Here is a 56,486-nt window from a genome sequence, read left to right as displayed (position 1 = left end):
GCCGTCCGCCTGGGACAGCTACACGCCGCCGGCCAAGCCCTGGAAGTGGTGCCATTCTGAGTCCTACCAGGGCAATCCGTGGCGCGTGACGGTGACCACGGAACTCAAGCGCCTGGTCGATGGCCTGATCGCCGACGGCACGGTGGCAAGCTTCGAAGTCTCCGACTCCAATAACGATGCCAGCCAGCAGATCAACCAGATCCGCGCCTTCATCGACAAGGGCTGCTCGATCATCACCTCGATCCCGGGGTCCGCGACGGCGCTGGATGACGCCATAGATGCTGCAGCCAAGGCCGGTATTCCGTTCATCACGGCGGCCGGTTCGGTCACCAGCCCGAACGCCATCAACGTCGATTCCAACTATGCCCGCTGGGGCTACGACATGATGGCGGCGATCGGCAAGGAACTGCCCGACGGCGGCAACGTGCTGCTCGTCGAGGGCATTGCCGGCCATCCGATCGTCGTGCAGGAGCGCGAGGGCGGCGACAAGGCGCTGGCGGAAAACGCCAAGCTCAAGGTCTCCCGCAGCGTCAACGGCAATTGGACGGCCAACGTCACCAAGACGGTCGTGCTGCAGGCGATCGCCACCAATCCGGCGCAGATCGATGCCGTCTGGACGACCGGCAGCGAAAGCCGCGTCGTTGCCGAAGCCTTTGCGGAAGCCGGTCGCCCGGCGCCGCTGATCACCGGTTCGCTGACCGGGGACGCGCTCGGCTACTGGAAGGCCAACCCGGACAAGTACCGCTTCGAAGGCCATGCGCTCTTGCCGCACTGGACCGCCCAGACGCTGTTCCGCGTCGGCGCCCGCATGCTCGACGGCCAGAAGCCGAAGCTGAACACGCTGATGATCCCGATCCCGGCCGTGCACAATGCCGATCTCGGCAACTGGTACAAGGACTGCATGACGCCGGACGCCGTTTCGGTCTTCCCGGTTCCGCCGCAGGATCCGATGCCGGAAGAACTGATGGACGCCTATTTCGACGGCGCCAAGCCGACGATCGGCTGGGATTATTCCAAGACGCCGGACGCCTGCGCCAAGTAAGCTGACGATGGCCCCTTCTCCCCGAGGGGAGAAGGGGTAGCGGCGACACCTGGAAGACAACGTGAGGATCTTCCGCGAAAGCGGCCGCCTCCGGACTGGAATTGCGATGCTTGAAATCAAAGACCTGTCGAAGCGCTACGGCGAGACGGTGGCCCTTTCCGGGGCCACGATCGCGTTTCGCGCCGGCACCGTTCATACGATCCTTGGAGAAAACGGCTCCGGCAAGAGCACGCTGGTGAAGCTGCTCTCCGGCATCGTCCAGCCGGATGGTGGAACCGTCACGCTCGACGGGCGCGGCTTTTCCGGCCGTGGTCCGTCCGATTTCCAGGCGGCCGGTTTTGCCACCGTATTCCAGGAGGTGCTGATCGCGCCGGACCGCACGGTCACCGACAATATTCTCCTTGGCCTCGACGGCCTTGTCCATCGCAAGGTGCCGCGTGAAAAACGGCGGGAAACGGCGGCTGCGGCGCTGTCCCGGTTCGCCGTGACCGAGGTGCCGCTCGATGCGCCGGCGGGCCAGGTGCCGCTTGCCGCGCAGCAATTGATCGTGCTGGCCCGGGCCGTCGTCCGGCGCCCGCGCATCCTGATCCTCGACGAGGTGACCGCCGCGCTCGATTATGCCGACCGCGAATCCGTTTTCAGGCTGATGCGGCAACTGGCGGCGGAGGGATCGCTGCTGTTGTTCATCACCCACCGCATGGATGAGGTCATGAGCCTTTCCGACCGCATCTCGATCCTGCGCGGCGGCAAGGTGGTGCGCAGCGAGGACAAGGGTGTCTCGACGCCTGCCGAACTGCTCAAGGCCATGGCGCCGCAGACTGCCGAGGAGCTTTCCCATGCCTGACGATGCATTGACGCTCGATGTCCGCAATCTTTCGCTTCGCAAGGGCGCTTCCGCCTTTTCCCAGGCCATCCGGCCGGGAGAGATCGTCGGGCTTGCCGGGCTCGACGGTCATGGCCAGGAGCGGTTCCTCGAAGTGCTGTCCGGGCTCAAGGAGCCGGTTGCCGGCGATGTCGTGCTCGACCGGGCCGGCCGGCGGACGACGGTCACCTCATTTCGCACGGCGGTTGCCAATGGCATTGCCTATCTGCCGCGCGACCGGCGGGCCACCGGCATTTTCCCGACGCAATCCGTGCTCGACAATTTCGCCATTTCGACGGTGGAGCGCGATGCGCGTTTCGGCCTGATCAACACGCAAAGCCGCAGGCAGCGTTACGACGTCTACCGGCAGCGGCTGTCGATCGTCGCCCCGCGGCCGGATGCAGCGATCACCACGCTGTCCGGCGGCAACCAGCAGAAAGTGCTTTTGGCGCGCGCCCTGGCTTTGGAGCCGGGAGTGCTGCTGCTCAACGATCCGACGCGCGGCGTCGATGTCGCGACGCGGCATGTTCTTTACGATGTGTTTCGCGATCTGGCCCGGGACGGCATGGCGCTGGTCATCCTCTCCAGCGAGATCGAGGAGATCCTGCTGCTGTGCGGCCGGGTTCTGGTGTTCCGCGATGACGAGATCGCGGCGGAAATGACGGGTGAGGCGATGACGACCGAGAGTGTGATCGCGGCAATGTTCGGGCGGGCGGCATGAGTACGGACGGTTATTCTTCCAGGTCGGCGGCGCTCTGGCGCAGCATGGGTTTTGCCGCACTGCTGCTGGTGGTGTTGCTGGCGGTCAATCTGGTTCTCAATCCGGCGCGTTTCCATCCGGCGGCCTGGGGAGCGCTGATCGGGCTTGCGGCGCCGCTGATCGGGGCAGCACTCGCGTCTGCCCCCGTCATTCTCGGCGGTCGTGGCGGCATCGACATTTCCGTCGGGCCGACCATGGGCTTCGTCAATGCCATCGTCATCCAGGCGCTGTTCCTCAAGGCGGGGATGTCCTCGCCCTTCGTGCTCATTCCGGCGGCGCTGCTGACGGGGGCTGCGATCGGGGCGATCAACGGCTTTCTCACGACCATCGTTCGCATCCAGCCGATTGTCGCGACGCTCGGCACCTATCTGGTTTTGACCGGCGTGACGCTGACGATCCTGCCGGCACCGATCGGCCCGGCGCCGGCCTGGCTGAAATCCATGTCGGGACCGCTGTCGATCCTGCCGCTGGCGGCGATCTTCCTCGCCTGGTGGGGCATCCGGCGCCTGCCCTATTACGACCAGTTGATGGCGATCGGCAGCGATGACCGTGCCGCCTATACGGCCGGCGTGCCGGTGACCGAGGTGCGCTTCATCGCTTATGTCATCACCGGCACCTTTGCCGGCGTTGCCGGCCTGATGCTGACGGCGCTGATCGGGTCGGCCGATCCGAACATCGGCGCGACCTATACACTGATCGCCGTTGCCGCCGTTGCGCTCGGCGGTGTCAGCCTTGCCGGCGGGCGGGGAGGGCTGCTTGGTGCTGCGATCGGCGCGATCGATATCTTCCTGCTGCAGAGCGTGCTGACCTCCTTCAACGTCTCCACCTATGTATTGCAGATCGCCTATGGCGCCATCCTCGTCGCCGCCGTCATCCTGACGGCGGTGCAGGAACGGGCTGCCAAGAGGGAGCGGGCATGATGGCCAAACTCAAGACATTCCTCGCCAGCACCAACGGCCGTGTCTTCGGCGCCTTCGTCATTGCGGCACTGCTGCACCTGATCGGCACACTCGCCATTCCCGGCTATTCGTCGCCCTTCGCAATCCGCGCCATGCTGGTGATCGCCGCGCTGCTGGCGGTTGCCTCCATCGGCCAGACGCTGGTGGTCATCCTCGGCGGCATCGACCTCTCCATTCCCTTCGTCATCGGCTTTGCCAATGTCGTGGCGGCGCAGCTTTATGGCGACGGCTGGAATTTTGTGCTTGTCTGCCTGCTGGTTTCGGTGATGGCAGCGCTGATCGGCGCCTTCAATGGCTATGTGTCGAGGAAACTTGATATCCATCCGCTGATCGTCACGCTCGGGGCCGGCATGGTCGTGCAGGGCTGCGTGCTTTTGTGGACCAAGGGTTTCCCTTCCGGTTCGGCGCCGTCGGCGGTTTCCGCCTTCGTTTCCATCGGCGGCTCGGCCGGGCCGCTTCCCGTGCCATGGCTGGTGCCGAGCGTTGTCGTGCTCGCGGCCTTGATCATCCTGATGATGGCGCGCTCACCCTATGGCCGCCGGCTCTATGCGCTCGGCAGCAATCCCGGCGCGGCGCCGCTGGCGCTGATCGATCCCGTCAGGATGTGGGTGATCACCTTTGCGCTCAGCGCCTTCTTTGCCGCCGTTGCCGGCGTGCTGCTGCTCGGCTTTACCGGCTCTGCTTATGGCGATGTCGGTCAGCCTTACCTGTTCCAGACGATTGCCGCCGTTGTCGTCGGCGGCGCGGCGCTGGTCGGCGGGCGGGGCAGCTATCTCGGCACCATCGCCGGCGTGCTGGTGCTGACGGAGATCAATACGCTGCTGATCGGCCTCGGCTTCCAGCCGGCCATGGTGCAGGCGGCGCTCGGCCTGATCATCATCCTGCTCGTGTCGCTTTATGGCCGCGAGCGGCACGTCAGCGCGACGATCTGAGGCCGGCGGCTCCTCGTCGCCGGGAGCCGCGCCATCTCGCCAGAAAATCAGGCGAGCGACCAGATCCGTCTGGCGTTCCCCGAGAGCAGCTTCGTGCGCTCCTCTTCGTTGGCGCCGGCGATCAGCGCATGTGTCGTCGCCACCCATGTGGAGAGCCCGCCGCCCAGCGTGCAGACCGGCCAGTCGCTGCCCCAGACGACCCGGTCCCAGCCGAAGGCGCCAATGGTGTGCTCCACATAGGGACGCAATGTTTCAGCCACCCAGCTCTCGGAATCCGCATAAGCGACCACGCCGGAGATTTTTGCCGTGACGTTCGGACGCCGGGCAATCTCCGTGATGTTTTCCCGCCAGGGATGCCGGGCATCGGCGCGAATGTCCGGCACGCCGCAATGATCGAGGATGAACTGCACGTCCGGCGCCAGATCGGCGAGGGCGGCGGCCAGCGGCAGCTGCCGCGGCAGAACGCAGAGATCGAACGTCAGCCCAGTACCGGACAGCCGCTGCAGGTTTTCGCGAAAGAGTGACTGCTGGGACAGTTCGTCCGGCATGACATGCAGCACGCGGCGAAAACCCTTGATGAAGGGATTGGCTTGTTGGCGCTCGAGGAAGGCAGCAAACCCGTCCTCCTCCGGCCGGCAGGCGGAAATGGCGCCCCGGATCAGGCTGCCATCTTCCGCGGCGATCCGCCGGACATACGCCGTCTCCGCTTCCTGCTCCGCCGGATCGACATCGACCTCCATATGCAGGGTGGTCGAGATGCCGACACGTTTGGCCTCCGTCTCGTAGGTCCGGTAGAGAAAATCGCGATCGAGCGGCGGCACGGAGGACAGCCACGGATAGGCGAGGGCCGCCTTGTCGATGATGTGCAGATGCGTGTCGATGATCATGGCGGCTCCTCCCAGCGTTCCCGGTCATTATCCCACATGGAAATGATTTATTCAAATAAGAGTTTCTTCAGCAAAGGTGTCATTTTCCAGCGATGTGCCGCTTGAAAATGCAGGCCTTTTCCACTTGCACCCAAATATGAAGTTCACTTTTCAGCGGGTGTCGGCACGTCCGAACCGGCCAGCAGCGATAGCTGCGATGCGGTTTCCTGCAACAGGGAAATGGTGCGGCTGATATCCGGTGCGGCCGGCGCATTGACGAGGGTGATATAGGGCACGGTCAATGCCGCGATCCCCCGTCCGTCCGGGCCGAGAATAGGAGCGGAAAGGTTGTAGACGCCGGCCGTCTGGGCGCTGGCCATCATCTCATAGCCACGTTCGCGGATCTGGTCGAGGCGGGCGTAGAATTCCGGCGTCAGTTTTACCTCTTCACGGCTGCGCACATGTTCGGAGATCATCATTTCACGCTCTTCCAGGGAGCGGAATGCCAGGAGGACATGACCGGAACCGGTGTCGAAAAGGCTGATATGCGAGCCGACGCGAATGGAAATGCCCCAATAATCCGGCGCTTCCTGCTGGGCGATGACAACGGCGGAGCCGCGGTCGAAGACGGCGAGCTGGTTGGCCTGCTTCGATTTCTGCGCCAGGTCGCGCATCAGCGGCGTGGCGTAGGATGCGAGGCGCCGCACCGGGGCATGCAACTGCGCCAGGCCGAACAGCTTCAGCGTCAGTGAATAGCGGTCGCCGTCGATGCGGGTGACGTAGCCGCGCCGCACCAGCCGGTCGAGCATGCGGTAGAACTCGTTGGGGCTGCGGCTGAGGCGCTTGGAGATTTCGGCCTGCGTCAGGCCGCCATCGACGCCAGCAAGAAGTTCCAGGATGTCGAGGCCCTTGTCCAGCGCGGGTGCGCGGTAGCGGTCGTCATCGGTCTCCATGTCTGGCTCCTCCTCTTATGTGAATAATCATCTCCATATACGCATAATTTCCCGCCGGGAAGCGAAAGTTCAGGCTTGACGCAAACGGTATTTCTTGTTTTGTATATAAATGAAGTTCTCACAAATGAGAATATGGGAGCTGACCCGTGCAATCACGCACGGTGGGATGAGGAGGAGCCAGATGAAGAAGTTGCTATCCGGCGTTGCTGCCGGCGCTGTTCTGTTGGCCTGCGGTATGCAAGCGGCCGTTGCCGCGGATCTGCCCGGGAAATTCGACGGCGTCACGATCGACGCCAAGCTGATCGGTGGTCAGCAGTACGAGCCGCTTTACGCGCGCATCGCCGAGTGGGAAAAAGCCACGGGCGCCAAGGTCAACGTCCTCTCGAAGAAGAACCACTTCGAGCTGGACAAGGAAATCAAGTCGGACATCGCTTCGGGCACGATCAGCTGGTGCGTCGGCTCCAACCATTCGTCCTTCGCGCCGCAGTATCCGGATCTCTACGCGGACCTGAACGGCCTGCTGCCGGCTGAGGTCATCGGCGAGTTCGTCGAAGCCAACATCAAGTCGTCGACGATCGACGGCAAGCTCGTCATGCTGCCGCGCGCGCAGTTCGACGTTTCGGCTCTCTATTACCAGAAGAGCCTCTATGCCGACGAAGCCAAAAAGACGGCATTCAAGGCCAAGTACGGCTACGACCTGACGCCGCCGGATACGTGGAAGCAGGTTTCCGACCAGGCCGAGTTCTTCTCCGATCCGCCGAACTTCTACGGCACGCAGTTTGCCGGCAAGGAAGAGGCGATCAATGGCCGCTTCTACGAAATGCTGCTCGCTGAAGGCGGCGAATATCTCGATGCCGACGGCAAGCCGGCCTTCAATTCCGAAGCGGGCGTGCGCGCGCTCGATTGGTTCGTGAACCTCTACAAGGCCAAGGCCGTCCCGGCCGGCACGACCAACTACCTCTGGGATGAGCTCGGCGCAGGCTTTGCTTCCGGCACCATCGCCGTCAACCTCGACTGGCCTGGCTGGGCGACCTATTTCAACGACCCGAAGTCGTCCAAGGTTGCCGGCAATGTCGGCGTGAAGGTTGCCCCGGCCGGTTCTTCCGGCAAGCGCACCGGCTGGTCCGGCCACCACGGCTTCTCGGTCACCGAGAACTGCGCCAACAAGGAAGCTGCCGCGTCGCTCGTCTGGTTCCTGACCAACGACGACTCGCAGAAGATCGAAGCTGCCAACGGCACGCTGCCGACCCGCAAGGCTGTCTGGGATTGGGACCTGCAGCAGGCAGAATCCGATCCTTACAAGAAGGAAGCCCTGACGGCCTTCCAGGAAACGGCAAAGGGTGCCTTCGCCGTGCCGCAGACGCCGTCGTGGATCGAGATCTCCAACGTCGTCTATCCCGAGCTCCAGGCCGCCATCCTCGGCGACAAGACCTCGAAGGAAGCGCTGGACGCTGCCGCCGAAAAGGCGCTGCAGGTCCTGCAGGACGCCGGCGAACTCTAAATCGCTGCTTTCCATGGATGCCCGCGGCCTTGTCGGCCGCGGGTTTCTGCCGATGAACAGGAACGAGCATTCCCGTCGCGGCCATGCTTGAGATATGGCTGTGCACCCCTGGTCGCTCCGGCACGAGCCGCGGCGCAGGGTCTGATCGCCATCAGAACACGTCGGGATGGGTGTCAAACATGTTTCGAAAAATATCTCCACCGGTCCTGCTGCTGCTTCCGGCCATCATCGTGCTGGTGGCAGTCGTGCTTTTCCCGTTGCTTCTGTCGCTCTATTCCAGTTTCACGCCGTTCCGGCTGACGAAGCCCGCGTCGCTGTTCGTCTGGGCCGGCTTCCGCAATTATCAGCGGATACTGACGGATTGGGTCTTCTGGGCGGCCTTCCTGCGCACCGTCGTGCTTCTGACCATTGCGCTGAACCTCGAAATGCTGTTCGGCCTCGGCCTTGCCATGCTGGTCAACAAGGCCACCTATGGCAAGCGGGCGCTGCGCACGGCGATGATGTTCCCGATGATGTTCTCGCCGGTGCTGGTCGGTTTCCAGTTCAAGTTCATGTTCAACGATAATGTCGGCCTGATCAACAATGCGCTGCAATCGCTCGGCCTCACCGATCAGGCGATCCCGTGGCTGATCGACGGCAACCTGGCGCTGTTTGCCATTTCGGTCGCAGAAATCTGGTCGTCGACCTCGGTTTTCGCCATCCTCATCCTCGCCGGCCTGCTCGCCATGCCGCAGGAGCCGGTCGAGGCCGCCCGCGTCGACGGCTGCACGCCGTGGCAGACCTTCCGGTACGTCACCTGGCCGTTCCTGATGCCCTTCGCCTATATCGCCATGACCATCCGCTCGCTCGACATCGCGCGCGCCTACGACATCGTCAAGATCATGACGGACGGCGGCCCGGCGCGGCGTACCGAGCTGATTTGGACGCTGGTCGGCCGCACCGCCTATGCCGATGCGCAGATGGGTCTCGCCACCGCCATGGCCTATATCTCGATCATCCTGTCGATCGTTTTCACCATCTATTTCTTCCGGAAGCTTGCCGCAGCCCGGACCCAGATCGGAGCGGAGTGGTAAGATGGACCGCAATTCCAAACAGCGCCTGAAGCGCCGTATCCTCAATTTCTTTTATCTGGTCGGCCTGTTCCTGGCGATGCTGGTCATCTGCCTTCCCGGCTTCTGGATCGTGCTGAGCTCGTTGCGTCCGACCGTCGAGATCATGGCGAAGCCGCCGGTGTGGATTCCCAACGAAATCACCTTCGAAGCCTATAGCGCCATGTTCAGCGGCGTCGGCAAGGGCGGTATTCCGGTCTGGGATTACTTCCGCAACTCGCTGATCATCTCGGTCACCTCGACGGTGATCGCGCTCGCCATCGGCATGTCCGGCGGTTACGCCTTCGCCCGCTTCCGCTTCAAGGGCAAGTCCGGCGCCTTCCTCGGCCTGATGCTGACCCGGTCGGTGCCCGGCATCGCGCTGTCGCTGCCGCTGTTCATCGTCTATTCGCGCCTCGGCATCATCGATACGCATTTCGGCCTGATCCTCACCTATGTGGCGCTCAACGTGCCCTTCAGCATCTGGCTGATCGACGGTTTCTTTCGTCAGGTGCCGAAGGATCTCGCCGAAGCAGCCCAGATCGACGGCTGCACCCGCTGGCAGGCCTTCTGGCAGGTGGAATTCCCGCTGGCCGGCCCGGGCATCGCATCTGCCGGCATCTTCTCGTTCCTCACCTGCTGGAACGAATATGCGCTCGCCTCGCAGCTGACCCGCTCGATCAATTCGAAGACGCTGCCCGTCGGCCTGCTCGACTACACGGCCGAATTCACCATCGACTGGCGCGGCATGTGCGCCCTTGCGGTGGTGATGATCGCGCCGGCGCTCGCTCTCACTTTTATCATTCAGAAGCACCTCGTCTCCGGTCTGACGTTCGGTGCGGTCAAGGGTTGATCCGTCATGGCTCAGGTTTCTCTCAAAAAACTCGTCAAGCGTTACGGCGCGCTGGAAATCGTCCACGGCATCGACCTCGACATCAAGGACAAGGAATTCATCGCGCTGGTCGGCCCGTCCGGCTGCGGCAAATCGACGACGCTGCGCATGATCGCCGGCCTGGAAGACATTTCCGGCGGCGAGATTTCCATCGGCGATACCGTCGTCAACGACCTGCCGCCGCGCGACCGCAACATCTCGATGGTCTTCCAGTCCTACGCCCTCTATCCGCACATGACCGTGCGTGAAAACATGGGCTTTTCGCTGAAGATCGCCAAGCGCTCGCAGGCGGAGATCGACGAACGCGTCAACGAGGCAGCGAAGATCCTCAGCCTCGAAGCCCTGATGGAGCGTCGCCCGGCGCAGCTCTCCGGCGGCCAGCGCCAGCGTGTCGCCATGGGTCGGGCCATCGTCCGCCAGCCGGATGTCTTCCTGTTCGATGAGCCTCTGTCGAACCTCGACGCCAAACTGCGCACCCAGGTGCGCACCGAAATCAAGCGGCTGCATGCCAAGGTGCAGTCGACGATGATCTACGTCACCCACGACCAGGTGGAGGCGATGACGCTTGCCGACCGCATCGTCATCATGCGCGACGGCTACATCGAGCAGGTGGGCACGCCGGACGAGGTGTTCAAGAAGCCCGCCACGCGTTTCGTTGCCGGCTTCATCGGCTCACCGCCGATGAACATCGAGGAAGCCAAGGTCGAAGCGGGCAAGCTCGTCTTCAAGAATGGCGACAGCCTGCCGCTGCCGGTGCAGTTCAAGGACCGCGTCAAGGACGGCCAGCAGGTCGTCTTCGGCCTGCGTCCCGACGACATCTTCCCGACGGGCCACGGCCTGCATTCCGGCGAGGACGCGGACGTGCATCACAACGAAGTCTCCGTGGTCATCACCGAGCCGCTCGGTAACGAAACGCTGGTGTTTGTCGAATTCGCCGGCCGCGAATGGGTATCGCGCATGCTGAACCCGCGGCTGCTGAAAACCGGTGAACGGCTGCAGATGAGTTTCGACCTGTCGCAGGCACATCTGTTCTCGGCCGAAACCGGCAAATCGCTGGCGCTTTGATTAGGGAGGAACGATCATGGCCCGTATTGAGAAAATCGAATTGCGGATGGTGGACCTGCCGCCGAAGGTGAAGCGCACGGATGCCATCCAGAGCTTCGTCAGCCAGGAAACGCCGATCGTCACCATCACCGATTCCGATGGCGCCGTCGGCATCGGTTATTCCTATACGATCGGCACCGGCGGTTCCTCCGTCATGCGGCTTCTGTCGGATCACCTCGTGCCGCTGTTGATCGGCGAGGATGCCGACCGTATCGAGGCCCTGTGGCACAGACTAGAGTTCGCCACCCACGCTACCACCATCGGCGCGATCACGGCCCTGGCGCTGGCCGCCGTCGATACTGCGCTCTGGGACCTGCGCGCCAAGAAGCAGAAGCTGCCGCTGTGGAAGCTCGCCGGCGGCGCCAAGGACAGCTGCCCGCTTTACACCACCGAAGGCGGCTGGCTGCACATCCCCAAGGAAGCGCTGGTCGAGGATGCGCTACAGGCCAAGGCCAAGGGTTTTTCCGGCTCCAAGGTCAAGATCGGCAAGCCGCACGGTTCCGAGGACTACGATCGTCTTTCGGCGATGCGCAAGGCGCTCGGCGATGGTTTCGAGATCATGACCGACTGCAACCAGGGTTTTTCCGTCGACGAGGCGATCCGCCGCGCCGCGCGCCTGGCCGAGCTTGACCTCGCCTGGATCGAGGAGCCGCTGCCGGCCGACGATCTCGACGGCCATATCCGCCTGACGCGCTCGACGGCAACACCGATCGCCGTCGGCGAATCGATGTATTCGATCCGGCATTTCCGCGAATACATGCAGAAGGGTGCCTGCTCCATCGTGCAGGTCGACGTCGCCCGCATCGGCGGCATCACGCCGTGGCTGAAGGTGGCGCATGCGGCGGAAGCCTTCGACATCCCGGTATGCCCGCATTTCCTGATGGAACTGCATGTCAGCCTGGTCTGCGCCGTGCAGAACGGCAAATATGTCGAATACATCCCGCAACTCGACGACCTGACCACCAGGGGCATGGAAATCCGCGACGGCCGGGCGATTGCGCCCTCCGAGCCGGGGATCGGTATCGCGTGGGACTGGGATGCGGTGAAGGCGCGCAGCATCGCCGAATTCACCCGCGAATTCACCGGCAACTGAGGAGCAAAACGATGCAGCGCATGGGCATGGTGATCGGCCTGCAGCCGGAAAAGGTGGCGGAATACAAGGCGCTGCATGCGGCGGTCTGGCCGGAGATCCTGTCACTGATCTCCGAATGCAACATCACCAACTATTCCATCTTCCTCAAGGAGCCGGAAAACCTGCTGTTCGGTTATTGGGAATATGTCGGCAGCGATTTCGAGGCCGACATGGCCAGGATGGCGGCCAGCTCGAAGAACCAGGAATGGTGGTCGGTCTGCATGCCCTGCCAGAAGCCGCTCGAGACCCGCAGGCAAGGCGAGTGGTGGGCGATGATGGAGGAGGTTTTTCATCATGGTTGAGAGTTTCGATCCCAAATCCCTGCAGCAATGGTGGCCGAAGCCTGCGACGCCGCGCCCGATCGTCATCTTCGGCGCCGGTTCTATCGTCGGCGACGCGCACCTGCCGGCATACAAGAAGGCAGGCTTCCCGGTCGCCGGCATCTACGACCCGAACCGCGAAAAGGCCGAAGCCTTGGCGAGCCAGTGGGGCGTCCGCGCCTTCGCCTCGCAGGAGGAGGCCGTTGCGGTCGAGAATGCGATTTTCGACCTAGCGACGCCGCCGGCCGCGCATGTCTCCATCCTGAAATTGCTGCCGAAGGGTTCCTTCGCGCTGATCCAGAAGCCGATGGGCAGCGATCTCGCCGGTGCGACCGAGATCCTCAAAATCTGCCGCGAGCGCGACATCCAGGCCGCCGTCAATTTCCAGCTCCGATTTGCGCCGATGATGCTGGCTTTGAAGGATGCCGTGGCAAAAGGCCTGCTTGGCGAAGTCGTCGATTTCGACGCCTGGCTGGCTTTGGCGACGCCGTGGGGGCTTTGGTCCTTCCTCAAGGGCCTGCCGCGCATCGAGATCGCCATGCACTCGATCCATTATCTCGATTTCATCCGCGGCCTGCTCGGCAATCCGCTCGGCGTGCATGCCAAGACGCTCGGTCATCCAAACCACGACGTGGCGCAGACGCGCACCGCCGCGATCCTCGATTACGGCGACAAGGTCCGCTGCGTCGTCTCGGTCAATCACGACCATGATTTCGGCCGAAAATTCCAGGCCTGCGAATTCCGTATCAGCGGCACCGAGGGCGCGGCCTACGTCAAGCTCGGCGTCAATCTCGATTATCCGCGCGGTGAGCCGGATGAGTTGTGGATACGCCCTGCCGGCGGTCAAGACTGGGTGCAGGTGCCGCTCGAAGGCGCCTGGTTCCCGGATGCCTTCGAAAACCGCATGGCGAACCTGCAGCGGTTCGCCACCGGCGAGGACGAGTTACTGATCGGCTCCGTCGAGGATGCCTGGCAGACCATGGCGCTTGTCGAGGCCGCTTATGAATCCTGCGCCAGCCCGGCAACGCCGCTGGCCAAACTTCCGGAGGCCTGAGACATGGCGGAACAGACCATCCACTACGAAGACTATGAGCTCGGTCACGAGCGCACCACCACCGGCCGCACCATCACCGAGACGGATTTTGTTGTGCATGCCGGCCATACGGGCGATTTTTTCCCGCATCACATGGATGCCGAATTCGCCAAGACGCTGCCCGGCGGCCAGCGCATCGCCCACGGCACGATGATTTTTTCGATCGGCGTCGGCCTGACGGCATCGCTGATCAACCCCGTGGCATTTTCTTATGGGTACGACCGGCTTCGCTTCATCCGTCCCGTCCATATCGGTGATACGATCCGCACGCGCGTCACCATCTCGGCCAAGGAGGACGATCCGAAACGGCCGGAGATGGGCCGCGTCGTCGAACGTTGCGAAGTGCTCAATCAGCGAAATGAAGTCGTTCTGGCGGCGGATCACATCCTGCTCGTCGAGCGCAAACAGAAGTGAAGGATGAAACCATGACGGACTATCTGGTAGGCAAGACCGTGCTGATCACCGCGGCCGCACAGGGCATCGGCCGCGCCTCGGCGCTGGCTTTTGCCAAGGCGGGCGCGAAGGTCGTCGCGACCGACATCAACATGGACCTGCTTAATGAACTGGCGAGCGAAAACGTCGTCGTCAAGAAACTCAACGTGCTCGACGACGATGCCGTCAAGGCGCTGGTGGCCGAAATCGGTGCCGTCGATGTGCTGTTCAATTGCGCCGGTGTCGTTCATGGCGGCAATATCCTGGAGATGCCGGACAAGGATCTCGAATTCGCCTTCGACCTCAACGTCAAGGCCCAGATCCGCCTGATCCGCGCCGTGCTGCCGGGCATGCTGGAACGCAAGGACGGTGCCATCGTCAATATGGCTTCCGTCGCCTCCAGCGTGAAGGGCGTGGCGAACCGCTTCGCGTACGGCGTCACCAAGGCGGCCGTCATCGGCCTCACCAAAGCGATTGCCGCCGACTACGTGGCGCAGGGCATCCGTTGCAACGCCATTTGCCCAGGCACGGTCGAAAGCCCGTCGCTGCAGGAGCGACTGCGTGCGCAGGGTGACTACGAAGCGACCCGCGCCGCCTTCGTCGCCCGTCAGCCGATTGGCCGCATTGGGACACCGGAGGAAATCGCCGATCTCGCCGTCTATCTTGCCGGCGCCACCTATACGACCGGCCAAGCCTACGCCATTGACGGCGGCTGGACCATCTGAGCAAGCCCATAACCCCATCTGCGGCCGTTTGCAGGGAGCGACGGCGATAGGCCGCCGTCCCTCCGATTTCTAGAGGTTACCATGACCCGCATTACCGACCTTCGCGTCTTCGACCTGCGCTTCCCCACATCCCAGAGCCTCGACGGCTCGGATGCCATGAATCCGGATCCGGATTATTCGGCCGCCTATGTCATCCTCGATACCGACAAGCCGGGCCTGACCGGCCACGGCCTGACCTTCACCATCGGCCGCGGCAACGACATCTGCTGCATGGCGATCGAGGCGATGCGCCATCTGGTCGTCGGCACCGAGCTTGCCACGGTGCTGGAGAATCCCGGCAAATACTGGCGCCATCTCACCGGCGACAGCCAGTTGCGCTGGATCGGCCCGGACAAGGGCGCCATGCACCTGGCCACCGGCGCTGTCGTCAACGCCGTCTGGGACCTGCTCGCCAAGGAAGCCGGCAAGCCGGTCTGGCGCCTGATCGGCGACATGAGCCCGGAGCAGATCGCCGATATCGTCGATTACCGCTACCTCACCGACGTGCTGACCCGTGACGACGCGCTTGCCATCCTCAAGAAGGCCGAGGCCGGCAAGGCCGGGCGCATCGCCACGCTGGAGAAGGAAGGCTACGCCTGCTACACGACCTCGGCCGGCTGGCTGGGTTACGACGACGACAAGCTGCGCCGCCTGTGCCAGGAAGCCATCGACGCCGGCTTCAATCACGTCAAGATGAAGGTCGGCCGCGACCTGGAAGACGATATCCGCCGCCTGACCATCGCCCGCGAGGTCATCGGTCCGGATCGTTACCTGATGATCGATGCCAACCAGGTCTGGGAGGTCGACCAGGCGATCGACTGGGTGAAGAAGCTTTCCTTCTGCAAGCCGTTCTTCATCGAGGAGCCGACGAGCCCCGACGACGTCGCCGGCCATCGCAAGATCCGCCAGGCGATCGGCCCGGTGAAGGTCGCGACCGGCGAGATGTGCCAGAACCGCATCATGTTCAAGCAGTTCATCGCCGAAGGCGCCATCGACGTGGTGCAGATCGATTCGTGCCGCATGGGTGGCCTGAACGAGGTGCTGGCGGTGCTGCTGATCGCCGCGAAGTACAACCTGCCGGTCTGGCCGCATGCCGGCGGCGTCGGCCTCTGCGAATATGTGCAGCACCTGTCGATGATCGATTACATCGCCGTGTCCGGCACCAAGGAGGGCAGGGTCATCGAGTTCGTCGACCATCTGCACGAACATTTCGTCGACCCCTGCGTCATCCGGGACGCGGCCTACATGCCGCCGTCGCTGCCGGGCTTTTCCATCGAGATGAAGCCGCAATCGATTGCGGACTACACCTTCAAGGGGTGATGCTGCATCCTGCGCCCTGATCAAGTGAAAAGGCTCGTCGCATTGTTTGCGGCGGGCTTTTCGCTTTCCGGGAGTTCGGCGCGGCTGCCAATCCTCAGATAGGCTGCATCTTGCGCATGTCGCTCAGCTGCCGCTTCATGCGGTGGATGCGCGCCTGGTCTTCCGCCGGCCGGCGCATGGCGACGCTGGTGGAGAGGATGTCGATGACGACGAGGGCGGCGATGCGCGAGATCGTCGGCGTGTACATGTTGGTGTTTTCCAGCGTCTCGACGACCAGCGGCACGTCGCAATAGGAGGCGAGCGGCGAATCCGAGCCGGTCAGCCCGATCACCGAGGCACCGTTTTCACGGGCGATGCGGGCGATCTCGATGATCGAGCGCGTCGTGCCGGTATTGGAAATCATGAAGGCGACGTCGCCGGGGTTCATCATCGTCGCCACCATCACCTGCTGGTGCGAATCGAGCTGCGCGCCACAGGGCACGCCGAACAGCGGGAATTTCTGCTGTGCGTCGCGGGCGACGATGCCGGAGGCGCCGAACCCGAAGAATTCGATCGAACGGGCGGCGGCCAGGATGTCGATCGCCTTGTGCAGCGCCGCCTTGTCGAGGCGGGAGCGCGCCCAGTCGAGGCTGGTCATCGTATAGTCGAAGATCTTTTCCGCCACGACTTCCGGCTCGTCGGTGTCGAGCAGCACGGAATGGGTCGCCGGCGTGCCGAGCGCCAGGCTCTGGGCCAGCCGGATCTTGAAATCCTGGAAACCGTTGCAGCCGATGGCGGTCGAAAACCGCAGCACGGTCGGCTGGCTGACCTCGGCGAGCGCCGCAGTTTCGCCGACGGTGGCGTTGAGGATGCGGCGCGGGTCTTCCAAGACGACGTCGGCGACCTTGCGGTCCGACTTGCGCAGCTCGGGCCGCAGCGTCCGGATGACCTCGATGATGTTGCGGTTGGGATTTCGGATATCCGCTCGCGTATCCGTGTCCATGCTCATGCCTTGCTGTTCCCCGTCGCGCCGACGCTTTTGCGCTCAACCTAGAGGCCGGCCCATTCGAAAGCAATCGCTTCGCGGGCGCGGTGCACAACCGGAGAGAGGCTTGAGCGGGCAGCCGCGTCGATCTCTTCCGGTGCGGCGGTGTTGAAGTCGAAGAGCCCGTAGTGATGGGCGATCATCGCCGAGGCGCCAACAGCGCCGGCGAGCGTTATCGCCTCGTCGAGATCAAAATTGCCGGGTACGCCGTTTTGCGAAAGCTCCGGCCGGCGGCCGTTGACCGGCAGCAGGGCGATATCCGGTTCCAGCGCGGCGACTTCCTGTTCGAGGTCATCGAAAGGAATGCAGTCGCCGGAATGCCAGATCCGGCAGCCATCGGCGGCGATGAGATAACCGAGGAAGCGGTGGTCGCCGTGTTCGTCCGTCTCCAGCGTTTCGTGCGCCGCGCGGGTGGCGGTAACGGCGAGGCCGGGGTCGACCTCCAGCACCTCGCCGGCACCGAGCAGGTCGAGCCGGTCCGCCGCGATGCCGCTGCGTTCCAGCGCCTGGGTCCGCATTGCCCGTGGGGCGACCAGGCGCGCTTGCGGATTGGCGGCCAGCAGCGGTTTCAGCGTCCCCGGATCCATATGGTCGGTGTGGGCGTGGGTGCAGAGCACCCCGTCGACGGCCCCGATTTCCGCGACGCTGACCGGCGGCGGCATCATGCGCACATGCGGCCGTGCCGTGCCCTTGTATTTTTCGGCCAGGCTATCGGAAAGGTAAGGGTCGATCACCAGCCGCTTCCCGGCGATGTCGATGACGAAGCCGGCCTGGCCGAGCCAGTAGAGCGTCGGCCGTTCGGCGATGCCCGCCTGAAGCCGGCGGGCAAGGGGGCCCTCGAAGGGCGTTTCGATCAGGCCGCGCATGGCCACGCTCACGCCTGCAGGGCGGCAAGCAGGTTGTTGGCGGCGATCTTTGTGGCGCGATCGACGCTTTCGGCGGTGAAGCCGCCGATATGGCTGGTGGCGATCACCCGGCGGTTGGTCGCAAGCCTCAGGTCGACCGGCGGTTCCGGCTCGAAGACATCGGTGGCGTAGCAGGCGATCTGGCCGGCATCGAGCGCTTCAAGCAGCGCTTCCTCGTCGATGAGCCGGGCGCGGGCGGTATTGATCAGCACCAGGCCTGGCTTTGCGGCAAACAGCCGCTCGCGGGTGAACAGCGCCGAACCGTCGCGCGGCATCGGGCAATGCAGCGAGATCACCTCCGCCTCGGCGACGATCTCGTCGATCTCGGCATAAGAGAAGGAGGCGCCGGGCAGGTCGAGGTTGGGGCGCATCGGATCGTAAGCGATGACTTTCGCACCCAGCGCGACGACCATGCGGGCGACTTCGCGGCCGATGGCGCCGCAGCCGATGATGCCGACGGTGCGGCCGTGAATTTCCAGGCCGCGGGTGCGCGGCCAGCCGCCGGCCTTGATGCCGGCATCGGCAGCCGGGATGGCGCGCATGGCGCTGAACAGCAGGCCGATCGTCAGCTCCGCGACACCCATGGAATTGGCGCCTTCGGCGATCATGATCTTGACGCCGCGTTGCTGCAGGATCTCGACCGGCAGGTTATCGACGCCGACGCCGTTGCGGCTGATGACCTTGAGGTTGCTGGCCGCCTCGACGATCTTCGGCGTCACCGGCTCGACGCCGGCAAGCCAGCCGACGCAGCCGGGCACGAGCGACAGAAGCTCGTCTTCCGTCGGCATGGCGCCGGGCGTCGAATAGACGATTTCGTAGCCGCTGTCCTTCAGGCGCTCGACATCCGGATGCGGTTCGGCGGTCAGCGAGCGGGGGGTGACGAGGATGCGCTGGTTCATCTGGCTTATCTCCCGGCTGCCTTCAGGGCGATTTCGGAAATCTTGTCGAAGGATGGGCCGGAGGTCGGGATGTCGATGTGGAAGACTTCGGCGATCACCTGCGTCCAGCCGTGCAGGAAATAGGTCCAGCCGTCGACGATCTGCAGGTCGCGTTCGACCTGCTGGTCGCGTGCCTGGTCGAGGAAGATCAGGTCGCCGCGATAATTGAGGTCCCAGACGACCGCCTTTTTCGGGAAGACGCAGGCGTTGGAGAGCGGCGAACCCGGCGCATCCTTGCCGAGCCCGGTGGCGTTGATGACCAGCGAGCCGGGCTTCAGCGTCGGCAGCACGGCGTCGTTGTCTTCCGGCTTCGGCGCCAGCACGTATTCGATCGGCACGTCGGTCGCCACTTCGGCATGGATGCGGCGGATCTCGTCGAGGCGATGCTGGCTGCGGTTGGAGACGACGATGCGGCCCGGCACGTTGTCGCCGCGCGAGCGGCGCATCAGGTGCCATGTAAGCGCGATGGTCGAGCCGCCGGCGCCCATGGAGAACAGGTCGGCGCCGGTTTCGGCGAAATAGTTTTCGCCGAGGAAACCGTCGATGGAGAGGCCGGACGAAATCGGGTCCTTGGCATGGCAGATGAGCTTGCCGTCGATCTTCGAGATGCAGCTCGTCTCGTCCATCAGCCGCGCATGCGGGTCGATGACGTCGAACATGTCCTTGCAGGCGGCGAAGAGGTCGATCTTGTGCGTCGTCACCAGCGCGCCCATCGACATCGGATCGTCGCGGATGAAGGCGACGGCCTCGCGATAGGCGGCCGGGTCGTCATGGAGCTTGAAGTCCATGCCCTTGATGACCGCGTCCTTGAGGCCGAGATACTCGGCCCAGGCCGGAAACACCTTCATGATCGAGCTTTTGCCCGTGGTGACGCCGATGAAATAGAGGGTCGGCTTCGTTGCCGGTTCGTACTTGCTCACGCGCGTTTCTCCAGCGCTTCCCTGGCGGCCTTGACGGCGCCCGCGGCATTTTTGGCGATCTCGGCGAAGCGGCCTTCGCGAATGTCTTCGGTCTTAGCGATCCAGGTGCCGCCGACGGCAACCACCTGCTTGATCGCCAGCCATTCGCCGATCGTGCCTTCGGTGACGCCGCCGGTGGGGATGAAACGCACGCCGAGATGGGCGAAGGGAGCGGCAATGCCGGCAAGCGCCTTTGGGCCTCCGGCGACGCCGGCGGGGAAGAACTTCGCCAGCCGCACGCCGCGCGCCGTCGCCTGCGTCAGGTCGGTCGGCGTCATGATGCCCGGGCAGAAGGGCAGGCCGGCGGCCTTGGCGGCATCGACGATTTCAGGATCGTAACCCGGCGCCAGGCCGAAGCGGGCGCCGGAATCGACGGCGCGCTTCAGGTTGTCCTTGTCGAGGATGGTGCCGGCGCCGATGCACAGTTCCGGCCGGGCATCGCGGATGGCGGCCAGCACGTCGGCTGCGGCGGCCGTGCGAAACGTGATTTCGGCGACCGGCAGGCCGCCTTCCAGCAGTGCGTCGGCCAGCGGCACGGCGTCGGAGGCTTTTTCGATGGCGATGACGGGCACGACGCCCAGGCTGGCGATAAGGTCGATCGGATTGTCCATGATCCCTTGTCCTTCGATTTGGAGCGGTGCTTCGATCAGGCGTATTGTTTCATCAGGGCCACGACCGTTTCCGGCCGGCGCGGCTTGTAGGCGGGGTTGTCGATCAGCGCCCAGCCGCCGCCGTCCTTGGCGACCACGCGGTGGCGCATGCCGTTGGACGCTTCGATGATGCCATAATCCTGGCCGCTGTCGGAGGGGTAGGCGAAGACCATGACAAGGTCCTCGTCGCCGACATTGATCGAGCGGTGGATCCAGAAGGGCGGCACGTAACATATGGTCTGCGGGCCGATCTCGACGATGCGCGTTTCGCCATCAGGCGATTCCAGTTGCATCAGGCCATGGCCCTTCTGGCCGTAATAGATCTCGGGACGGTCGGCCTTGGCATGGATATGGCCGCGGGTCAGGAAAAATTCACGGCCGACGCGGCCGGGATTCATGCGGGTGACACCGTAGATAAGGTCGCCGCTGTGATTGCCCGGGCGAAAATCCTCGACGTCGTAGACGACCGGGTCGGCCAGTTTCTCCACGAGGGCCTGGTGGGCGGCGGCGTCTTCATAGAGGCCGGCGAGATCGCTCAAGCGCTTCTCGTAGCGTCCGGTGTTTCCGCTCATGCCGCCGGTCTCAGGGCTGACGACGCTGGTGACGGGTTCTCGCAACATTGGATCCTCCATGTTTGTAGTGAAATTACATAAATAATCGTCCAAATACAATCAAGCGGAAAATTTAGGCGTAAAATTACGAAAACGAGCAGGGTTTTGATGAAAAAATATGTTGACGCGGAAAAATACGGTAATTACGCTACATATCAGCCATACAGAAGCTGGCTCGAATGACGCATTCCCCTGTGGAGGAGAAAATCATGACTTTCGTAAAGCGCACTGCCCTCAAGCTTGGCCTCGCCGCCGCCGTTTCGCTCGCAGCCCTTTCGGCTGCCCAGGCTGCCGATTGCAAGATCGGCATCTCCATGAAGACGCTCGATGCGCCCTATTTCGCCGCGCAGGAAGTTTCCGCCAAGAAGCAGGCTGAATCGCTCGGTTGCGAAGTTCTGTCTTCGGACGCGCAGAACGACCTGAACAAGCAGATCGCCGACGTCGAAGACATGGTCGCCCAGGGCATCGGCGCCCTGATCATCAACCCGCGCGACAGCAAGGGCCTGGTCGGTGCCGTCAACGCCGCGACCGCCGCCGGCGTCAAGGTGTTCGTGATCGACTCGACCATCGACCCGCAGGCGAACTTCGTCACGCTCGTGCAGTCCTCCAACAGCCAGAACGGCCTGCTCGTCGGCCAGTATCTTGCCGACATCACCAAGGGCAAGGATCTGAAGATCGCCCTGCTGTCCGGCGACAAGGGCAATGAAGTCGGCCAGGAGCGCCGCCTCGGCGTGCTCGCCGGCCTGCTCGAAGGCCAGCTGCGCAACGAAGGCCGCGCCCGTTTCGAAGTCGTCGGCCAGGGCTGGGGCCTCTGGGGCCATGAAGGCGGCCTGAAGGCCATGGAAGACCTGCTGGTCGCCAATCCGGATATCAACGTCGTGCTCGGCGAAAACGACTCGATGGTTCTCGGCGCCAAGATGGCGCTCGAACAGGCCGGCCGCCTCGAAGGCGTCACGCTGATCGCTGCCGCCGACGGCCAGAAGGAAGCGCTGGCGATGATCAAGGAAGGCTCCTACGCCGCGACCGGCCTGAACGATCCGGCGCTGGTTGCCGCGACCGCCGTCGACCTCGCCAAGAAGGCGATCGACGGTTCGCTGCCGGCCGACATCTCCAAGATCACCTACACGACGCCGACGGCGATCACCAAGGACAATGTCGACACCTACTACAAGGCTGACGCCGTATTCTAAGACCGGTTCCTCCCTGCGGTCGGCATCGCCTCCGGGCATGCCGGCCGTTCACCGGATCAAGAGGGAATCACGGGCGCCGGACGGTTGACGCAACTGTCTGGCCGTCCGCGTTGAAACGGTCCGCCATGCTTTTCCAGGACGTCGTCTCATGGATCAACTCGTAGAACTGACAGGCATTCGCAAGAATTTCGGTGGCGTGAAGGCGCTGCAGGGCGTCGATTTCGGACTTCGCCCCGGCGAGGTGCATGCGCTGCTCGGCGAAAACGGCGCCGGCAAGTCGACGCTGATGCGCGTTCTCGGCGGCGAATACGTGCCGGAAGCCGGCACGGTGAAGGTCGGCGGTGATGTCCAGCATTTCCGCCGCCCGTCCGATGCGCTCGAAAAAGGCATTGCCATCATCCACCAGGAAATGGCGCTGGCGACCGATCTGACGGTGGCCGAGAACATCTTCCTCTCCGAAATTCCCTCGATCATCTCCTGGTCGGACCTGAACCGCCGTGCCCGCGAGCTGATCACCAGCCTCGGCTTCAACATCAATCCGGGCGAGACCGTCTCCGAACTGTCGGTCGCCCACCAGCAGGTGGTCGAGATCGCCAAGGCGCTGTCGCGCAATGCCCGCGTCATGGTGTTCGACGAGCCGACCGCGGTGCTCTCGGTGCAGGATGCGGAGCGGCTGCTCGGCATCATCCGCTCGCTGCGCGATCGCGGCGTCGGCGTCATCTACATCTCCCACCGCCTCGACGAGGTGTTCCGCATCGCCGACCGCATCACCGTCATGAAGGACGGCGCTTCGGTGCAGACGGTCGAGCGCTCCGCGGTGGAGATCGACGACGTCATCCGCATGATGGTCGGCCGGTCGCTGAAGGCGCTGTTCGGCGAGGATGTCGCCCGCACGCCCGGCGACGAGGTGCTGCGCGTCGAAAAACTGTCCGACGGCAACCGCGTCAAGGGCGTGTCGCTTTCCGTGCGCGCCGGTGAGATCATCGGGCTCGGCGGCCTCGTCGGCGCCGGCCGGACCGAGCTGGTGCGGCTGATCTTCGGCGCCGAGCAGGCGAAGTCGGGCCAGATCTTCATCCACGGCAAGCCGGTGAAGATCCGCACGCCGGTGGATGCCGTCAATGCCGGCATCGGCCTCGTGCCGGAAAGCCGCAAGGAGCAGGGGCTGATCCTCGACTTCCCCATCCGCGTCAACGCGACGATGGCGAAGCTGACGCCGCTCGTCAACCTCTTCGGCTTCATCCGCCGCGCGGCGGAAAAGGCGACCGTTTCCGATCTCGCCGCCAAGCTGCGCCTGAAGGCCGGCAGCCTCAACGACCCGGCCTCCAGCCTGTCGGGCGGCAACCAGCAGAAGGTGGTGCTGGCCAAGTGGTTCCATGCCGATGGCGACATCCTGATCTTCGACGAGCCGACCCGCGGCGTCGATGTCGGCGCCAAGACGGAGATCTACTCGCTGATCAAGTCGCTGGCGGCCGAGGGCCGTGCCGTGCTCGTCATCTCCTCCGAGCACCTGGAGCTGTTCGGCCTCTGCGACCGCATCCTCATCATGCGCGAAGGCCAGCTGACGGGTTCGCTGGAGCCCGAGGACTATACCGAAGAAAAACTGTTGAAGCTGGCCATGGTCGCGCCCAAGGCCCAGCCCCAGACCGTCTCCAACCATTGATCGGGTTATCGCCGTGACCGAATTGACCGAAACACCCCGCCGCTCCCTGAATGTTGGCCAGATCCTGCAGCGTTACGGCACCATCGCCATCCTCGTTGCACTGGTGATCGTCGCGACCTCGATGTCGAACGTCTTCCTCACGGAGCGCAACCTGCTCAACGTCCTGCGCCAGATTTCCGGCACCAGCCTGATGGCGGTCGGCATGCTCTTCGTCATTCTGACGCGCGGCATCGATCTTTCCGTCGGTTCGGTCGCCGCCCTCGGCAGCGTGCTTTCGGCCCTTTTGGTGGCGCAGTACGGACCGGGTGTCTCGATGCTGGCGGCACTTGTGGTCGGCGGTATCTGTGGTCTCGTTTCCGGCGTCCTCGTCGCCTTCCTGAAACTGCCGCCTTTCGTCACGACGCTGGCGATGATGACGGTGGCGCGTGGCCTCGCCTTCATTGTCTCTGCCGGCCAGCCGATCATGGTCGGCGAGCCGGGTGCGGTGATCACCGCCTTCGGCGCCGGTTTCTTCGCCGGACTTCCCTATCCGGTCATTCTGATGGCTGTCGTCTTCCTGGTTGCCGGTGCGGTGCTGGTGTTCACGCGCTATGGCCGCCTGGTCAAGGCGATCGGCTCGAACGTCGAGGCGGTGCGCCTGTCCGGTATTCCGGTCGCCTGGTACACCATGTCGGTCTACGTTATTTCAGGCGTTCTGGCTGCCGGCGCCGGCATCGTCTCCACCAGCCGCACGGGTGTCGGCTCCGCCAATATCGGCGTCGGTGCCGAGCTCGATGCCATCGCTGCCGTCGTCATCGGCGGCGCCAGCCTGATGGGCGGCCGCGGCGGTGTTTTCAACACCTTCATCGGCGTGATTGTGCTTGGCATCATCGCCAATATGATGAACCTTGCGCGCGTTCCGGGTTACCATCAGCAGGTCTTCATGGGCTGCATCATTGTCGGCGCCATGCTGCTGCAATATGCATCCAACTGGTTCCGGAAGTAACCGAGCGCAAATCCAAGACAGGGCATGACCATGGCCGACGATCTTTTCCTGGCAATCGATGTGGGCACCGGCAGCGTTCGCGCCGCGCTGGTGGACGTGAAGGGGAAGATCCTGTCGATCGCCGTCCGCGAGCACGAGCAGATCGTGCCGCAGTTCGGCTGGTCGGAACAGCGGCCGGCGGACTGGTGGCAGGGTGTCGCGGCGGCGATCCGCGAGGTCCTGGAGACCGCGCCGGACGCCCGCTCGCGCATCTCGGCTGTCTCAGCCTGCGGCCAGATGCACGGGACGGTGCTGGTCGACGGCAACGGCGTGCTGACGCGCGAGACGGCGCCGCTCTGGAACGACAAGCGCACGGTCGACTACGTTACGGCTTTCGAGCGGGCGCATGCGCCGGCGGAATACCTGGCCGAAAGCGCCAATCCGCCGACACCGGCCTGGCCGGGCTTCAAGCTGCAATGGCTGCGCGACAACGACCCGTCCGCCTATGCGCGCACCGCCGCGGTGCTGATGCCGAAGGACTACATCAACCTGAAGCTGACCGGCGAGATCGCCATGGACCGCACCGACGGCGGTGCCAGCTTCCTGATGAACCCGCAGACCGGCGAATGGTCGGACAAAATGGTCGGCCTGCTTGGCCTCGACAAAAGCAAGCTCGCGCCGCTGCGCGATCCGGTCGAAATCCTCGGGCATGTGACGGAGGCCGCCGCCCTGGAGACGGGGCTGCGCGCCGGCACGCCGGTGCTGGTCGGCGGCGCCGATTATCCGGTAGCTCTGCTTGGCTCGGGTGTCTGCCGTCCGGGCATCGGCTCGGAAGTGATGGGGACCTCGGCGATCATCACGGCGATTGCCGAAAAGCCGCTGCTCGATCCGTCCGTATCGAACGTCGGCACGGTGGAAGGCAACTGGGGCGCCTTCATGCTGCTCGAATCCGGCGGCGATGCGATGCGCTGGGCGCGCCGCGCCTTCCACGAAAAGCAGCTGTCTTATGCCGATATCGTTGCGAAGGCGGCGGAAGCGCCCGCTGGCTCCGACCGCCTGTTCTTCATGCCTTACCTTGTCGGCGAGCGGCTGGGCGACCATCGCAACGCCCGTGCGCAGTTCTTCGGTATCGGCGCCGGCCATGGCCTGGCGCACATGCACCGCGCCGTGCTGGAAGGCGTGGCCTTCGCGGTGAAGCGGCACATCAATATCCTCGACGGCATCTCGGGTTCCAGGCTGGAGCGCGTCATCGCTTCGGGTGGCGGCGCCAAGACGAAGCTGTGGATGACGATCAAGGCCAGCGTCTACAACATCCCGATCCTCGTTCCGCAAGAGGCGGAATGCGGCATCGTCGGCTGCGCCGCCATGGCGGCAGCGGCGACCGGCCGTTTCTCCAGAGTCGAGGATGCAGCCGACGCTTACGTTTCCTTTGCCGAAGAAATCCGCCCCGATCCGCGCTGGGTGGACGTTTATGCCAAGATGCAGCCTTTCTTCGAGAAACTTTATGCGCATAGTCAGGCGCTCTACAACGATCTCGATGGAATGGCATCATGACACGCAAGGCAGTCCTGTTCGACATGGACGGAACGCTCGTCGACAGCGAGGAAACGCATTACGAGACAATGGCGGCAGCCGTGGTCGAGCACGGTTATTCGGTGCCGCCGGGTTTCGCCAAGGCGATCACCGGCATGACGATGGCCGATTGCCACGCCTATCTCGTCAAGCTCATCGGCCTGCATCTCAGCCTCGATGATTTCGTCGCGGCGAAATACGCCCATTACCTGCGCCAGGCGCCGGGCCTGAAAATGCGTCCGGGTGCACGCGCGGCCATCGATCTCCTGCGGGCGCGCGGTGCGGAGATGGCGATCGTCTCCAATTCCGACCGCATGCTCGCCGACGCCAACCTGCGTGCCGTCGGCCTGCAATGGCCTGATCTCATCACCGTGACGCGCAACGACGTGCGCCTGGGCAAGCCGCATGCGGAACCCTATCTGCGCGCCGCCTATCTGCTCGATCTGAAGCCGCAGGATTGCATTGTCGTCGAAGACAGCGCGCCGGGCGCCAGGGCCGGTCTTGCCGCCGGCATGCGCGTCATCGCCTGGCCGGAAAAGCACCGGCCGGACATCGTTTTCCCCGAGGGCGTGGTGATGGCCGATCCCGACGACATCACGCCGGTGCTCGCCGCCTGTCTTTCCGAAACATTCGTGCCGCAACTTTAAACCATCCAAGGAGGAGGCCGTTTCCGTGTATCTCGATCGTTTCAAACTCAACGGCAGGATTGCCGTGGTGACGGGAGCCGCGCAGGGCATCGGCCTGGCGACCGTCGAGGCGCTGGCCGAAGCCGGCGCCACCGTCGTTTTGACCGACATGAAGGCGGAACAGCTGAAAGCATCCGCCGATGCCATGCGGGAAAAGGGTTACACCGTCGATAGCGAGGTGCTCGACGTCACCGATCCCGCCGCCGTGCAGGCCGCGCACGATGCGATCGTCGCCCGCCATGGCCGCGTCGATATCCTCGTCAACAATGCCGGCATCGCCATTTCCAACCGTCCGGCGGAAACCATGGACGACGAGGTCTGGAACAAGGTCATCGACGTCAACCTGAACGGCGTCTTCTGGTGCTGCCGCTCCTTCGGCAAGAGCATGCTGGAGCGCGGCTCGGGCTCGATCGTCAATGTCGGCTCGATGTCCGGCGTCATCGTCAACCGTCCACAGGAGCAGGCCAACTACAACGCCTCGAAGGCGGCCGTGCATCATCTGACCAAGTCGCTGGCTGCTGAATGGGCCGCCCGCGGCGTGCGCGTCAACTCCGTGGCGCCGACCTACATCGAGACGGAACTGACGAAATACGTCTACGACGATCCGGAAATGTTCAAATACTGGGTCGGCAGCACGCCGATGCAGCGCATGGGCCGCACCGATGAAATCGCCTCGGTCATTCTTTTCCTTGCCAGCGATGCCGCAAGCCTGATGACCGGCTCGATCGTTCTGGCCGACGGGGGTTACATATGCTGGTGAATGCAGTTGCTGCCGGCGCCATGCGTGGTGCGCGGTTCCCGGGTCGGTACATCCAGGGTGCAGGCGTCATTTCGGTGCTGGGCAAGGAAGCCGGCGGATACGGTCGCAAGGCGACCGTTCTCTTGGACAACGGCGTCTTCGATTTCCTCAAGCCGGAGGTCGAAAAATCCTTCGTGGGCGGCATCGAAGCCGAGATCATCCGCCATGGCGGTGAATGCTCGCGCGAGGCTGTCGATGCGCTCGTGGCGGCCGCCAGGGCCTTTGGCGCCGAAGTGATGGTCAGCGCCGGCGGCGGCAAGGCGCTGGATACGGCGAAGGCGGCGGCTTTCGAACTGAAGCTGCCGATCATCATCGTACCGACGATCGCCGCTTCGGACGCGCCCTGCAGCGCGCTTGCGGTGATCTACAAGCCGGACGGCAAGGTCGACTACGATCTTTTCCTGCCAAGCAACCCCAATCTCGTGCTGGTCGATACGGCGCTGATCGCCAGGGCGCCGGCACGGTTTCTCGCAGCCGGCATCGGCGATGCGCTGGCGACGTATTACGAGGCCGAATCCTGCCGTCGCAGCGGCGCCTCCAACTGCATGAAGATGCCGGGCGTCAGCCTGGCCTTCGAAGTTGCCCGCTTCTGCCGCGACACGATCTTCGAATTCGGCGCGGCAGCCCTTTCGGAGAACGACGCCAGGACGGCAGGCAATGCCTTCGAACGGGTGGTCGAGGCCAATATCCTGCTCTCCGGCATCGGTTTCGAATCCGGCGGCGTGGCGGCGGCGCATGCCATCCATCACGGGCTCTGCGAACTCGACGACGTGCATCATCATCTCCACGGCGAGAAGGTGGCGATCGGCGTTCTGGCCGGCCTCAGGCTGCATGGGCTGGACGAGGAGTTCGAGAAGGTCAGGGCCTTCTGCGCGTCCGTCCGCCTGCCGACGAAGCTTGCCGATATCGGCATTGCCGAGGTGACGGAAGAAAAGCTGGCGATCGTCGCCAGGCGCGCCTGCCGCCCCGGCGAGATCATCCACAACGAGCCGATGCCGATCACCGAAGACATGGTGATCAAGGCTTTGCGGACGCTCATCTGAGCGTCCGTTTCCGGGCGCTTCCCGGCGACATGGAAGCGCTCCCCATTTTTGTTTTACCAATCCATTCGGGAGGAAGAGATGAAGGAAGTCGAGGCTTTCAAGTCCGGTCTTTTTGCGGGAAAAGTGGTCGTCGTTTCCGGCGGCACCAGCGGCATCGGCCTGTCGCTCGCCAAGGGGTTTGCCGAGGCCGGTGCCAAGGTGATCGCCACCGGCAGTTCCGAGGCGCGGCTTTCCGCCGCCAAGGGGTCCGAAGCCGCCAATCTCAGCTTCCGCCGGCTTGACGTACGCGACGGCACCGCCGTCTCCGCCTTCTTCGACGAACTGGATCGTCTCGACGTGCTGGTCAATTGCCAGGGCGTGGCGCGGCCGGATGCGGAGTGGAACGAAGAGACGTTCCTGGATGTCATGGACATCAACCTGAACAGTGCCATGCGCCTGTCGCGCGCCGCCTTTCCGCTGCTGAAGGTCAGCCGCGGCAGCATCGTCAACTTCGCGTCGATGCTGAGCTACCTCGCCGATGAGACCGTGCCCTCCTACACCGCCAGCAAGACCGGCATCGTCGGCCTGACACGGGCGCTCGCCCACAAATACGGCCGTGACGGCGTGCGTGTGAACGCCATCGCGCCCGGCTATCACCGCACGGAGATGACCAAGGCCCTCTGGTCGGTGCCGGAAAGCGAAGCGAAGATTTCCGAGCGCTCCGCCGTCAAGCGCTGGGGCACGACAGAGGATCTGGTCGGTCCGGTCCTCTTCCTGGCCTCGCCGGCCGCGGAATTCGTCACCGGCATCACGCTGCCGGTCGATGGCGGCTATCACGTCGGCTGACGGTTTGGACCCATTCGATTCCTGTAAATATGATTACAAACTTATTTGCAGGAATCGAAACTGAAAGAATATTGACATCGCCTCCGGGCAGGCACTAGGCTCCGGTCGAATGGTCGGCGGCGAAATTTTGGTCATGCCCAATCCGTCGGCACGTCACCCATGGATGCGAGGAGAGAGCCATGTCCGATGCCGTCATCAAAACCGTTCAGGATGAGATCGAGAAGGATCGCGACTGGGTCATCGACCTGACGCAAAAGATGGTGCGCACGCCATCGGTCAATCCGAAATTCCATGTCGACGCGGCGCAGAACCGCGAGGCCGACGTGCAGGCGCTGCTGGATCCCATCCTCAGAGAGGAAGGTTGCAGGACGGAGCAGTGGGATGTCTTTCCCGGCCGCCCGAACCTGGTGGCCGACAAGGCCGGCGACGAGGACCGTAGCCTGATCCTTTGCGGCCATATCGACGTCGTGCCGGTGGGCGACCCGCGGCGCTGGAACGTCGATCCCTTCGGCGGCGAAATCAAGGATGGCCGGCTGTACGGCCGCGGTGCCATCGACATGAAGAGCGGCGTCGCCGCATGCATCGCCGCTTCGCGGGCGATCCGCCGCGCCGGCATCGATCTTGTCGGCCGCCTGTCGATCCACACCGTGGTCGATGAAGAAGCTGGTGGTTTCGGCGCCATGGATGCGGTCAAGCGCGGCAAGCTCGCCAAGGCCGTTCTCGTGGCGGAGCCCACATGGGGCGACGTGCTGCCGGCCGAAGGCGGCCTCGAATGGGCGCGGGTAACGATCCGCGGCCGCAACGCCCATTCCGCCTGGCGCTACAACGAGATCTATCCGCAGCGCGACGAACCGGGCCGTCTGGAGCCGGGCATGAACGCCATCGAGCTGGCCGCGCGCTTCATCCAGGCGCTGCGCAACTACGAGCTCGACCGCACCCGCGCCCGCTCGCATCCGCTCCTGCCGGTCGGCATGAACACCATCAACATCGGCGTCATCCATGGCGGCGCCGGCCTCGGCACCAACGGCCTGCCGATCACCATGACCAACCCGGCGATCATTCCCGATACGGCCGTCATCGACCTCGACATGAAGTTCCTGCCCTCTGAAACCTCAGCCGAATACCGCAAGGATTTCGAGGCCTTCGTCCATCATTTCGCCCAGACGGACGCCTGGCTGCGCGCCCATCCGCCGACGATCGAATGGGAACTCGGCGGCCTGTATTTCCCGCCGCTCAACACCTCCGTCGATCATCCGCTGGTGCAGTCGCTGGTCCGGCAGAAGTCGAAGATCGGCAAGGCGCCCGACATCAAGGGTTTCGTCGCCGTCTGCGATGCGGCGCATTATGCCGGTGCCGGCATGGACGGCGTGATCTACGGCCCGGCCGGTGACGGCTTCCATGGCGAGGACGAATATGTCGATATCGAGTCGCTGGTCGAGACCACCAAGGTCATCGCCGCCAGCGTCATCGAGTGGTGCGGGGTGCGGTAGTGGCACCCTAGTCAAAATGGCGGGCATTGCTCGCCATCAGAGACTACCGACAAACCGTGCATCTTGCTGGACGTCATCCTCGGCCTTGTGCCGAGGATCTGCTAACGTATCGTAAAATCAATAGGTTGCGGATGCTCGGGACAGGCCCGAGCATGACGGAAGAGCGGTTGGAAAATTTTGTCAGCAAGTTGATGGCGGGCATTACCCGCCATTTTCCGTTCAAGCGACCTTGTTGTCTCGTCGGAACACGCCGTTCCAGCTCGACTGGATGAATCCCGCAAGCCCCGTCGGATAGACCAGCATCACGCCGATGATCAAAAGTGCGGTGATGATCGGTCGCCAGGCGCCGAGGTCGGCCATGGCTTCGGCGAAGATCGTCAGCACGAAGGAGGCGAGGATGGCGCCGTAGATCGTGCTGGTGCCGCCGAGCAGCACCATGGAGAGGATGATGGTCGCCAGGCTCATGCCGAAGACGTCGATGGAGGCATTACGCTGGTAGCCGGCGTAGAAGGCGCCGGCGACGCCGGTGAAAAAGGCGCTGGCGGCGAGCGTGACGATGCGCTGGCGCACGATCGAGACACCGCGGCTGACGGCATATTCCTCGTTGTCGCGCAGCGCGATGATGCCGGCGCCAATGCGTGAGCGCACCAGTGCGCGCAGGAACACGGTGGAGAGGAACAGCATGGCGAGCGCGATATAGAAATAGGCGAACTTGCCGTCGCGGATCATGTTGTGCTCGCCGATATACAGCGTCTGGATGCGCACCATGCCTTGCGTGCCGCCGGTATAGTCGGACTGGCTGAGGATGACCTGCATCACCAATTGCGCGAAGCCGAAGGTGACGAGGATGATGTAGATGCCTTTCAGCCGCAGGATCGGGATCGTCACGACAATCGCCGCAATGGTGGCGATGACGCCGCTGAGCGCCATGGCAAACCACGGATCGATGCCGGCAAATTTTGTCAGAAGCCCGTAGGCGTAGACGCCGATGCCGAACAGCGCGAGGTGGCCGAAGTTGAAGACGCCGCCATAACCGAGGCTCAGGTCCCAGTTGGAGGCGACCACGGCATAGATGAAGGCCATGATCAACACATGGCGGCTGTAGCTATCGGTGACGACGAAGGGCAGCAGCGCCAGCACGGCGAAGGCGACGAGGACGGCGGCCGCCTCCTTCCGCCAGGAGGCGCGGCCCGGAGAACTCGGAATGGCAGAAACGGGAATGGGAGCGGTCATGCGAGGCCCCTCGACTTGGATCCGAAAATCCCTTCCGGACGGATCATGAGCGTCACGATCAGCACCGCGAAGAGCAGGGCGGGCGTCCAGTAGAGACCGAAATAATAGCTGCAGATGGCTTCGAAGAAGCCGATGAGATAGGCGGCGAAGATCGGCCCGGAGACGCTCGACAGTCCGCCAAAGACGACGACGATCAGCGCCTTCAGCAGCGGATCGGCGCCCATGACCGGCGACATGAAGCGATAGCCGCCCATGAAGATGCCGGCAAGCGCGGCGAGTGCTGCCGAGATCGCGAAGGCGAGGCCGTAGAGCGCCTTGACGTTGAGGCCGACCAGCAGGCTGGCATCCTCGTTCTGCGCCACGGCGCGCAGCGCGAGACCCAGCCGGGTGCGGTTGAGGAAGAACCAGAGCGCTGCCAGAACCACCGGGGCGATGACGATGATGGCGATCTGGTGCAGCGAGACGCCGACACCGAGGATCGTCGTATTGCCGGCGATCAGCGGCGGCAGTTGCTTCGAGCGCGGCCCCCAGATTTCCAGGGTGGCGTTCTCGATCAGCGAGGCGGCGGCGAGCGTGGTGATGACGACGACGAGCACGATGTTCGGCCGGCCGATCAGCGGCCGCACGACGCTTGCCTGCAGCGCCCAGCCGACGGCCGCCATCACGACGATGACCAGCGGCAGAACCAGCGCGAAGGGCAGGCCGATTTCGGAAAGCGTCCAGGCGATGTAGGCGCCGAGCATCATCATCACGCCATGGGTGAAGTTGAAGACGCCGATGGTGGTCCAGATCAGCGCCAGGCCGACCGCCATCATGGCGTAGAGCGAGCCCTGGAACAGGCCGCCGAAGAGGATTTGCGCGGTTGCGTCCATGTCAGTTCGCCCTTTGCTTGGCTGTCAGACGCGGGGAGGGGAAGGGTGTCATCGCCGTCCCTCCTATTGGCCGAAATAGAGGGCCATGATTTCCGCATGGTCCATGGTTTCGCCGGGCTTGATCTCGGTTGCGACTTCGCCGTGGTTGATGAGGTAGAGATGCTGCGACAGCTCCAGCAGGAATTCGACGTCCTGCTCGACGACGATCAGCGGCACGCCGCCCTTGGAGATGTCGAGCACGGAGGCGCACAGCTCTTCCTTGATCTTCGGCGCCAGGCCGAGGGTCGGCTCGTCGAGGATCAGCAGTTTCGGGCTGCCCATCAGCGCCGTGCCGATCGACACCATCTGCCGCTCTCCGCCGGAGAGCGTGCGCACCTTCTGCCGCCAGCGCTCGGCGAGCTTGGGGAAGATCTTGACGACTTTTTCGCGGTTGGCGGCCTCGTCGGCGCGGGCGCGCTTGGTGTAGGCGCCGAGCGTCAGGCATTCGGCGATCGTCAGGTCCGGAAACAGCCGGTTGCCCTGCGGCACATGGATCAGCCCCATGTCGACGATTGAGCGCGGGCTGGCATTGGCGATAGGCTTTCCGTCGAAGGTGATCGTGCCGCTCTTCGTCTTCAACAGGCCGGAAATGGTGCGCAGCAACGTCGTCTTGCCATGGCCGTTCGGGCCGAACAGGCCGACATTGCCATGGGTGCCGACGGAGATGCTGATATCGTGCAGCACGTCGATGCGGCCGTAGCCGGCGGTGAGCGACTGGACTTCGAGAAGCGCACTCATAGGTCGGGCTTCCTTGTTCCGAGATAGGCTTCGACGACGCGCGGATCGGATATCACCGTCTTCGGGTCGCCCATGGCCAGCATCTGGCCCTGGTTGAGCACCAGCAGATGCTGCGACAGCGTCATCAGGAAAGTCAGCACGTGCTCGATCAGCACGATGGTGATGCCGCGGGCGGCGATCTTGCGGATCAGGCCGATGGAGGTTTCGATTTCCGGCTTGGTGAGGCCGGAGGCCGGCTCGTCGAGCAGGAGGATGCGTGGTCCCATGGCCACCGCCGTTGCCAGCATCAGGCACTTGCGGTCGAAGACCGACAGCTCTTCCGCCAGGCGGCCGAAATCCTTCGCGGCGATGCCGACGACATCGAGGGCCTCGGCGGCGTTGTCGCGCTGCGCCGTCGGTGTCGCCTGCCGGCCGCCATAGGTGGCGCCGATCATGGCGTTTTCGAAAACGGTCAGCTTGTCGAAGCTGGTTTCGCGCTGGAAGGTGCGCGCCAGACCCATGCGGGCGATGTCGTTGCCGGATTTGCCCTGGATCTCGGCGCCGTCGAGCAGCACCTTGCCGCGGTCGGGACCGAAAGGAATGCCGGTGATGGTGTTGAACAGCGTGCTCTTGCCGCTGCCGTTCGGGCCGGCAATGCCGAAGATCTCTCCGGCATTGACGCTGAAGGAGACGTCGTCCAGGGCCTTCAGCGAACCGAAGGCCTTGCCGACATTCCGGACGTCCAGAAGCGCCATGGCGACTTACTGCATCCAGGGCTGGGTCTTGAAGTCGCCGACCTTGTAGGCCTCCGGCGAAATCAGGGTGCGCTGGCCATCCCAGATCTGGAAGAAGGTGATCGGGATGTAATCGTCGCCCTGCATGGCGAGGTGGGTCGCCGGGTCGAACTTCAGGCGGCCGGCAACGACCTGCTTGTCGGTCTCGCCGATGGCCTTCATGATCGCCTTGTGGTCGGAAGCGTCGCCGACCTTCTTCAGCGCGTCGGCATAGAGGTGGACGATCTCATACAGCGCCAGGCCGTAGGTGCCGCTCTCGACGCCGTACTTGTCCTTGAACTTCTTGGCGACTTCGTCGGCGCGCGGATTCTTCGGCGAAACCAGCGGGCCGCCGAGCAGGTTGTAGATCACGCCGTTCGACTTTTCACCGGTCAGCTGCACGAATTCCGGAACGCTCGGCGCATATTGCAGGAAGACGAGGCTCTTGGTCGGCTGTTCCAGGAACTGGTTGAGGAACGAGGCGGAGTTGCCCGGCAGGTAATCGGTGTTGATGACGAGGTCCGGCGTGTTTTCACGCACCTTGGCAAGGATCGAGCGCCAGTCGGTGACTTCGCCGAAGGGCACGAGTTCGTCGACGGTGATCGTCCAGCCCTTTTCGGTGAAGGTCTTCTTCATGCCTTCGGAAATGGTCTTGGAGTAGGCGTTGTCGGAAGAGATGATCGCCACCTTCTTGGTCGGCAGCGAGACCTTGCCTTCGGCGGCGAGCTTTTCGACGAACGAGGTCACATCGGTATTGTAGGCGTCGAAGGACGGCGTCCACGACCAGCAGCAGTCATATTTGGACGGATCGGGCGCGATGATGTCCTTGGTCTGCTGCGAGGTGGCGGCCAGCACGTAAGGCATTTCCGCCTCGGCCATGGCGTCGATCTCGAAGTTCGTCAGGCTGGCGTAGCCGGTCAGCATGAAATGCACGTCGGTGTCGCCGATCAGACGCTCGACGGCGGAGGTAACGTTCCCAGCCGACATGTCCTTGACGTCGCCGACCGCGAGTTCCAGCGTGTTGCCGCCGATGCCGCCGGCGGCGTTGATCTCGTCGATGGCGAGTTGCGCGCCGCGCTGGTATTCCTGGCCGTCGGCGCTGGCCGGGCCGGTCAACGGTGCGAGAAGGCCGATCTTGACGGTATCGGCATGTGCCGCAGCGGCGGCGCTGAGAGACAGTGCGGCCAGCATGGTGGCCGTTTTCGCATAGCGTGTGAGGCGCTTGGTCAGTGATGTCGGGCTCATCCCGTATCCCCCTTAATTTTAGTGGTTATGGAAAAGTGGAATTTCTTACAATTTACGCACACTCCGTATCTTTTGAAAAGAACATTTCATTGACGAGTCGTAAAAAAGGGCTAGTTTGTGAGCATGCAAATTAAATAAGCATCTGCTTTTGCAGCCACCTTTGGCCTGCGGCGGATGGCGGAAGAGGGAGATGGGGAATGAGCGTCAAGGAATACAGTCTGGAAACCAGCCACGGCACGATCGCGGTGCGCGAGAGCGAAGGCACGGGCGTTCCCGTCCTGCTCGTGCATGGCAATTCCAGCGCCGGCGCGGTGTTCCGGAACCAGCTCGAAGGCGAGCTCGGCAAGACCTATCGCCTGATCGCTCCGGATCTCCCCGGCCACGGCAATTCCTCCGATGCCATCGACCCCGAGCGCAGCTACTGCATGGAAGGTTATGCCGATGCCATGGCGGAAGTGCTGCGGCTCCTGAATGTCGAGAAGGCCGTGGTCTTCGGCTGGTCGCTCGGCGGCCATATCGGCCTTGAGATGATCAAGCGGTTTCCCGGCATGCTCGGCCTGATGATCACCGGCACGCCGCCGGTCGCGCCCGACGAAGTCGGTCAGGGCTTCAAGCCGAGCAAGCATATGGGACTGGCCGGCAAGGAGCAGTTTACCGCTGAGGATGTGGAGAATTATGCCCGTAGCACCTGCGGCGAGCCCTTCGAAGCCTTCTTTCTCGATATCGTCGGCCGAACCGACGGCCGGGCGCGGCGGATTATGTTCGAAAAATTCGCCGGCGGCACGGGGGACAACCAGAAGGAGATCGTCGCCACCGCCAAGGTGCCGCTCGCCGTGGTCAACGGCATCGACGAGCCTTTCGTCAACCTCGATTTCGTCTCGAAGGTCACATACGCCAACCTCTGGGAAGGCAAGACCCACGAGATCGCCAACTCCGGCCACGCGCCATTCTGGGACAAGCCGGCGGAGTTCGATCCTTACCTCAAGCGCTTCATCGCCGACGTTTCGGCCTCATTTTCAGGCTCTCAACGCGCCTGCCGGTGATTGCCGGTAGGCGAGAACGGCCGGCAGTGCCGCCAGCAGGGCGGCGAAGCCGAACAGAAGGCCGAGCGTCGCCAGATCGCTGCGTGCGAACGAGACCGGCAGCGTGATGCCGCTCTCGGCGGTGAACAGCCCCGACAGCACCTGCGCGGCGGCATAACCGAGCAAGAATCCCAGTCCGATGCCGATGGCGATCAGCACGAAAAGCTCGCTCCAGACGATGGCGAAGACGGACAGCCGTGGGGCGCCAAAAGCCCGCAAGGCGCCGATCTGCCGCCGCCGCTGGCCGACATGGATCACCGTCACCAGGATCAGCGAGGCGGCGACGAGGCCCTGCGCGCCGCTGGCGACGGCGATGAGGATCCGCTTGGCATCGCCGAGCGTAGCGTAAAGATTGGTCAGCACCTCGCCGGGGAAGACCGCAAGCGTATTGCCCTGCCGGTACTCCTGGCGCAGGCGATAGGCATCGGCAATCGTCTTCGGCTTGACGAGTATGGCCGGTAGGCCAGGCGTGCCGGCGCCGAATGTCTCGTCGAGGGCGGCGTGGGCGTCGGCATGCTGGTCATGCTCGTGTCCGGCATGGCTGGCTTCTGCGGTGCCCACTGCCGGCTCACCCGTCTCGTCGTGGCCTGCCGCCCCTTCCGCATGATCATGGTCCGCATGTTCGTCGGCGCCTTCTCCGAGGCCGTGGATATGCCAGACCGCCTGGACCGGCACCAGGATGGCACGGTCCCAGGCGGTGCCGGTCGGCTGCAGCTTGCCGGTGACGCGGTAGGCAAGTTCCGTATGCGTGTGGCCGCCGCTCAGCGGCCCGCCGTGCATCGGCTTGATCTCGTCGCCGATGGCGAGCGTGACGGCCGAGCCGATCACGGCCTCTCCTTCGGCATCGAACATCTGCCCTTCGGCAAAACCGCCGGCCGTGTTGGCAATCAATGCCGTGGTGGTGCCGACGATCGGATATCCGCGAAAGGAATCGCCGAACCCGATCGGCGCGGCCCAGGCGACACGCGGATCGGCGGCGAGCCTGGCGAGCACGTCGCCCGGCATCAGCGGCAGGGGTGAGGCCTGCAGGAAAACGGAGGAGAGGACGAGTTGCGTCTCGCTGCCCGCCGCGCCGATCACGAGGTCGAACTTGTCGGCGGCGCGGGCGCTGCCGAGGCGCAGCGATCGCTCCTGCAGCGTCACGGCGATGCCGAGCGCGGTTGCCAGCGCCACCAGCAGGATCACCACCAGCGATCCGAGCCAGAGACGTTTCAGATCGGCGAAAATGAAGCGGATCACGCCGGCACCTCGTCTCTTGCCGCTGCCGAGGCAGCCTGCGTGTCGCCGACGATGCGGCCGTTCGCCAGTTCGATGCGGCGCGTCAGCCGCTGCGTCAGACGCGGATCGTGCGAGACCACGATCAGGGTGCTGCCTTCTGCTTCCGACATTTCGAGCAGCAGGCGACCGACGACCTCGCCGCTTTCCGGATCAAGGCTTGCCGTCGGTTCGTCGGCGACGATCAGGCCGGGCCGTCGCAGCAAGGCGCGGGCGACGGCGACGCGCTGCATTTCGCCGCGCGACATGGTCTCGATCTTCTGCTCGGGCCGCGAAAGGCCGGTGCGCTGCATCAGCGCGCGGGCGCGGCCCACATGGTCGGCGGTTGCGACCCGCGCCAGCCGGGCGGGAAGCAGGATATTGTCGAGCGCCGAAAGGCCGGGAAACAGATGAAAATCCTGCATGACGAGGCCGACATTCGTGCCGCGCCATCGGTCTCGGGCACTTTCGGAGAGTTTTGCAAGATCGGTGCCGCTCCAGTCGATCCGGCCGTTGCGGATGGCTTCCAGGCCGGTGACGATGTTGACGAAGGTGCTCTTGCCCGAGCCGGAAGCCCCGGTTACCGCGACGCGTTCGCCGGCTGAAATGCCGAGCCGGTCGATGACAAGCACCGGCGACAGCAGGCCGGGATAGGAGATGGCGATCTGGGTGAGGTTGAGCGCCAGCATCGGGGTCAGACCGTCGCGTAGCTCGCCTGCCGCAGGCGCAGCAGGCTGAGGAAGCCGGTCTCCGGATCGGTCCAGGAGCCCATTTCAAGCGTGCCGCGCACCTCGATCGGGGCGCTGGGCTGCACGAAGGTCTGCTTTTCCCCGAGGTAGACGACGACGATATTATCCGGCCAGTCGGCATCGGTGGAGCAGAACGGGCAGATCGACATCGGGATCTCGGTCAGCACGAAAAAGGCGGCTTCCGCCTTCAGCGGCGGCGCCATGAAGCCACGGATGGCGACTTGCCTGCCCGTGAGTTGCTTGACCTTGTCGGAAAATTCGAGGCCGAGCACGCCGAATTTGCTGTAGAGTTCGTTGAAGCCGAGCGTTTCGGCAGCACGGGCAACCGACGATCCGAACATAGCGGCGGCGCCGGCAAGCACAAGCGCCTGGCGGCGGGTGAGAAGCGGAATGCTCCGGTCTGGGGTGCGCATGACGACCTCCGGTCTGGCGGCATTCCATCGCGAAACGCCTTGAAACGGAAACGATCCGGACAGCGTGAGCCGCCCGGATCGCGATGTCAAAAAAGCTTACTGCGTCTGCTTTACGCCGAGTGCGAAGGTGTCGGCGAGGACACGGTAGACGTCGCTCTGCTCCATGTAACCCTTGAAGCCTTCCGAGCCGGGGCCGGTCGACTGCAGGACGATGTCGTCGACGGCATGCACGCCGCTGTCGCCTTCCTTCGGAATGTTGCCCTGGACGAAGACTGCGCCGGGGACATCCTTGTAGGCTTCGTTGGCGACGTATTCCTTGTTTTCGTTCTGAACGGCCGGAACGAACGGACCGTCAAGCTTCGGGCGGAAGGTTTCGTAGTGGTCCGGGCCGTTGTTGGCGCTCAGGAACAGGCGGCGGGTCACGTCGATCTTGTCGGGATAACCGTCACCATTTTCGTCGGTGTAGTTCGGGAAGCCGGCGGAGGCGTAGGTGCCGACCTTCTCGCGCATCTCGGTGCCTTCCTTCTCGTCATCGACGGTGCCGATGATCGAGACGCCGTGGGTGTGGTCGCCGGTGACGACGATCAGCGTGTCGGGGTTCTTGGCCGCGAATTCGCGGGCAACGCCGATGGCCTGGTCGAATTCGATGGTATCGACGACGGCGCGATCCCAATCAAGCGGATGGGACATCTTGTCGATGTTGGCGGCTTCGACCATCAGGAAGAAGCCTTCCGGGTTCTTCGACAGTTCGCCGAGCGCGGCCTTGGTCATGTCGACGAGGCCCGGCTGGTTCGGGAATTTCTCGACGGTGCCCTTCTTGAGGAATTCGCGGTCGAGCGTCGAATCCATGTTGCCGGTGTGGAACAGGCCAAGGATCTTGCCGGTGTTGGTACCGGCCGCCTTCTCAAGCTCGGCCTTGTCGGTTGCCAGCGTGTAACCGGCGTCCTGGAACAGCTTGATGTAGTCCTTGTCGTCCTTGCGCTTCGAGCCTGGCGTATCCTTGCCCAGGAAGTAGGCGGAACCGCCGCCGAGCAGCACGTCCGGCTTGACGTCGAGCAGCATACCGACGATCTCGGCCTTGTCGCCGCGCTTGCGGGTATGTGAAACCACGGCGGCCGGGGTGGCGTCTTCGACTTCGGCTGGCGAAACGATGCCGATCGACTTCTTCGTCTGGCGGCGCAGGGCTTCGGCAAAGGTCTCGACCTTCGGGTCGTCGAGGCTGTCCGGCGTGCGGTCGGCGTAAACGCCCAGCGCGTTCACGGCCGTCTTGTGGCCTGTCATGTAGGCGGACATGGTGTTGGCGCTGTCGGTGGCGACGGCATCGGTGGCCGAGGTGCCGACGAAGGCCATGCGGTCCATCTCGTCCATGTTCAGGCGACCGTTCGCCTTGCCTTCGGTCATGCCCTTGGACATGATGCGGGCGGCAGTACGGTGGGCAACGGACAGGCCGTCGCCGATGAGGAAGATGATGTTCTTGGCCTTCGGGGTTTCCGAGGTGCCGTAAACGTCCCAGGTTACCGACTTGGTTTCGGAACCGGCGGATACTTCGATCTTGTAGGCGCCGGCATTGGCGATCGTCAGGCCGCGGAGAACGAGAGCCGAACCAAGGACCTTGTCCTCCTTGCCCTTTTCTTCGGCGACGAATTCCGGCTCGGAACCGAAGACGGCCTTGTAGTCTTCACCGTTGACGGTGACCTTGACGTCTTCCGGCTTGACGACGGAATTGAACTCGACCTTGAAGTCGAAGGGCGAGCCGGTCAGGACCGTGGCGCGGTCGAGCGGATAGATGGTCGTCGCCTGGGCGGCGCCGGCGAGAAAGGTCGTGGCGATGAGAGTCGCGAACAGATTGCGCATGAGAGCCTCGCTGTTTGAGCAGAGTGAAAAGGCGAGGTCTCGATAGCGGCGGGGTATGACAGAGGCATGACGGCGGCGGCGAGAGGGGGCATGCTTGCCGCCTGCGCCCGATATTGATAGAGAAGCCACATGCGGGGGCGCATTCAAGGGCTGCAACAAGGCCTGTGGAGGCATGCCAACGCACCGATGATGCGCGCCAAAAATGCCGGCATCCTCGGGCAATCGTCTCGATCATGCAGCGGCGTCCGGCTTCGTTCCGCAGGCGCCGGGGTTCCGGAGTTCATTTGAAACGCCTCTTCGATTTTACGGTGGCATTGGCAGCGGCTGTCGTCCTCCTCCTGCCCATCATCGTCGTCGCGCTCGTCGTGCGCTTCACCTCGCCGGGACCGGTGCTCTACTGGTCCGAGCGGGTCGGGCGGAACAACCGTATCTTCCGCATGCCGAAATTCCGCAGCATGCGGATCGATACGCCGCAGGTCGCGACGCATCTCCTGGCCGATCCGGCAACCTACCTCACGCCGGTCGGCTCGCTCCTGCGCCGCTCCAGCCTGGATGAATTGCCGCAGCTCTGGTCTATACTTGCGGGTGATATGAGCTTCGTCGGGCCTCGCCCGGCGCTGTTCAACCAGCACGACCTGATCGCGCTCAGGACCGAACGCGGCGTTCACGTCCTGACACCCGGCCTGACCGGCTGGGCACAGATCAACGGTCGCGACGAGCTTTCCATTCCCGAAAAGGTCCGGCTGGACGAAGATTACCTGCGCCGCCGCTCCTTCATGTTCGACCTGCAGATCCTGTTCATGACCTTCTTTCGCGTCGCGGGGCGCTATGGTGTGGCGCATTGACGGGATGGATGCGGCTTTTCGGTCGCTCCGGTGAAAATTCGGCTGACTTCATCTTGGATTCAGCTGCGCCGACGCAATTTAAACGGGATGGAGGCGTTGTGTCGCTTGCTGGAGCCGTGGGAAAGGCCGATAAAGGCCGCTTGTCGGTGGGGGGCAGGCCGGGCAGTGCCTTTGTTTTCAGCAGTTCCGGCCTGGCCGAACAGTCATACGAGTAGAATTGCATGCCTGCGGAGATCTATGTTGCGCCGTTCCTGGCTTTGCCGCGCTTTATAAAGCGCCTGCTCGCCGTTTCCGTCGATGCCAGCCTGTGCGTGATCACGGTCTGGCTGGCCTATTGTTTCCGGCTGGACGGCTGGGTCGCCTTGAGCGGCATCCAGTGGCTGCCGGTCGCCGTGTCGCTGATGCTGGCGCTGCCGATCTTCGTCGTCATGGGCCTCTACCGGGCGATCTTCCGTTATGCCGGCTGGTCGGCCTTCATGACCGTCATCAAGGCGGTCGCCATCTACGGCCTGATCTTCATCACCCTGTTCACCGCGATCAGCGTTCCCGGTGTGCCGCGCACCGTCGGCCTGTTGCAGCCGCTTCTGCTTCTGATTGCCATCGGCCTGTCGCGCATGTTCACCCGTTACTGGCTGGGGGATGCCTATCATCGGCTGCTGCGCCGCAATTCGATGTCCAAGGTGCTGATCTACGGTGCCGGCAATGCCGGCCGGCAGCTTGCCGGCGCGCTCGCCAACAGTCTGGAGTTGAAGGTCGTCGGTTACCTCGACGACGACCGCAAGCTGCAGGGCTCGATCATGGGTGGCCTGCCGATCTATAATCCCGACGATTTGCCGAGCCTGGTCCATGCGTTCGATATCGGCGATATCCTGCTTGCCGTTCCCTCGGCCAGCCGCAACCGGCGCAACGACATTCTCGACAACATCCGCAAGGCCAAGGTCAACGTCCGCACCCTGCCGGACCTGACGGCGCTGGCGCAGGGGCTGGTGACGGTGTCGAACCTGCGTGAACTCGATATCGAGGACCTGCTGGGCCGCGATACGGTCGAACCGCGCCGGGATCTCCTGGAGAAAAATATCCACGGCAAGACCGTTCTCGTCACCGGCGCCGGCGGTTCGATCGGCGGCGAGCTCTGCCGGCAGATCATGAAGATCGGCCCGGAGACGTTGCTCCTGGTGGAGCAGAGCGAATTCGCTCTCTACGAAATCCAGGCGGAACTGACGAAGATCTGCGAAGGCCGCGACATTCGCATCGTGCCGGTGCTTGCCTCGGTGCGCGACGGCGAGCGTTTTCGGCAGATCCTCGAGGCGTGGCGCCCCGAAACCATCTATCATACCGCCGCCTACAAGCATGTGCCCCTGGTGGAATACAATCCGGCCGAAGGCATCCGCAACAATGTCATGGGCACGGTCACCGCCGCGCTGGCGGCGCGTGACGCCGGCGTTTCCGATTTCGTGCTGATCAGCACCGACAAGGCCGTGCGCCCGACCAACATCATGGGCGCCAGCAAGCGGCTGGCCGAGATGGCGCTGCAGGCGCTCGCCGCCGAACGGGCCGAAAACGGCACGGCGACGACCTTCACCATCGTCCGTTTCGGCAACGTGCTGGGCTCGTCCGGCTCGGTGGTGCCGCTGTTCCGCCAGCAGGTGCGCGAGGGCGGGCCGGTGACGCTGACCCATCCGGATATCACCCGCTATTTCATGACGATCCCGGAAGCTTCTCAGTTGGTCATCCAGGCGGGCGCCATGTCCGAAGGCGGCGACCTGTTCATCCTCGACATGGGCGAGCCGGTGAAGATCCTCGACCTTGCCCACCGGATCATCGAGCTGTCCGGCTTCACCGTTCGCGACGACGAGAATCCCCACGGCGATATCGAACTGGAAATCACCGGGCTGCGGCCGGGCGAAAAACTCTACGAAGAGCTGTTGATCGGCGACAATCCGATGGCGACGCAGCATCCCCGCATCATGAAGGCGCGCGAGGATTTTCTCCCCTGGAGCGAGTTCCAGCGGCGGCTGTCGATGCTGGAATCGATCCTCGACCAGAACGATATCCTGGCGGCACGTTCCTTCCTGGAAACCATGGTTTCGGGTTACGTGCCGAACGGCGAAGTGGTGGATCTCGTCTATGTCGAGAACAGCACGCATGCCGCCGCCGGGCAGGGACACGCCGCCTGAGGCGGCAAGGCATGCCGATCGCCTGTCCGACCGGCATCGGGACGTCTCTAAACTGTCTGCTGTAGCGGCAGCACGCTTTCCTGCGGCAGGCTCGGGCGGGTGGTGCTCGATGCCTGTGCCCTTTGCTGCTTCCTGAGCAGGTCGGCGGCGATCAGGCTTGAGATGGCTATGGCGCCGACGAGCAGGAAGAACATCTCGCCGATCGCCAGCCGGTTGTTGGAATTGCTGAGCAGCGTCACGCAGAAGAAGATGATCGTCGCGTAATAACAATGCAGGGCGGGCAGGGACATCAGCGACAGCTTTTGCGCGTTGCGTGCGGCGGAAAGGAAGCCTGCCAGCAACACGAAGAAGACCGCAAGGCCGAAGATGCCGTGGCGGATGGCGATCTCCATGTAGCCGTTGTGGATCAGCGTGTAGCCGACCTTCGAGTAGCGCGTGAGTTTCCAGCTGTCGAGCCAGTGGTTACCCTGGCCGAACAGCGGCGCGGCGCTGAACACCTCCCAGGCATTCGACCACAGTTGCAGCCGCTCGTTCATCGACAGCGGTGTCTGGTCCGATGCGATGCTATCGTTCATCATCTTGGAAATGTCGCCGCCGGAGGCATACTCGTTCCAGCCCGCGCCGATGGCCGACAAGGTCGGTCCCGTCGTCGCGATCAGGTTCTGCCAGAACAGGGCGATCCCGCCGATCAGCAAGGCCAGGATCGCCAGCGACAGACATCGCGCCGAAAAGGCGCGCATATAGGTCTGCGCCAGCAGGAACATCACCGGAAAGGTGATGGCCGTCGCCAGCCAGACGCCCTTCGATTTCGAGCCGTAGATATTCAGCAGCGCCAGGGTGATAATCACCGGGGCAGCCGCCAGCGCGAATTTGGCGATATGCGCCGAGCGCATCTCGCCGCGGGTATAATGCATCAGCCAGAAGAATGCCGAAATCATCATCAGGCCGCAGGCGACGGCGCCGTGGATGCGGTTATTCTGGATCAGCGGCGTGATCGCTTCACCGCCGAGAATGGCGACATACTGGGTGGTCACCAGCAGGAAGACGAGGACGGCGGCAAAATAGAGGGCGACGATCTTTTCCACATGCGGCCGGAAGACGAACAGCGTGATGCCGAGCAGCGGGAAGAAGATCGGGAATATGTAGAGCCATTCGGACGCGCCCTTCTGGTGCACCGGCCCGTCGAAATAGAGGATGAGGAAGCGGGCGGTGGCATAAAGCCCCCAGGCGATGCACAGCCATCCTGTCCAGTGCAGGCGGACGAAGGAGCGGTATTTCCAGAAATAGAAGAGACCGGCGGCGACGAGAATCAGCGTTGCATAGCGATAGGCGTCGGATTCGATGAGGGTCGGCGTCAGCAGCACGAGCCAAAGAAACGAGCCGATGATGGCGACGAAAAATCCCGGCCGCGGCCCTTCGCCGATACGATTCAGATCCGGCACAACACGTCTCCCTGGCCAGGAGGGCAAGCAAAATCCAGTAAAAAAAGGCGCAGGTACTTCAATGCCGAATCATCCAGCGAATATTTGTCCAAGGCGATCATGTCTTGTCACACCGCAGAACGGCGCTTGTCCCATCACCGTTCGATCCCAAATCATCAGAAATTGGTTTCGACAGGTCAATATGTGCGGAAGAGCACACCCAAACGGCTATCACAGGCTTTTGACAGGGTAAACACCGTAAGGGTTAACAAAGAATTAGCTTCCAACCGGTAGAGCTTCCAGGAGAGCGGCCGGGCGACGATTCGAGAGGGCCGCGGGTTCGAGGCTGCGGGACGATACCGTGCGAATTGCGACGACGGAAACGTTGAAGGACAGGTTCATCATCGCCGCCGTCCTGCTGTCGGTGGTCTACAATGCCGTGCTCGCCGTCATCAACGCACATGTGATGCGCCTGGGTTTCGTGCATGTGGCGCTGGGCGAAGTGCTGATCCTTGCGCTCGGCCTTGCCTATCTCCTGCGGCACGGCCTGCGCAAGCGGGATCTTTCGCTGCTGGCCTTCCTGATGTTCACATTGTTCCTGGCGCTCTACGTGTCGGCGCTCAACGGCAAGGTCTACATCGATTATTTCCGCAATATCCTGATCATCTTCTGTTTTGCCGCGCTCGGCACCCGGGCCAGCGACAAGACCGTCATGGCGGCCTTCCATGTCGCCTGCCTGGCGGTCATGCTGGTGCTGGCCTGCGAAATCATATCGCTGCAGCTTTATGCCTGGATCTTCAAGCCCGGCCTGTATTTCGAAGCCACCCGTGGGCTGAAGCAGCCGGATTACGATGGTTCCGGCCTGTTCGGCAATGCGCTCGGCTTCAAGGGACGCCTGACCTTCGGCCTCATCGGCCACCGGGCGTCGTCGCTGTTCCTCGAGCAGGTGTCGCTGTCGAACTTCGCCGGCGTGATGATGATGTATTGTTTGTTTTTCTGGCCGGAGTTGAAGCGGCGGGCGCGGTTTCTGCTGGTGGCGAGCATCGTGCTCATCCTGCTGACCACGGCGTCGCGGACGATGCTGATCTTTTCCGCCGTCTGCGCCTGCGGATACTTCATCTTTCCTTATATCCCGAAAATCCTGAACATCCTGGTCATGCCGTTGATCCTGCTGGCGGCGCTGGTCATCTTCGTGCTGAAGCCGGATGCGACGGGCGACAATTTTATCGGCCGCGTGGTGCTGACCATGCGCCATATGTCCGGCATCGACCTGCCGGCGATCCTCGGCCTGTCGATCGGCGAGGCGGCCGGTTTCGTCGACAGCGGTTATGTCTACATCGTCTATGCCGGGACGATCTTCAGCCTGATCGCCTTCTGGCTGTTCGTGACGCTCTATCCTTCCGGCGAGACGCCGCGTCAGCGGCGGCTGGCGCATGCGCTGCCGGTTTTCCTCTTTCTCAACCTGATGATCGGTGCGACACCGATCTTCACCGCCAAGATCGCCGGATTGCTGTGGCTTCTGGTCGGGCACGCGAAGTTCAACGATCGCCCCGGCGTGCCTGCCCCGACACGCCCTTCGGCACGTTCTGCGAAGGGTGCCCGACGGATGGGCGCGGGACAGGCAACCCCCGGCACGGTTCTGGCACGCAACGCCAGGCAGGAGGTTTTCTGATGCGAAATACCGTTCGAAACGTGCTGGCGGCCCTGTTGCTCGCGACTGCCGGCTCGACAGCCGCCGAGGCGGCGGCGCTATGTTTTAGGGGCGTCAACCTCGCGGGCGCCGAATATGGCGAGGGGATCGGCACTTACGGCAAGGACTACATCTATCCTTCCGAAAAGGCGGTCGCCTATTTCGCCGCCAAAGGCATGGACACCATCCGCCTGCCGTTCAAATGGGAAAGGCTGCAGCCGCAGCTGGGCGCGCGTCTCGACGGTGCCGAGCTGCAGCGGCTCAAGGAGGCCGTGGCGCTGATCCGCAGGCACGGCATGCGCATCGTCCTCGACCCGCACAACTACGCCTATTACGGCGGCAAGCAGATCGGCAGCCGCGAGGTGCCGTCTTTCGCCTTCGCCGAATTCTGGGCCCGTCTTGCCGTCGAGTTTTCGGCCGAAAAGGATGTGGTGTTCGGACTGATGAACGAACCGCACGACATTGCGGCATCCGCCTGGCTGGCCGCAGCGAACGAGGCGATCCGCTCGATCCGTGCCGTGGGTGCAAACAATCTGGTCCTGGTGCCCGGCACGGCGTGGACGGGTGCGCACAGCTGGGCGGCGGACAGGCCGGGCGGCGCGAATGCGACGGTGATGCTCGGCATCAAGGATCCGGCCGACAATTATGCCTACGAGTTTCACCAGTATCTCGACAGCGATTATTCCGGCACCCACACGGCTTGCGACAACGCGCAAAGTGCCGCCGCAGCGCTGACGCAGGTGACGGAATGGCTGAAGGCGAACGGCAGGCGCGGTTTTTTGGGCGAATTCGGGGCGGCAGCCAATTCGCAGTGCCTCGGCGGCCTCAAGAAGATGCTCGACGTCGTTTCGGCGGACGGCGACGTCTGGCTCGGCTGGACCTACTGGGCGGCCGGCGACTGGTGGCCGGCAGACGAGCCGATGAACGTGCAGCCGACGGCGGACGGCGATCGCGCCCAGCTTCACGTCCTGACGAAAGCCATTCGCGCTTCCGGTGGTACTGCCGCCTGTACGGACGGCTGAGCGGCGGGTGCTTCTGCGTTGCTCGGAAAGACTACATTAACCAAGAGATCATAGAATTTCGTCCACTGGTCGATGAATGCCACGGCCATCAAAGGCAGGCGTGTGTCATGAGCTGGTTCAAAACCGACAGGGAGAGGGTGGTCTACCCCCGGCGTGATGCCGCTGCCGCAAAGGCGGGCTCCGCCGCGTCCCGTGGGCCGATCATCCGCGCTTCCGATTTCACGCCCCGCCCTGCCAGCCTGCTCGATACCGGATTTTTTCCGCAGGAGCCGGAGCAGTTGCACCGTCCGGGCCAACGGCGCGAACAGCCTTCGCCGGAGACGAAGCCGGCCGTGTTCGACGCGCCGCCGTTGCAGTCCTTTGCCGAAGGCCCGCTGGAAGACGACGCGCCGCTCCTCGATACCCGCTCGGTCGTGCGCGCCGTCTGGCACAACGGCAAGCTGGTCATTGCGCTGGCCGCGCTCGGGGCGCTGCTGGGCGGCGCGGCGATGGTGGTGATGCCGCAAAAATATTCCGCCACCGCCAGCCTCTATTTCGATCCGCGGCAAATCCAGCTGAACGACAATCCTGCCACCCAGAATTCGTTCAGCCGTGATGCTTTTCTGGCCGTCATCGACAGCCAGACGCATATCCTCGTGTCCAAGCAGGTGCTGGAAAAGGCGGCCGTCGCCCTGCAGCTGGACAGGAACCCGGCCTTCAGCGAAGGCATGGTGCCGGCCATGCCGACGGTGCTCGCCAACCTGCAGAAGGCGACGACGATCGCACGCGAAGACAATGCCTACGTCGTCAACCTCACCGTCGTCAGCAAGAATGCCGTTCAATCGGCCGAGATCGCCAACCAGATCGTGTCCACCTTCCTGAGGGAAGAGGATACGGCTTCCGCCGGCATCTATCGCGACACCAATTCCTTGCTGGACGGTCGGCTCGACGAACTCAGGCAGCGCCTGCAGGAGGCGGAAAAGGCTGTCGAAACCTACAAGGCCGACAACGACATGGTCAGCGCCGACGGCAGCCTGATCGCCGACAAGCGGCTGGTCTCGCTGAACGAGTTGCTGGTCATCGCCCAGAACAAGACCATCGAGGCAAAAGCCAAGGCCGATGCCGTCTCGCAGCTTCGTTTCGAGGACATGCTGGCGGGGTCGCTGCCTGAAGACGTCACCTCTGCGGCGTTGGCCGATCTCAGGCGGCAATACGGGGCGACGGCGGCCAACGTCAAAAGCCTGGAAAGCCAGCTCGGCGGACGACATCCGCAATTGCTGGCGGCAAAGGCGTCCCTCGACGGGTTGAGCGCCGAGATCCGCCGCGAACTGCAGCGGTTCGTTTCGCTGGCCAAGGCGGATCTGGAACAGGCGCAGAAGGCCGAGGCGGACGTTGCCAAGGAACTGGCGGTGCAGAAGGCATCGCAGACCAATTCCTCGATCCGCCAGGTGGACCTCAAGGAACTGGAACGCCGCGCGGCGGCGGCCCGCGACATCTACGAGACGATGCTCAAGCGCACCCGGCAGACCAGCGAGGAAGAAAACCTGACGAAAAGCAACATCCGGGTGATCTCCGCCGCCGAGCCGCCGCTGAAGGCTGACGGCCCGGGCAAGACGGCGCTGCTGGTGGCGGGTATTTTCGGCGGTTTCCTCTTCGGTGCAGGCCTTGCCGTCGCCTATGCCGTCATCCGCATGCTGTCGGGTCATCCCGGCTTGCGCGGCTACCTTTCCGAGCCATCGCGAAGCAGGCGGGATATCGCCTGAAAACGTCCGCACCCGCACAGGCTGCTTGACTTCGCGCACCGATCGTTCTCAACAATCCCGATGGATAGAAGGGATGGACAGGCGATGGCTGAGGCAGCGGTAAAACTCGAGGAAAGCTGGAAGCGTGCCATGGATGGCGAATTCGCCAGCCGGTACATGCAGGATCTGCGGGCCTTCCTGGTGGAGGAGAAATCGCAGGGCAAGACGATCTTTCCGAAAGGCAGCGAATATTTTCGCGCCATGGATCTGACGCCGCTCGACGAGGTGCGGGTCGTCATTCTCGGCCAGGACCCCTATCACGGCGCCGGCCAGGCGCACGGCCTGTGTTTCAGCGTTCGTCCGGGCGTGCGCATTCCCCCGTCGCTCGTCAACATCTACAAGGAACTGGAGGCCGATCTCGGCATTCCGCCGGCTCGTCACGGTTTCCTGGAAAGCTGGGCGCGTCAGGGCGTGCTGCTGCTCAACAGCGTCCTCACCGTCGAGGAGGGCCGGGCGGCGGCGCATCAGGGGCGCGGCTGGGAGCGGTTCACCGATGCCGTCATCCGCGCCGTCAACGAACAGCCGCATCCCGTCGTCTTCATGCTCTGGGGCTCCTACGCGCAGAAGAAGGCGGCCTTCGTCGATACCAAGCGCCATCTCGTGCTGAAATCCGTGCACCCGTCGCCGCTTTCGGCCCATTCCGGCTTTTTCGGCAGCCGGCATTTTTCCAAGGCCAACGCATTCCTCGAAGCTCATGGCCGCCAACCGATCGACTGGCGGCTTCCCGAGGTGTGATGCAGGCAAACCACGCCGTGGCATAATGCGCTTTCGCCCCGCCACTGAGCATTTGCAAAGAGTAGGCCGATTGTATATCTAAAACTTGACTTTTTGAAGATAGTTTTAGCAGACTGTCGCCGACCACGGGCGGACCTGGAGACGAGACATGGCCTTTCTGCCGCAGATGCAGAACAGGATATCGGGATTTTCGGTAAAGAAGGGGCCACGGCGTCTTTCCCTAAACGGCATCGTCGCCGATCTCTGGGATGTGGAATGCGCGCCGGGCGCGGGCGGCTATTATGTCGGACGCGATCCGCGGCTGTTCATCGCGCTGGAAGCTGAAGGTGACCGTTCTGCGACATTCACGCTGTCGGAGCGCTCCGATCATGCGCCGGCCGCCGATCTGCCGCCCTGCATCTCCTATATCCCGGCCGACATGGAGTTGTGGGGGTATGCCGACAACATCCGCTTCGTCCGCCATCTCGACCTGCATCTGGATGTCGAGACGCTGCAGCGTCGGCTGATGGAAGACCTCGACCGCTCAAGCCTCGACGATCCGCGCCTGATGTTTTCCGACGAGCGTATCCTCAGCCTGGCCCGGCTGATCGCCGCCGAGTGCGACAATCCCGATCCCCTGCACGAGCTTTATGGTGACGGGCTGGCCATGGCGATGGTCATCGACCTGCTGAAGCTCGGCCGCAAGAAGGAGCGCAAGCGTACCCAGCTTGCCGCCTGGCAGCTGAAGCGGGCGGTGGATTTCATCGAGGCGCATTGCCTGCAGCGCATTCGCCTGGACGAACTGGCCGAGCTGACCAACCTGTCGCAATCGCATTTCAGCCATGCCTTCAAGGCCTCGACCGGCATGCCGCCGCATCAATGGCAGATGCAGGCGCGCATCGAACGGGTAAAGGCGCTGCTGCAGCGCCCGGACCTGTCGTTGACGGCGGTGGCGATGATGGCGGGTTTTTCCGACCAGGCGCATTTCACCCGTGTTTTCCGCAAGATGGTCGGTGTCACGCCGCTGGCTTTTCAGCGCCGGCTTGCCGATTGAACCCTGCGGGCACAGAAACCAAAAACAAACAATTCGTCGCAGGATCGAACAATCGCCGCTGGTTAACATGATATAAACAGTCATCTTAATTGCAGCAAATATACGGCGGAAAAATCCCTTACCGTCGGTGAGTGCGGGGGCGCAGAGTAGTGATCAAAACGAATGTCTTGCTAAAGAAGGCGCTGCTCGGCAGCGTCGCCATCGCGGCCCTGGTGGCGCCTTCGCTCGGTTTCGCCCAGAGTGCCGGCAACTCTACGGAGCTCAAGCCGATCATCGTCCAGGGCCAGCAGGATGGCGGCTCGACCGCGACCGGTGAGGACACGGCGGAAGATACGGCGACTGGCCCGGTCAAAGGATACGTGGCCAAAGTGACCGCCACGGGCTCGAAGACCGCAACCGATCTCAACGAGATTCCCCAATCGGTGTCCGTCGTCGGCCGCGAGCAGATCGACGACCAGAGCCCCCAGAAAGCCGACGAGGCGCTGCGCTACGTCGCCGGCGTGAATGCCTCGACCTACGGTACGGATTCGGACACCGACTGGATCTTCATCCGCGGCTTCCAGGCCGACCAGACCGGCGTCTTCCTCGACGGCCTTTCGCTCTACCAGCACGGCTTCGGCACCTTTCTGGTGGACCCGTTCTTCCTTGAGCGCATCGAGGTGATCAAGGGACCGAGCTCGGCCCTTTATGGCGGCGCCAATCCGGGCGGCTTCGTCAACTATGTCAGCAAGCGGCCGACGGGCGAACGCCTGCGCTACGTCGAGACGGGCATCAACAATTTCGGCAACGCCTATCTCGGCCTCGATATCGGCGACCAGGTCGGCAGCGACGGTGCAGTCAGCTACCGTGTGACCGGCAAGCTGTCCGGCGGCGGATGGGAAACGGATTATTCGGACGATTTCCGCGGCACGATCGCACCCAGCCTGACCTGGAAGCGCGACGAGGATACGAGCATCACCTTCCTCGGCTCCTATCAGCATATCGACCTGACCCACACCAGCACCGGCTTCCTGCCCTATGAAGGCACGGTGGTGGATGCCCCCGGCTTCGGGCGCATCCCGCACGACCTCTTCTATGGCGAACCGGACTTCGATAGCTACAACCGCAATCAGGCCATGATCGGCTATGAATTCGAGCATACGTTCGACAACGACTGGACCGTGCGGCAGAACCTGCGCTACGCGCGCCTGTCGCTGAAGGAAGACGGCCTGTATGGCTCCGGCATCGATTTCACCGATCCGACCAAGCTCGGCCGCTACCGCTTCGCGCACGACACCGATGTCAGCATCTTCACGGTGGACAACCAGCTCGAAGGAACCGTCTCGACTGGCAATGTCGAGCACAACGTGCTGCTCGGGCTGGACTACAGGTATTATACGATCGATCACGTGCAGGGTTCGGCCTTCCCCGCCTCATCGCTCGATCCCCGCGATCCGGTCTACGGCAGCGTGCCTCCGCCGGTGGCGACCTATCTCGACCAGGATCTGGGCAGACACCAGCTCGGTCTCTACGCCCAGGATCAGATCAAGTTCGGCGACGGCTGGATCGTGACGCTGAACGGACGCTATGATTTCGTATCGACGGATGTCAACGACCGGCTGACGCCGGCCAATTCCGCCAACGACGATGAGGGCGAGTTCACCTGGCGCGCTGCCCTGGCCTATGAATTCAAGAATGGCCTGACCCCTTACGCCAGCTACTCGACCTCCTTCAATCCGACGACGTCGACGGACGTCAACGGCGACCTGTTGAAATCCGAAACCGGCCAGCAGTGGGAAGCCGGGATCAAATACCAGCCTGATTTCATGGACGCCATGATTACCGCTGCCTATTTCGACATCACCCGGCAGAACGTCGTCGGCCTGGATACGTCCTTCACGCCAGCGCGCCCGGCCGCCATCGGCGAAGTCGAAGCGCGCGGGTTCGAGCTCTCTGCACAGGCCAACGTCACCGACGGCCTGAAGGTCATCGGCGCGCTGACCTACCTCGACATGGAGGTGACGAAGGCGATCGGCGGATCGTGGGACGGAACGCCCGTCGGCAATACGCCGATCCAGGTTCCCGATATCACGGCATCGCTGTGGCTGGACTATGCGTTCCAGAGCGAAGCGCTTGAGGGTGCCAGCGTTGCCGCCGGCGTGCGCCATATCGGCAAATCCTGGGCAAACCGGGAAAACACGCTGGAAGTGCCTGCTGCAACCCTGTTCGACGCGGCTATCCGCTACGAGCGGGAAAAATGGGCCGTCGCGTTGAATGTGTCCAACCTGTTCGACAAGGATTACGTGGCGAGCTGCCAAGGCGTCAGCGCCTGCGGATACGGCGCGGGACGCACCTTCATGCTGAAGGCCAGCACCTCCTGGTGATATCGACCGCGGCAATCCATGGATTGCCCATGACGCCTGACAAACGAACTTCCGACAAACCCGCCGATATTTTCGGCGGGTTTTCTTTTTTGAAATATGAACGAACTCCGTTTACCGTCTACAAACAGAGAACAATCCGTTGTGAAGTGGTGCTCTAGCGGCGAGGCGCCGAACCTATCAATTATTGCCTCAGACAACGGGCCGACCATCGGCCAGAAAGGGGATTGCAATGATTACTCAGATCAAGGGCCTGCACCACGTTACCTCGATGGCGGCCGATGCACGCACCAACAACGACTTCTTCACCAAGGCGCTCGGCCTGCGCCGCGTCAAGAAGACCGTCAACTTCGATGCGCCGGATGTCTACCATCTGTACTACGGCGACGAAGTCGGCACGCCCGGTTCGGTCATGACCTATTTCCCGTTCCCGCATATGGCCCGCGGCCGTCCGGGCACCGGTGAAGTCGGCACCACGCTGTTTTCGGTTCCGGAAGGTTCGCTGGGGTACTGGCAGGAGCGGCTGGCCGGCCTCAAGATCGACGGCCTGAAGGCCGACGAGGCTTTTGGCGAAAAGCGGCTGCATTTCGCCGGTCCCGATGGGGACGGTTTTGCGCTGGTCGAAGTCAAGGACGACGATCGCGCACCGTGGACGCATGGCGGCATCGATGCCGATCACGCCATCCGCGGTTTCCATTCCGTATCGATGCGGCTGCGTGACGAAGGCGCCACCAAGGAACTCTTGACCTTCATGGGTTACCAGGCGGTCGAGAGCAAGGATGGCGTGACCCGGCTGATCGTGCCCGGCGGCAATGCCGCCCATACGATCGATCTGGAAACGCTGCCGAGCATCAATCGTGCCGCACTCGGCGCCGGCTCGGTGCATCACGTCGCCTTTGCCGTCGAGAACCGCGAAAGGCAACTCGAAGTCCGCAAGGCGCTGATGGATACGGGTTACCAGGTGACCCCGGTCATCGACCGCGACTACTTCTGGGCGATCTACTTCCGCACGCCGGGCGGCGTGTTGTTCGAAATCGCCACCAACGAACCCGGTTTCGACCGCGACGAAGACACGGCGCATCTGGGCGAGGCGCTGAAGCTGCCGACGCAGCACGAACACCTGCGGGCCGTGCTCGACAAGCACCTGCAACCGTTGGAAGAAACCGTCCAGGCATAGCGCAAGGAAAGCGATCATGAGCAAAGACAGCTACGTGCACCGGGTGCGTCCCGGTGCACAAGGTGCGCCGATCCTGTTTGCCTTTCACGGCACCGGCGGCGACGAGAACCAGTTCTTCGATTTTGCCGCCCGGCTGTTGCCGCAGGCAACCGTCGTTGCCCCGCGCGGTGACGTTCCGGAGCACGGCGCAGCACGCTTTTTCCGCCGCACCGGCGAAGGCGTCTACGACATGGCCGACCTCGCCCGGGCAACCGACAAGATGGCGGCGTTCATCGAGGCGCACCGCAGCGAAAGCGGGGCCGGGGCCGTGCTTGGCCTCGGCTTCTCGAACGGGGCGAACATTCTCGCCAACATCCTGATCGAGCGGGGCCTTTTCGATGCGGCCGCGTTGCTGCATCCGCTGATCCCGTTTGCGCCGCGCGACAATGCCGGGCTTGCCGACCGCAAGGTGCTGATCACGGCGGGCGAGCGGGATCCGATCTGCCCTCCGGGTCTGACGACCGCGCTGGCGGATTATTTTACCCGCCAGAATGCCGCGCTGGATCTCGAATGGCATGTGGGCGGCCATGACATACGGCCGAACGAGGTGGAAGCCATCGAGCGTCTGGTCGCCGCTTATCGGCAGTGACGACACGGCGAAACGGGGCGTTTTTCCGGCAATCCGGCAAAGCGTTCCGG

At 63.3% G+C, this 56,486-nt stretch carries 53 protein-coding genes (1 of these 53 cut by a window edge); 35 read left to right on the top strand and 18 right to left on the bottom strand.

What is annotated here, in order from left to right; translation table 11 throughout:
* The 5 genes from DEM27_RS07950 to DEM27_RS07930 all read left to right on the top strand — a co-directional run.
* On the top strand, nt 1-1,042 hold the 3' portion of the coding sequence (locus DEM27_RS07950) for an ABC transporter substrate-binding protein (RefSeq protein ID WP_109457645.1). The gene continues 146 nt to the left of window position 1, outside the view; only the last 1,042 of its 1,188 coding nucleotides appear in the window; the start codon falls outside the window, past its left edge; the stop codon is at nt 1,040-1,042.
* 106 nt (nt 1,043-1,148) lie between these two features.
* On the top strand, nt 1,149-1,886 hold the full coding sequence (locus tag DEM27_RS07945) for an ATP-binding cassette domain-containing protein (protein WP_109457726.1): 738 nt from the start codon (nt 1,149-1,151) through the stop codon (nt 1,884-1,886).
* Nucleotides 1,879-2,625, top strand: a complete 747-nt coding sequence (locus tag DEM27_RS07940) for an ATP-binding cassette domain-containing protein (RefSeq protein ID WP_109457644.1) — start codon at nt 1,879-1,881, stop codon at nt 2,623-2,625. Before DEM27_RS07945 ends, DEM27_RS07940 begins: the two co-directional genes overlap by 8 nt.
* Nucleotides 2,622-3,584: an ABC transporter permease gene (locus DEM27_RS07935; protein WP_109457643.1), complete on the top strand. Its 963-nt coding sequence runs from the start codon at nt 2,622-2,624 to the stop codon at nt 3,582-3,584. The genes DEM27_RS07940 and DEM27_RS07935 overlap by 4 nt, the downstream gene beginning before the upstream one ends.
* The gene (locus DEM27_RS07930) at nt 3,581-4,555 is read left to right on the top strand and encodes an ABC transporter permease (protein ID WP_245445712.1); all 975 of its coding nucleotides are present in this window, start codon (nt 3,581-3,583) and stop codon (nt 4,553-4,555) included. Before DEM27_RS07935 ends, DEM27_RS07930 begins: the two co-directional genes overlap by 4 nt.
* A gap of 47 nt (nt 4,556-4,602) precedes the next feature.
* On the opposite strand, the gene DEM27_RS07925 is transcribed toward DEM27_RS07930, so the two are convergent.
* Both DEM27_RS07925 and DEM27_RS07920 read right to left on the bottom strand, forming a co-directional pair.
* A complete protein-coding gene (locus tag DEM27_RS07925) occupies nt 4,603-5,442 on the bottom strand; it encodes an amidohydrolase family protein (protein ID WP_109457641.1) in 840 nt (279 codons plus the stop codon).
* Nucleotides 5,443-5,585: 143 nt separating this feature from the next.
* Nucleotides 5,586-6,374, bottom strand: coding sequence for an IclR family transcriptional regulator (locus DEM27_RS07920; protein WP_109457640.1), 789 nt, complete (start codon nt 6,372-6,374; stop codon nt 5,586-5,588).
* Between the two features lie 181 nt (nt 6,375-6,555).
* Between DEM27_RS07920 and DEM27_RS07915 the strand changes: the two genes are divergently transcribed.
* From DEM27_RS07915 to DEM27_RS07870, 10 genes are all read left to right on the top strand, one after another.
* Complete coding sequence (locus DEM27_RS07915; RefSeq protein WP_109457639.1) at nt 6,556-7,875, top strand: ABC transporter substrate-binding protein; 1,320 nt, start codon at nt 6,556-6,558, stop codon at nt 7,873-7,875.
* Between the two features lie 179 nt (nt 7,876-8,054).
* Nucleotides 8,055-8,948 (top strand): carbohydrate ABC transporter permease, encoded by an 894-nt coding sequence (locus tag DEM27_RS07910; RefSeq protein ID WP_109457638.1) that lies wholly within the window; start codon nt 8,055-8,057, stop codon nt 8,946-8,948.
* A 1-nt stretch (nt 8,949) separates the two neighbouring features.
* On the top strand, nt 8,950-9,816 hold the full coding sequence (locus DEM27_RS07905; protein ID WP_109457637.1) for a carbohydrate ABC transporter permease: 867 nt from the start codon (nt 8,950-8,952) through the stop codon (nt 9,814-9,816).
* A gap of 6 nt (nt 9,817-9,822) precedes the next feature.
* Complete coding sequence (locus DEM27_RS07900) at nt 9,823-10,920, top strand: ABC transporter ATP-binding protein (RefSeq protein ID WP_109457636.1); 1,098 nt, start codon at nt 9,823-9,825, stop codon at nt 10,918-10,920.
* A gap of 16 nt (nt 10,921-10,936) precedes the next feature.
* Entirely contained in the window at nt 10,937-12,052 is a 1,116-nt protein-coding gene (locus DEM27_RS07895) for a mandelate racemase/muconate lactonizing enzyme family protein (RefSeq protein ID WP_109457635.1), read from the top strand.
* An 11-nt stretch (nt 12,053-12,063) separates the two neighbouring features.
* A complete protein-coding gene (locus DEM27_RS07890) occupies nt 12,064-12,393 on the top strand; it encodes an L-rhamnose mutarotase (protein WP_109457634.1) in 330 nt (109 codons plus the stop codon).
* Nucleotides 12,386-13,465 carry a Gfo/Idh/MocA family protein gene (locus DEM27_RS07885; protein WP_109457633.1) on the top strand — a complete coding sequence of 360 codons (1,080 nt, stop codon included), beginning with the start codon at nt 12,386-12,388 and terminating at the stop codon, nt 13,463-13,465. Before DEM27_RS07890 ends, DEM27_RS07885 begins: the two co-directional genes overlap by 8 nt.
* A 3-nt stretch (nt 13,466-13,468) precedes the next feature.
* Nucleotides 13,469-13,918, top strand: a complete 450-nt coding sequence (locus DEM27_RS07880) for a MaoC family dehydratase (protein ID WP_109457632.1) — start codon at nt 13,469-13,471, stop codon at nt 13,916-13,918.
* An 11-nt stretch (nt 13,919-13,929) separates the two neighbouring features.
* Complete coding sequence (locus tag DEM27_RS07875) at nt 13,930-14,661, top strand: SDR family oxidoreductase (RefSeq protein WP_109457725.1); 732 nt, start codon at nt 13,930-13,932, stop codon at nt 14,659-14,661.
* Between the two features lie 81 nt (nt 14,662-14,742).
* Nucleotides 14,743-16,020 (top strand): L-fuconate dehydratase, encoded by a 1,278-nt coding sequence (locus DEM27_RS07870; RefSeq protein WP_109457631.1) that lies wholly within the window; start codon nt 14,743-14,745, stop codon nt 16,018-16,020.
* A 94-nt stretch (nt 16,021-16,114) separates the two neighbouring features.
* Here DEM27_RS07870 and DEM27_RS07865 read toward each other — a convergent pair whose 3' ends face one another.
* Genes DEM27_RS07865 through DEM27_RS07840 form a run of 6 tightly spaced genes read right to left on the bottom strand, consistent with a single transcriptional unit; the run spans nt 16,115 to nt 21,116 of the window.
* Complete coding sequence (locus DEM27_RS07865) at nt 16,115-17,008, bottom strand: SIS domain-containing protein (protein ID WP_245445710.1); 894 nt, start codon at nt 17,006-17,008, stop codon at nt 16,115-16,117.
* Between the two features lie 41 nt (nt 17,009-17,049).
* Entirely contained in the window at nt 17,050-17,910 is an 861-nt protein-coding gene (locus tag DEM27_RS07860) for an MBL fold metallo-hydrolase (protein ID WP_109457630.1), read from the bottom strand.
* A gap of 8 nt (nt 17,911-17,918) precedes the next feature.
* Nucleotides 17,919-18,848: a phosphoglycerate dehydrogenase gene (locus DEM27_RS07855; RefSeq protein ID WP_109457629.1), complete on the bottom strand. Its 930-nt coding sequence runs from the start codon at nt 18,846-18,848 to the stop codon at nt 17,919-17,921.
* A gap of 5 nt (nt 18,849-18,853) precedes the next feature.
* Entirely contained in the window at nt 18,854-19,807 is a 954-nt protein-coding gene (locus DEM27_RS07850) for a shikimate dehydrogenase family protein (RefSeq protein WP_109457628.1), read from the bottom strand.
* Nucleotides 19,804-20,457, bottom strand: coding sequence for a bifunctional 4-hydroxy-2-oxoglutarate aldolase/2-dehydro-3-deoxy-phosphogluconate aldolase (gene eda, locus DEM27_RS07845; RefSeq protein ID WP_109457627.1), 654 nt, complete (start codon nt 20,455-20,457; stop codon nt 19,804-19,806). The genes DEM27_RS07850 and eda overlap by 4 nt, the downstream gene beginning before the upstream one ends.
* A 35-nt stretch (nt 20,458-20,492) precedes the next feature.
* Nucleotides 20,493-21,116: a glucose-6-phosphate isomerase gene (locus tag DEM27_RS07840; protein WP_109457626.1), complete on the bottom strand. Its 624-nt coding sequence runs from the start codon at nt 21,114-21,116 to the stop codon at nt 20,493-20,495.
* Nucleotides 21,117-21,316: 200 nt separating this feature from the next.
* Between DEM27_RS07840 and DEM27_RS07835 the strand changes: the two genes are divergently transcribed.
* From DEM27_RS07835 to DEM27_RS07795, 9 genes are all read left to right on the top strand, one after another.
* Nucleotides 21,317-22,297: a substrate-binding domain-containing protein gene (locus DEM27_RS07835; RefSeq protein ID WP_109457625.1), complete on the top strand. Its 981-nt coding sequence runs from the start codon at nt 21,317-21,319 to the stop codon at nt 22,295-22,297.
* Between the two features lie 148 nt (nt 22,298-22,445).
* A complete protein-coding gene (locus DEM27_RS07830) occupies nt 22,446-23,957 on the top strand; it encodes a sugar ABC transporter ATP-binding protein (protein ID WP_109457624.1) in 1,512 nt (503 codons plus the stop codon).
* 22 nt (nt 23,958-23,979) lie between these two features.
* Nucleotides 23,980-24,942, top strand: a complete 963-nt coding sequence (locus DEM27_RS07825) for an ABC transporter permease (RefSeq protein WP_420028805.1) — start codon at nt 23,980-23,982, stop codon at nt 24,940-24,942.
* Between the two features lie 30 nt (nt 24,943-24,972).
* Nucleotides 24,973-26,475: a xylulokinase gene (locus tag DEM27_RS07820; RefSeq protein WP_109457722.1), complete on the top strand. Its 1,503-nt coding sequence runs from the start codon at nt 24,973-24,975 to the stop codon at nt 26,473-26,475.
* Nucleotides 26,472-27,140, top strand: a complete 669-nt coding sequence (locus DEM27_RS07815) for an HAD family hydrolase (RefSeq protein WP_109457623.1) — start codon at nt 26,472-26,474, stop codon at nt 27,138-27,140. The genes DEM27_RS07820 and DEM27_RS07815 overlap by 4 nt, the downstream gene beginning before the upstream one ends.
* Before the next feature lie 25 nt (nt 27,141-27,165).
* A complete protein-coding gene (locus DEM27_RS07810) occupies nt 27,166-27,939 on the top strand; it encodes an SDR family NAD(P)-dependent oxidoreductase (RefSeq protein WP_109457622.1) in 774 nt (257 codons plus the stop codon).
* Complete coding sequence (locus DEM27_RS07805) at nt 27,930-29,021, top strand: glycerol dehydrogenase (protein WP_109457621.1); 1,092 nt, start codon at nt 27,930-27,932, stop codon at nt 29,019-29,021. The genes DEM27_RS07810 and DEM27_RS07805 overlap by 10 nt, the downstream gene beginning before the upstream one ends.
* Before the next feature lie 78 nt (nt 29,022-29,099).
* Entirely contained in the window at nt 29,100-29,846 is a 747-nt protein-coding gene (locus DEM27_RS07800; protein WP_109457620.1) for an SDR family NAD(P)-dependent oxidoreductase, read from the top strand.
* Between the two features lie 179 nt (nt 29,847-30,025).
* Nucleotides 30,026-31,336, top strand: a complete 1,311-nt coding sequence (locus DEM27_RS07795; protein WP_109457619.1) for a M20 family metallopeptidase — start codon at nt 30,026-30,028, stop codon at nt 31,334-31,336.
* Nucleotides 31,337-31,555: 219 nt separating this feature from the next.
* Here the strand turns inward: DEM27_RS07795 and DEM27_RS07790 are convergent, their stop codons facing one another.
* The 5 genes from DEM27_RS07790 to DEM27_RS07770 form a co-directional block, all read right to left on the bottom strand.
* Nucleotides 31,556-32,569 carry a branched-chain amino acid ABC transporter permease gene (locus tag DEM27_RS07790; RefSeq protein WP_109457618.1) on the bottom strand — a complete coding sequence of 338 codons (1,014 nt, stop codon included), beginning with the start codon at nt 32,567-32,569 and terminating at the stop codon, nt 31,556-31,558.
* Nucleotides 32,566-33,441, bottom strand: a complete 876-nt coding sequence (locus DEM27_RS07785) for a branched-chain amino acid ABC transporter permease (RefSeq protein WP_109457617.1) — start codon at nt 33,439-33,441, stop codon at nt 32,566-32,568. Before DEM27_RS07785 ends, DEM27_RS07790 begins: the two co-directional genes overlap by 4 nt.
* 63 nt (nt 33,442-33,504) lie before the next feature.
* The gene (locus tag DEM27_RS07780; protein WP_109457616.1) at nt 33,505-34,218 is read right to left on the bottom strand and encodes an ABC transporter ATP-binding protein; all 714 of its coding nucleotides are present in this window, start codon (nt 34,216-34,218) and stop codon (nt 33,505-33,507) included.
* Nucleotides 34,215-34,952, bottom strand: coding sequence for an ABC transporter ATP-binding protein (locus tag DEM27_RS07775; protein WP_109457615.1), 738 nt, complete (start codon nt 34,950-34,952; stop codon nt 34,215-34,217). The genes DEM27_RS07780 and DEM27_RS07775 overlap by 4 nt, the downstream gene beginning before the upstream one ends.
* A gap of 6 nt (nt 34,953-34,958) precedes the next feature.
* The gene (locus DEM27_RS07770; RefSeq protein ID WP_109457614.1) at nt 34,959-36,215 is read right to left on the bottom strand and encodes an ABC transporter substrate-binding protein; all 1,257 of its coding nucleotides are present in this window, start codon (nt 36,213-36,215) and stop codon (nt 34,959-34,961) included.
* A 197-nt stretch (nt 36,216-36,412) separates the two neighbouring features.
* Between DEM27_RS07770 and DEM27_RS07765 the strand changes: the two genes are divergently transcribed.
* A complete protein-coding gene (locus tag DEM27_RS07765; RefSeq protein ID WP_109457613.1) occupies nt 36,413-37,258 on the top strand; it encodes an alpha/beta fold hydrolase in 846 nt (281 codons plus the stop codon).
* Here DEM27_RS07765 and DEM27_RS07760 read toward each other — a convergent pair.
* From DEM27_RS07760 to DEM27_RS07745, 4 genes are all read right to left on the bottom strand, one after another.
* Nucleotides 37,232-38,536, bottom strand: a complete 1,305-nt coding sequence (locus DEM27_RS07760) for an FtsX-like permease family protein (protein ID WP_109457612.1) — start codon at nt 38,534-38,536, stop codon at nt 37,232-37,234. The two genes, DEM27_RS07765 and DEM27_RS07760, sit on opposite strands and share 27 nt — an antisense overlap.
* Entirely contained in the window at nt 38,533-39,240 is a 708-nt protein-coding gene (locus DEM27_RS07755; RefSeq protein ID WP_109457611.1) for an ABC transporter ATP-binding protein, read from the bottom strand. The genes DEM27_RS07760 and DEM27_RS07755 overlap by 4 nt, the downstream gene beginning before the upstream one ends.
* Before the next feature lie 5 nt (nt 39,241-39,245).
* The gene (locus DEM27_RS07750; RefSeq protein ID WP_109457610.1) at nt 39,246-39,713 is read right to left on the bottom strand and encodes a hypothetical protein; all 468 of its coding nucleotides are present in this window, start codon (nt 39,711-39,713) and stop codon (nt 39,246-39,248) included.
* 96 nt (nt 39,714-39,809) lie between these two features.
* Nucleotides 39,810-41,567, bottom strand: a complete 1,758-nt coding sequence (locus DEM27_RS07745) for an alkaline phosphatase (RefSeq protein WP_109457609.1) — start codon at nt 41,565-41,567, stop codon at nt 39,810-39,812.
* A 284-nt stretch (nt 41,568-41,851) separates the two neighbouring features.
* Here DEM27_RS07745 and DEM27_RS07740 point away from each other — a divergent pair, with 284 nt between their 5' ends.
* Together DEM27_RS07740 and DEM27_RS07735 are read left to right on the top strand one after the other, a co-directional pair.
* The gene (locus DEM27_RS07740; RefSeq protein WP_109457608.1) at nt 41,852-42,412 is read left to right on the top strand and encodes a sugar transferase; all 561 of its coding nucleotides are present in this window, start codon (nt 41,852-41,854) and stop codon (nt 42,410-42,412) included.
* A 221-nt stretch (nt 42,413-42,633) separates the two neighbouring features.
* On the top strand, nt 42,634-44,589 hold the full coding sequence (locus DEM27_RS07735) for a polysaccharide biosynthesis protein (RefSeq protein WP_109457607.1): 1,956 nt from the start codon (nt 42,634-42,636) through the stop codon (nt 44,587-44,589).
* Nucleotides 44,590-44,636: 47 nt separating this feature from the next.
* Here the strand turns inward: DEM27_RS07735 and DEM27_RS07730 are convergent, their stop codons facing one another.
* A complete protein-coding gene (locus DEM27_RS07730; protein WP_109457606.1) occupies nt 44,637-46,031 on the bottom strand; it encodes an O-antigen ligase family protein in 1,395 nt (464 codons plus the stop codon).
* A gap of 340 nt (nt 46,032-46,371) precedes the next feature.
* Between DEM27_RS07730 and DEM27_RS07725 the strand changes: the two genes are divergently transcribed.
* The 8 genes from DEM27_RS07725 (at nt 46,372) to DEM27_RS07690 (ending at nt 56,436) form a co-directional block, all read left to right on the top strand.
* On the top strand, nt 46,372-47,682 hold the full coding sequence (locus DEM27_RS07725; protein WP_205908874.1) for a hypothetical protein: 1,311 nt from the start codon (nt 46,372-46,374) through the stop codon (nt 47,680-47,682).
* Complete coding sequence (locus DEM27_RS07720; RefSeq protein ID WP_109457605.1) at nt 47,682-48,722, top strand: glycoside hydrolase family 5 protein; 1,041 nt, start codon at nt 47,682-47,684, stop codon at nt 48,720-48,722. The genes DEM27_RS07725 and DEM27_RS07720 overlap by 1 nt, the downstream gene beginning before the upstream one ends.
* Nucleotides 48,723-48,829: 107 nt before the next feature.
* Nucleotides 48,830-50,464, top strand: a complete 1,635-nt coding sequence (locus DEM27_RS07715; protein ID WP_109457604.1) for a GumC family protein — start codon at nt 48,830-48,832, stop codon at nt 50,462-50,464.
* An 84-nt stretch (nt 50,465-50,548) separates the two neighbouring features.
* A complete protein-coding gene (gene ung, locus DEM27_RS07710) occupies nt 50,549-51,238 on the top strand; it encodes a uracil-DNA glycosylase (protein ID WP_109457603.1) in 690 nt (229 codons plus the stop codon).
* Between the two features lie 148 nt (nt 51,239-51,386).
* Nucleotides 51,387-52,271: a helix-turn-helix domain-containing protein gene (locus tag DEM27_RS07705; RefSeq protein ID WP_109457602.1), complete on the top strand. Its 885-nt coding sequence runs from the start codon at nt 51,387-51,389 to the stop codon at nt 52,269-52,271.
* A 149-nt stretch (nt 52,272-52,420) separates the two neighbouring features.
* Nucleotides 52,421-54,634, top strand: coding sequence for a TonB-dependent siderophore receptor (locus DEM27_RS07700; protein ID WP_109457601.1), 2,214 nt, complete (start codon nt 52,421-52,423; stop codon nt 54,632-54,634).
* Between the two features lie 229 nt (nt 54,635-54,863).
* Nucleotides 54,864-55,808, top strand: coding sequence for a VOC family protein (locus DEM27_RS07695; protein ID WP_109457600.1), 945 nt, complete (start codon nt 54,864-54,866; stop codon nt 55,806-55,808).
* 16 nt (nt 55,809-55,824) lie between these two features.
* Nucleotides 55,825-56,436 (top strand): alpha/beta hydrolase, encoded by a 612-nt coding sequence (locus DEM27_RS07690; RefSeq protein WP_109457599.1) that lies wholly within the window; start codon nt 55,825-55,827, stop codon nt 56,434-56,436.
* Nucleotides 56,437-56,486 lie beyond the last annotated feature (50 nt).

Source organism: Rhizobium album, from assembly GCF_003122325.1.
In the GTDB taxonomy this organism is placed as follows: Bacteria; Pseudomonadota; Alphaproteobacteria; order Rhizobiales; family Rhizobiaceae; genus Metarhizobium; species Metarhizobium album.
The sequence above is the reverse complement of the archived record's forward strand: the minus strand, read 5'-3'. Positions and strand labels throughout refer to the sequence as shown.

What these genes read in the sequence shown, in the direction of transcription:
- DEM27_RS07945 (WP_109457726.1), top strand. Translation starts at nt 1,149, where the DNA reads ATGCTTGAAATCAAAGACCTGTCGAAGCGCTACGGCGAGACGGTGGCC.
- DEM27_RS07940 (WP_109457644.1), top strand. Translation starts at nt 1,879, where the DNA reads ATGCCTGACGATGCATTGACGCTCGATGTCCGCAATCTTTCGCTTCGC.
- DEM27_RS07935 (WP_109457643.1), top strand. Translation starts at nt 2,622, where the DNA reads ATGAGTACGGACGGTTATTCTTCCAGGTCGGCGGCGCTCTGGCGCAGC.
- DEM27_RS07930 (WP_245445712.1), top strand. Translation starts at nt 3,581, where the DNA reads ATGATGGCCAAACTCAAGACATTCCTCGCCAGCACCAACGGCCGTGTC.
- DEM27_RS07925 (WP_109457641.1), bottom strand. Translation starts at nt 5,442, where the DNA reads ATGATCATCGACACGCATCTGCACATCATCGACAAGGCGGCCCTCGCC.
- DEM27_RS07920 (WP_109457640.1), bottom strand. Translation starts at nt 6,374, where the DNA reads ATGGAGACCGATGACGACCGCTACCGCGCACCCGCGCTGGACAAGGGC.
- DEM27_RS07915 (WP_109457639.1), top strand. Translation starts at nt 6,556, where the DNA reads ATGAAGAAGTTGCTATCCGGCGTTGCTGCCGGCGCTGTTCTGTTGGCC.
- DEM27_RS07910 (WP_109457638.1), top strand. Translation starts at nt 8,055, where the DNA reads ATGTTTCGAAAAATATCTCCACCGGTCCTGCTGCTGCTTCCGGCCATC.
- DEM27_RS07905 (WP_109457637.1), top strand. Translation starts at nt 8,950, where the DNA reads ATGGACCGCAATTCCAAACAGCGCCTGAAGCGCCGTATCCTCAATTTC.
- DEM27_RS07900 (WP_109457636.1), top strand. Translation starts at nt 9,823, where the DNA reads ATGGCTCAGGTTTCTCTCAAAAAACTCGTCAAGCGTTACGGCGCGCTG.
- DEM27_RS07895 (WP_109457635.1), top strand. Translation starts at nt 10,937, where the DNA reads ATGGCCCGTATTGAGAAAATCGAATTGCGGATGGTGGACCTGCCGCCG.
- DEM27_RS07890 (WP_109457634.1), top strand. Translation starts at nt 12,064, where the DNA reads ATGCAGCGCATGGGCATGGTGATCGGCCTGCAGCCGGAAAAGGTGGCG.
- DEM27_RS07885 (WP_109457633.1), top strand. Translation starts at nt 12,386, where the DNA reads ATGGTTGAGAGTTTCGATCCCAAATCCCTGCAGCAATGGTGGCCGAAG.
- DEM27_RS07880 (WP_109457632.1), top strand. Translation starts at nt 13,469, where the DNA reads ATGGCGGAACAGACCATCCACTACGAAGACTATGAGCTCGGTCACGAG.
- DEM27_RS07875 (WP_109457725.1), top strand. Translation starts at nt 13,930, where the DNA reads ATGACGGACTATCTGGTAGGCAAGACCGTGCTGATCACCGCGGCCGCA.
- DEM27_RS07870 (WP_109457631.1), top strand. Translation starts at nt 14,743, where the DNA reads ATGACCCGCATTACCGACCTTCGCGTCTTCGACCTGCGCTTCCCCACA.
- DEM27_RS07865 (WP_245445710.1), bottom strand. Translation starts at nt 17,008, where the DNA reads ATGAGCATGGACACGGATACGCGAGCGGATATCCGAAATCCCAACCGC.
- DEM27_RS07860 (WP_109457630.1), bottom strand. Translation starts at nt 17,910, where the DNA reads ATGCGCGGCCTGATCGAAACGCCCTTCGAGGGCCCCCTTGCCCGCCGG.
- DEM27_RS07855 (WP_109457629.1), bottom strand. Translation starts at nt 18,848, where the DNA reads ATGAACCAGCGCATCCTCGTCACCCCCCGCTCGCTGACCGCCGAACCG.
- eda (WP_109457627.1), bottom strand. Translation starts at nt 20,457, where the DNA reads ATGGACAATCCGATCGACCTTATCGCCAGCCTGGGCGTCGTGCCCGTC.
- DEM27_RS07840 (WP_109457626.1), bottom strand. Translation starts at nt 21,116, where the DNA reads ATGTTGCGAGAACCCGTCACCAGCGTCGTCAGCCCTGAGACCGGCGGC.
- DEM27_RS07835 (WP_109457625.1), top strand. Translation starts at nt 21,317, where the DNA reads ATGACTTTCGTAAAGCGCACTGCCCTCAAGCTTGGCCTCGCCGCCGCC.
- DEM27_RS07830 (WP_109457624.1), top strand. Translation starts at nt 22,446, where the DNA reads ATGGATCAACTCGTAGAACTGACAGGCATTCGCAAGAATTTCGGTGGC.
- DEM27_RS07820 (WP_109457722.1), top strand. Translation starts at nt 24,973, where the DNA reads ATGGCCGACGATCTTTTCCTGGCAATCGATGTGGGCACCGGCAGCGTT.
- DEM27_RS07815 (WP_109457623.1), top strand. Translation starts at nt 26,472, where the DNA reads ATGACACGCAAGGCAGTCCTGTTCGACATGGACGGAACGCTCGTCGAC.
- DEM27_RS07805 (WP_109457621.1), top strand. Translation starts at nt 27,930, where the DNA reads ATGCTGGTGAATGCAGTTGCTGCCGGCGCCATGCGTGGTGCGCGGTTC.
- DEM27_RS07800 (WP_109457620.1), top strand. Translation starts at nt 29,100, where the DNA reads ATGAAGGAAGTCGAGGCTTTCAAGTCCGGTCTTTTTGCGGGAAAAGTG.
- DEM27_RS07795 (WP_109457619.1), top strand. Translation starts at nt 30,026, where the DNA reads ATGTCCGATGCCGTCATCAAAACCGTTCAGGATGAGATCGAGAAGGAT.
- DEM27_RS07790 (WP_109457618.1), bottom strand. Translation starts at nt 32,569, where the DNA reads ATGACCGCTCCCATTCCCGTTTCTGCCATTCCGAGTTCTCCGGGCCGC.
- DEM27_RS07785 (WP_109457617.1), bottom strand. Translation starts at nt 33,441, where the DNA reads ATGGACGCAACCGCGCAAATCCTCTTCGGCGGCCTGTTCCAGGGCTCG.
- DEM27_RS07780 (WP_109457616.1), bottom strand. Translation starts at nt 34,218, where the DNA reads ATGAGTGCGCTTCTCGAAGTCCAGTCGCTCACCGCCGGCTACGGCCGC.
- DEM27_RS07775 (WP_109457615.1), bottom strand. Translation starts at nt 34,952, where the DNA reads ATGGCGCTTCTGGACGTCCGGAATGTCGGCAAGGCCTTCGGTTCGCTG.
- DEM27_RS07770 (WP_109457614.1), bottom strand. Translation starts at nt 36,215, where the DNA reads ATGAGCCCGACATCACTGACCAAGCGCCTCACACGCTATGCGAAAACG.
- DEM27_RS07765 (WP_109457613.1), top strand. Translation starts at nt 36,413, where the DNA reads ATGAGCGTCAAGGAATACAGTCTGGAAACCAGCCACGGCACGATCGCG.
- DEM27_RS07755 (WP_109457611.1), bottom strand. Translation starts at nt 39,240, where the DNA reads ATGCTGGCGCTCAACCTCACCCAGATCGCCATCTCCTATCCCGGCCTG.
- DEM27_RS07750 (WP_109457610.1), bottom strand. Translation starts at nt 39,713, where the DNA reads ATGCGCACCCCAGACCGGAGCATTCCGCTTCTCACCCGCCGCCAGGCG.
- DEM27_RS07745 (WP_109457609.1), bottom strand. Translation starts at nt 41,567, where the DNA reads ATGCGCAATCTGTTCGCGACTCTCATCGCCACGACCTTTCTCGCCGGC.
- DEM27_RS07735 (WP_109457607.1), top strand. Translation starts at nt 42,634, where the DNA reads ATGCCTGCGGAGATCTATGTTGCGCCGTTCCTGGCTTTGCCGCGCTTT.
- DEM27_RS07720 (WP_109457605.1), top strand. Translation starts at nt 47,682, where the DNA reads ATGCGAAATACCGTTCGAAACGTGCTGGCGGCCCTGTTGCTCGCGACT.
- DEM27_RS07715 (WP_109457604.1), top strand. Translation starts at nt 48,830, where the DNA reads ATGAGCTGGTTCAAAACCGACAGGGAGAGGGTGGTCTACCCCCGGCGT.
- ung (WP_109457603.1), top strand. Translation starts at nt 50,549, where the DNA reads ATGGCTGAGGCAGCGGTAAAACTCGAGGAAAGCTGGAAGCGTGCCATG.
- DEM27_RS07705 (WP_109457602.1), top strand. Translation starts at nt 51,387, where the DNA reads ATGGCCTTTCTGCCGCAGATGCAGAACAGGATATCGGGATTTTCGGTA.
- DEM27_RS07695 (WP_109457600.1), top strand. Translation starts at nt 54,864, where the DNA reads ATGATTACTCAGATCAAGGGCCTGCACCACGTTACCTCGATGGCGGCC.
- DEM27_RS07690 (WP_109457599.1), top strand. Translation starts at nt 55,825, where the DNA reads ATGAGCAAAGACAGCTACGTGCACCGGGTGCGTCCCGGTGCACAAGGT.